This is a genomic window from Leifsonia sp. PARNA 1/14, from assembly GCF_055720965.1.
Window position 1 is genome coordinate 318991 of the sequence record NZ_JBVQSP010000001.1, and the last position, 55776, is coordinate 374766.

Here is a 55776-nt window from a genome sequence, read left to right on the forward strand (position 1 = left end):
CATGACGAGCGCAGGATGCCCGCCCGATCCGTTCTCCGCCTTCGCGACGTCGTACACGATCTCCGCGTTGTGCGTGCTCAAGGTGTGCGTTTCCATGTTCGACCCCGTCTCCGTCAACGATCGATTCCCGCGATGGATGTTACCGTCCGACCTACTTGTCGTCATCCCTATCGAGGTGCAGCGCGTCCTTGACCCGCTCCACCCCTTCGGTGATCAGCGATGTCGCGGAGTCCTTGATCGCGCCGATGCCCTCCGGATCGCCCTTGAGGAGGGCGAGTCCGGTGTTCTTCGCGAACTCGAACGTGATGTGCGGCGGCAGCGGCGGCACGTTCTTGCTGGTGTGCGCGTCGATCACCGTGACGCCGGGATGCGCGAGCGCGGCATCCCACGCGGCTTCGATCTGGTCGTCGGAGGTCACCGTGATGCCCTGGAACCCGAGCAGCTGCGCCCAGCCGGCGTAGTCGACCGACTCGACGTCCTGGGAGGTCGACCAGACCGGGTTGGCGTCCTCGGTGCGCATCTCCCACGAGACCTGGGTGAGGTCGTCGTTGTGCAGCACCAGCACGATGAAGTTCGGGTTCGACCACCGCGACAGGTACTTCTTGACGGTGATCAGCTCGTTCGTCCCGAGCATCTGGAAGGCGCCGTCGCCGATCGTGCAGACCACGGTCCGCTCCGGATAGGCGAACTTCGCCGCCGTCGCGTAGGGCATCGCCGCCAGCATGGTCGCCAGCCGGCCGGAGAGGTCACCGCGCATACCGTTCCGCAGCCGGATGTACTGGCCGTACCAGTCCGCCGTCGTTCCGGCGTCGGCCGTGACGATCGCGCCGGCGGGGAGCCGTTTGTTCAGCTCGTGGTAGACGCGGCGCGGGTTGACGCCGTCGTCGTAGTGCTGGGCGGCCTGCGCGTCGAGTTCGTCGTCCCAGTCGCGCATGGAGGCCGCCGTCTTCTCCTGCCACGGGAGGTCGTCCTTCTGCGTCAGCAACGGGATGAGGCCGGCGAGCGTCGTCTTCACGTCGCCCCAGATGCTCACGTCGGTCGGGTAGCGCAGCCCCAGCTGTTCGGGCCGGAGGTCGACCTGGATCGCCTTCGCCTGACCGGTCTTCGGGAGGAACTGCCCGTACGGGTAGTTGGTGCCGAGCAGCACGAGCGTGTCGCACTCCTGCATCTGGTCGTAGCTCGGCCGAGAACCGAGGAGGCCGAGCTGCTGCGTGTGGAAGGGGATGTCGCCGGGCACGACCTGCTTGCCGCGGAGCGTCGTCATGACGCCGGCGCCCGCCAGGCGCGCGGCCGCGAGCACCTCCTGCTCCGCTCCCACCGCGCCGTGCCCCACGAGGAACGTCACACGCTCACCCGCGTTGATGAGGTCGGCGGCCGCCCGCAACTGATCGGCGGGAGGAGCGATCGCCGTCGACGGCGGTACGGCGCTCGACCGCGAGACCCACATCTCCGCGCCCGGTGCCGCCATCTCCATGCCCTGCACGTCGTGCGGCAGGATGACCACGGTCGGCTGCTTGCGCGCGATCGCCGTGCGGAACGCCGTGTCGATCACCGCCTGCGCCTGCTCGGGGGCGACGATCGTCTGCACGTACGCGGCGACGTCCGAGAACGTCCGCTCGAGCTTGCTCTCCTGCTGGTTGAAGGTGCCGAACGACTTCAAGCCCTGCTGGCCGACGATGGCGACGACCGGCTGGTTGTCCATCTTCGCGTCGTAGAGGCCGTTCATCATGTGGAAGCCTCCCGGGCTGGAGGTGGCGATGCACACGCCGACCTCCCCAGTGAACTTCGCGTGCGCCACCGCCATCAGGGCGCAGATCTCCTCGTGCGTCGGCCGGATGTACTCCAGCCCCTCTCCGGCGCGCTCGGCTTTGCCGAGCATGCCGTCGAACTCACCGATCCCGTCGCCCGGGAAGCCGAACACGCGTCGCACGCCCCACTCCCGCAGTCGTGCGATCACGAACTCGCTGACCGTCGTCGCCATAGTTTTCTCCTTCGTGTGTCGACGCCGCGAGCGGACGCCGCGTCGCCCAAGCGAGCGAACGTCCGCAAGCCGGCCTCCACAACCCCTTGCGCCTTGTCGGCACGCATGCGTGTCCGGCTCGTCGCGGTCGGGCGGGCCGAGGGATGCGCTTATCGTCGCGGGATGCGCTCAGCTCACGGCTTGACCGCGCTGAGATCGTCGACCGACATCGTCACGGGGGTGTTGACCACGCCGCCGGAGAGGTAGCCGGTGACGGCTAGTCCACCGCCGGCCTGGAGGGCGGCGGTCGCGTCGGTCGCCGTCCGCTGCCACCCAGCAGGCTCCGTCGTGCCGTCGAGCCAGACCTTGGTCTGCACGGTCGTCGGGCTCGTGCCCGTGATCAGCACCCTGACGTCCAGCTTCTGCCCGGCGGTGTAGGTGATGCCCGCGACGGCGACCGACGACTGCACGACGACCTCGTTGCCGCCGTTCTGGTCCACGCGCACGATCTGGATCGTGACCTTGCCCGCAGACGAGACGATCACCTTCGACGCGTAGGCGCCGGCAGTGGCGATCCGGCGCCCCTGGATGGTCAGGTAGACGTTTCCGGACGACGGTACCTTGTCGAGCGCGACCGAGAGTCGCAGATCGGTGTCGGTGGAGGTGAATCCGGGCAGCCGCGTCGTGCCTCCCGACCCGGTGGGCAGCTGGATCAGGCCTGCGCTGCCGTTGACCGAGTAGAGGGAGGACGATCCCGCGGCGCTCCAGGCGCCTCCGGTCGTGGCGGTTCCCCAGCCTCCGGTGACCGAGCGTGAGAAGGTGTCGGCGGCCAGCACGTTCGGGGGAGGCGGCGGTGCGGTCACCGTCGTGGACCGGTTGGCGCTGGCCGTGGCCCCGCCGTCGTCGGTCACCGCGAGCCGGACCGGGTACGTGCCCGCGGCGGCATACGTGTGGCTGATCGTGCTCCCGCTGCCGGTCGTGCCGTCGCCGAAGTCCCAGGCGTAGGAGGTCACGGTGCCGTCGGGATCGTTGGATCCGGTTCCGTCGAACGCGCAGGTCAGGTCGGTGCACGACGCCCCGATGACCGCGTTCGGGGGCTGGTTGCCGCCCCCGGTGGGCGGACCGATGGTGAAGGAGTCGCTGAAGCTCGCACCGGCAGCGCGCGCGTAGGAGGCGTTGAGCTGGGTCGCTGTCGCGGTGACGTCGATCGACCCGAAGAGCGGCGCGGTGGAGTTGCCGTACGTCGACGCGAAGTACCCGGCCTCGGAGTCGGCCGGGTTGATGTCGTAATTGTTGTTGCCTCCGGTGCCGACGGTCGCGAAGACCGTGCCCGCTCCCTTGACGAGCGTGTTGTCGGAGTCGGCGACGCAGGCCGCCGTGTACGTGCCCGGGGTGATCGAGGGGCAGGAGGCGCTGGTCGCCAGCTGCTTGGTGCGTTGGTAGAGGTGCTCGTGCCCGGTCAGCACCAGGTCGACCCGCTTGGAGACCAGGAGGTTCATGATGTCGGGGCCGGCCTCGCACGTGTACTGGCCCATCGAGAGGCACGGCTTGTGCATGCCGACGACGACCCAGGGGATGTTCGCGGCATGAGCGCTGTCGATCGCCGCGGACGTCCAGTTGTAGTGGTCGGTACCGGACGCGTAGGTCCACATGCCGTCGGAGAACGGCAGGCCGGGGGAGATCATGATGAACCGGATCAACGGCGCCCCTTGCGGCACGTCGACGTAGTACTGGCGTCCGTAAGTGCCGACAACGCCGGGGAGCTGGTTCGGCAGGCAGGCGGAGAAATCGTTGATGTTGCCGTTCTGCCCGTTGCTCTCGTGATTACCGGACACCAGCTCGAACGGGAAGCCCGCGCCGAGGGTCTGCGTGATCAGATCGCACCAGGCCTGCTCCTGCCCGGTCGTCCCGTACGACAGGTCGCCGACTGCCAGGTTCAGGTCGGGGTTCATCGTCTTGATGCCCGACAGCACGGCCTGCGTGTTGGCGTTGGCCGCGTAATCGCCGACCGCCGTGAACTGGATGCTGCCCTGCCCGGGCGCGATGCCCTGCACGGCCTGCGGCGCCCCGAACGCGAGGAGGATGGCGGCGGCGGCGATCCCGGCGACCGCGAGGACTCTGTGCTTGGCCATGACAGGTGCTCCCCGGCCCGTTCTTCTGGTCCGGGCCTTCGCGCACAGGGTAACCCGGCGAGCGGGAGCAGGGGAGTAGAAAGTGAGGTCTTCTCGGAAACGGTGGGCGCCGGAGATGAACTCGTCGCCGCCTGCATTTCCAGGATACCGGCCGCCCCGGGCCTTGCCGCAAGGCCCCCTGAGTCGGGCAGAATAGCCGGTCGCGGCTGGAATCACGAGATTTGTAACCAGATGAGGAGAGTGCTGCATGGAGTCCCACGTGTTCGACGTGATCATCAGCGGAGGCGGCCCGACCGGGTCGATGCTGGCGGCCGAGCTGCGGCTGCACGGCGTCGACGTGCTCGTGCTGGAGCGCGACGAGAGCCCGAGCCCGCTGGCGCGGTCGCTCGGCCTCCACCCGCGCAGCATCGAGATCCTCGACCAGCGCGGGCTGCTCGACCGGTTCCTCGAGCTCGGGACGCGCTACCCGCAGGTCGGGACGTTCGCCGGCATCGCTGCGCCACACCCCGTCGAAGTGGACTCGGCGCACGCGTTCATCCTCGGCATCCCGCAGACGATCACCGACCGCCTGCTGGAGGAGCACGCGGTCGAGCTCGGGGCGCAGCTGCGCCGTGGCGCAGAGGTGGCGGGCTTCGACCAGGACGACGACGGGGTGAGCGTCGAACTCGTCGACGGCACTCGGCTGCGGTCGCGCTGGCTGGTCGGCTGCGACGGAGGCCGCAGTCTCGTGCGCCGGCTGCTGGGCATCGCGTTCGCCGGTGAGGCAGCGGCGACCGAGTGGCTGCTCGGCGAGGTGGAGGTCACCGCGGCGGCCGACGACATCGCTGCGATCTCGGCGGAGGTCAGGAAGACGCATCGCGGATTCGGAATCGGCCCCGCAGCCGACGGTCTCTACCGCGCGGTCGTGCCCGCCGCGAGCGTCGCGGAGGACCGCACTGTGCCTCCCACGCTGGACGAGTTCCGCACGCAGCTGCAGGCTTACGCCGGCACCGACTTCGGCGCTCACGCGCCGCGCGCGCTCTCGCGGTTCACCGATGCGACCCGGCTCGCCGAGCGGTACCGATCCGGCCGGGTGCTGCTCGCCGGAGACGCCGCGCACGTGCACCCTCCACTGGGCGGGCAGGGACTCAACCTCGGCATCCAGGACGCGTTCAACCTCGGCTGGAAGCTGGCCGCCGAGGTCGACGGTCGGGCTCCGGGCGACCTGCTCGACAGCTACGAGTCGGAACGCAGGCCGGTCGCCGACGACGTCCTCACACTCACCCGCGCGCAGAGCGTCCTGATCGCGGCGGAGCCCGGCCCTCAGGCCGTGCGCCGTCTCTTCACGGAGCTCATGGCGTTCGACGATGTGAGCCGCTTCCTCGCCGAGCGGATCAGCGGCACCGGGATCCGTTACGACCTCGGCGACGGATCGGAGCTCGTCGGCAGGCGGCTCCGCGACCTGCCGCTCACCGACGGGAGGCTCTACGAGCGGATGCGCGACGGCCGCGGGCTCCTGCTCGATCGCACCGGGCGCCTGACGGTCGACGGATGGCAGGGACGGGTGGATGCGGTGGTCGACGACGGTGCGGGTCTCGCGGTGCCTGCTGTGCTGCTGCGTCCAGACGGCTACGTCGCCTGGACCGGAGACGAGCAGGCCGACCTCGAGAACCACCTCGCGCGGTGGTTCGGGAGGCCGCAGTAGACGAACCGGGTATTGCCAACGCCCGCGCAGGAGGCGAACCCTGGAGGCGACGCGGACCACCGCGGGATCGGACGTGCACCATGGCTGTCGGCTTCTCGCCCGCGACGCACGCGGCGGCACCGGTGCGGTGGCGACGGAACGCGCAGTTCCTCACCCCCGACCAGACCGGCCTCCTGCGGGAGGCGATCACGAAATCGCTGGCGGTGAGCGACGATCGCGGTTACCAGTACTTCGCAGGCATCCACGGCCTCCCGATGCCGATCGGCTGCTCGGTCGCGCACGGGACGCCGTACTTCCTGCCCTGGCACCGGGCGTACCTGTACTCGTTCGAGCGGTCGCTGATGGATCTGGTGCCGACCGTCACTCTGCCGTGGTGGGACTGGACGGTCCACACCATCCCCGACGTCTACACGGCCGAGAACGCGCCCGCCAACCCGCTCGCCAGCGCGCCTGTCGACCCGCGTGCGCTGCAGCAGGCGAAGGCGGGCAACCCGCCCGTCGACCTGCCGGCGCAGACGGTGCGGTTCCCCGGGCAACCCGGATCGCCGCCGCTGCCGACCGCTCAGGAGGTCGCCGCGCTCCTCGACGTCACCGACTTCCTCGACTTCACGGGCCAGCTCGAGAACCTCCACAACAACGTGCACGTGTGGACCGGTGGCGCCGGGGGAGACATGTACTACATCTACCTCGCCGCCTTCGACCCGATCTTCTGGGCCCACCACGCCATGGTCGACCGGATCTGGCGGCTCTGGCAGCAGCGGCACTCGGGTGCGAACCCGCCCGCCGACATCCTCGACGACGCACTGCCTCCCTTCGGCCTGACCGTGCGGCAGACGCTCAACGTGACCACGCTGGGCTACGACTACGCCGTCACGACCGCATCGGTGGAGGTCGACTCCACGGAGGTCGACTCCACGCTGGCGACGCCTACGACGCCTTCGCACTCGCACTCGCACTCGCACTGAGCAGGGAGCAGGATCATGGAACGCTACACCTCACCTCCCCTCACGGTCCCGACGGCTGTGCGGGATTCGCTCTACCGCGCCGACCTGATCTTCTCGGGCATCGACCACTCCGGAGTCTCCTACGAGGCACGGGTGTTCTTCGACAACGCCGACGCCGGCCTCGAGACACCCCGCAGCGCCGACGCGGGGTACGCGGGGTCGTTCACGGTCTTCGGGCACTCCAACTGCGTCGGCGACGAGGGCCACTGCGACCCGCAGTGGCGCACCACCGACCCGTTCGACATCCGTGGCCGGCATCCGCTGGAGTCCGTCACCAAGGTCGTGATCGTGACCGACGCCGTCCGCCGGCTGACCGCCGGTGAGGTCTCGGTGACGGTGGTCGTCGCAGTGCCCGGTCCCGACCGTGCTCAGACGGCCGACGCGCTGTTCTTCGACCGGCTGCGGCTGACGACCTACGACGCGATCGGCTGAGTCCGGCGCACGCGGGCGTGACGATGCGCGAACACCGGCTCTAGCCGAGCACTGCGCGCAGCCGATACTGTCGCGCCGTGGATCTTCGACTGACCGGCGCCCGCGCCGTCGTGACCGGTGCCAGCCGGGGGATCGGGCTGGCCGTCGTACGCTCCCTGCTCGCCGAAGGGGCGACCGTCGTGGGCGTCGCGCGCGCGGCGACCGACGAGACGCGCGAACTGGAGGGCGGAGCCGGCTTCCGGTTCATCGCCGCCGATCTCTCCGACCCGGCGTCGATCGCCGCGCTGCGCGACGCGGTCGGCGATGCGGACCTCCTGGTGAACAACGTCGGCTCCGCCCCGCCGCGGCCCGGCGGTTTCGCATCGATCACCGACGACGACTGGCAGCGCACGTACGAGCTCAACGCGCTCGCCGCGGTGCGGGTCACCCGCGCGCTGCTGGAGGCGATGCCCGACGGCGGCACGATCGTCAACGTGGTCAGCGAGAACGCCATCCTGGCCGACCCATTGGTGATGGACTACAGCGCGGCGAAGGCGGCGCTGCTCAGCTTCACCAAGTCGCTGTCGAAGGAGCTCGGGCCGCGCGGCATCCGCGTCAACTCGGTCAGCCCGGGTCCGGTCGCGACGGCGCTCTGGCTGGGCGCGGGCGGGGTCGCCCAGACCGTGTCCGCGGCGGGAGGCGGCACCCCGGAGGAAGTGCGGCACGGAGCGGAGCAGGCGATGGCCACCGGCCGCTTCACCACTCCCGAGGAGGTCGGGGCGCTGGTCGCGATGCTCGCCAGCCCGGTGCTCGGCAACCTCACCGGGGCGGACGTCGTGATCGACGGCGGCATGCGGCCGACGATGTGACGCGGAGCTCGTGAGGGCTGGGCAGGGCGCTCGCCCGAAGGTAGGGTCGCGGACGTAACCGTCGTCAACAGTGAGGAGTCACGCGATGACGAAGTACATGATCTCGTTCCCGTCCGGTGCGATGCATGTGACGCCGGAGGAGCTTCCCGGGGTGTCGCGGGCTGCCCATTCCGTGATCCGCGAGGCCCAGGAAGCCGGTGTCTACGTCTTCGGTGGTGGCGTCGACGAAAGTGTCGGAACCGTCCTGGTCTCCGGGACGGGACGATCACGACGGGCACCTACCCCGAGACGCGACTGATGGACGGCGGCTTCACGGTGCTCGATCTGCCGACGCGCGACGCCGCGTTGGAATGGGCGGCGAAGATCGCCACGGCGTGCCGCTGCGACCAGGAGCTGCGCGAGTTCCAGTACGACCCGGAGACGTGATCCTCCGGCCGCGGACTCGCTCAGCCCGCGAGGGCCGGCGACTCGAAGTACAGGTCGTCGAAGCAGGCGAGCGCCTCGCCCCAGGTCCCGCCCGCGTCTTCGATCGCGCGCGCTTCGTCGAGGGCGGCCATCGTTGCGAACGGCACGGTCAGCCCGTGCGCGGCGAGGTCGAGTACCGACTCGACCGGCTGCCCGGCGTCTGCGGTCTCGACGGTGACCAGGTGGGAGTAGACGTCCGGAGCGATCTCCCGGATCGCCTCACCGATCAGGTCGCCGTGCCCTGGCCCCTCGGCGTCCCAGGTGAAGCGCACCAGCCCGTCGGCGGGGAAGGCGTAGCGATGACGTTCCCCGGCGGCGGTCACGGCATGCTCGAGGGCGGCACGAACGGCGGCAGGGGCGATGATCTCAGTCATGGGGCTCTCCTTCGTTGCGTCGTCGTCAGCGCGGTTCGGGCCTCAGCTGCCCGCCGGCGTGCAGCGGGTTCCGTGATTCTGGCACGAGAGGGCTACCCCCAGGAAGGGGTCACTCTCGAATATCAGCAAACTCTGACAATGCGGCATCGGTGCCGGCTCTCGGTTGTCCCAGATTGGGATGTGAAACCGGGAGGCGGGCTGGACATCGTGTCGATCGATTCCCACCCGTTGGACACCGTGTCGATTCGCCGGGATCGTCGACCCGCCTAGCATCCTGACATGGCCGCCATCGTCGTCGAGGAAGACCGGACACTCAACGCACCCGCCGAGGGCGCGACCATCGGTGTGCTGGGCGGCCTCTCCGGCGGATTCCGGAGCGAAGCCGACGTCGTGATCCTCGGTTACGACTGAGTCGCTCGCCTGATCGGCAGCTCTACGACGCGTCGTCGCCGAGCTCGGCCGAGACGCCCTGCAGGAGGTCGCCCGGGCGGCACTCCAGCACGGCCGAGAGCTGCACCAGTACGAGCACCGACGGCGTCATGGTCCCGCGCTCGATGCGCCACAGAGTGTGCTCCTCCAGCCCCGCGCGCCGGGCCAGCTCGTCGAGCGCGAACAGCAGCCGCTCGCGGCGCTCGCGGATGTTCTCACCGATCCGTTCGGCGATTGCGTTGCTCAGGTTCTGCATCGGATGAATGCTAACAAGCCGTCAGAGAGTAGCCTGGCTGTGCCGGCCGTTCCACGCGGCCGGTGAAGACAACGAAGGAAGACACGATGGCTACAGGCACCGTCAAATGGTTCAACGCGGAGAAGGGGTACGGGTTCATCGCCCCGGATGACGGCAGTGCCGACGTCTTCGCCCACTTCAGTGAGATCCAGTCGCAGGGCGGCTACCGTTCGCTCGACGAGAACCAGAAGGTCGAGTACGACCTGACTCAGGGTCCGAAGGGGATGCAGGCCTCCAACATCCGCGCTCTCTGAGAGCGGAAGTCGAGCGCCGTCGCGGCTGAAGCCGGGCGGCGCTCGACTCACCCGAGGAAATCGGGCGCCACCCACCGGGAATGCAGTACTGCCGTCCGCCCCCATGCGGTCCGGCCTGCCATCCGGTTGCTTTAGCGCACACACTATTCGGCTGTTGACCGTTGTCAACGGGGTCGGGCGCGGAATATCAGCGCGCCGCCTCCTCGAGCGCGAGGATCGCCGATGCGACCGCCGCAGGGTTCTCCCACGCGGTGTAATGCCCTCCGCGCGGGAGCCGCCGGAACGCGCGGATGTCGGCGTAGCTCTTCTCGGCGAGCGAGCGCGGGTACACGCCCTCGTGGGTCTGGATGAGGATGCTCGCCGGCACCTCGACGATCGGGTGGAGGTCGTCCCCGTCCGGCGGCTCGCTGTACGAGCGGAAGCTCGTGCCGATCGAGCGGGTGACCCAGTAGACCATCACGTTCGTCAGGATGTCGTCCGGATCGAACGTCGCCAGGCCCTCGCCGTCGCTCCACGCGGCCACCTTCTCGGCGATCCAGGCGAGCAGCCCGCTCGGCGAGTCGATCAGAGCCGCCGCCAGCGTGTCGGGCCGCGTGCCCTGCTGGTGGGCGTAGCCGGACTCTGCCGGCGACCCCACGGACGCCAGGAACGCCCGCTCGGTCTCGTCGAGCTCGACGCCCGGGCGGCTCCGCGCCGAGAACGAGGCGTGGCTCGCGACGATTCCGGCGACGGCCGGGTGCGCCCCCGCGAGCCAGTCGCTCACCCCCGCACCCACGTCCTCCCCGTACGTCAGGTAGCGCTCGTACCCGAGCTCCGTCGTCATCAGGGCGTTCCAGCGATCGGCGACGGCCGCCGACGAGAACGCCGTGGGAAGCACGCTCGAGAATCCGTAACCGGGCAGTGACGGCACGACGACATCGAGCTCACCGCCGAGCGCGTCGACCAGCGGGAGCATGGAGGCGAACGAGTAGGGCCAGCCGTGCGTGACGACGATCGGGAGCCTCCCGGTCGCACGGCCGCGGGCCACCACCGCGTGCACCCTGCAGCCGTCGATCTCGACCCGCACCTGCTCGAAGCGGTTGAGCCGCTGCTCGGCCTCGCGCCAGTCGTAGCCGTCGCGCCAGCGGACGACGAGGGAGCCGAGCACTTCGGGTGGGATGCCGTTGGACCAGTCGGGACCAGGTGTCTTCCCCGGAAGGATGGTCGCCGCGAGCCGACGCTGCAGGTCGTCGAGGACGTCGTCGGGGACGGCGATGCGGAAGGGCTCCATGGCTCGACGCTACCGGCGCCCGCCGACGCCGGCCAGGGCCCGCGCTCGGCGGGCGCAGCGTACGCTGGCGGCATGGCCGAAGAGCGCTCGCGACCCGAACCGGACGCCCGGGTCGAGGCTGCGCGCTACCGCCTCGACCGGGACGCACGGGCCCGCGGCGAGGAGGTCGAGGAGGCCGACGCGGGCCGGCCGACGATGGATCAGCGTGCCCATGTCATCGAGAACGCGATCCAGCAGGCGATCCGCCGCGGTGAGTTCGACGACCTCCCCGGGGCGGGCAAGCCGCTGCCGGGGCTGACCGGCACGCACGACCCCGACTGGTGGATACGCCGCAAGATCGAGCGCGAGAAGCTCACGGGGCTTGGGCCTCCGGCGCTCACGCTCCGTACCGAGCACAGCGAGCTCGACGCGACACTCGACCGGCTCGGCTCCGAGCGAGCGGTGCGCGAGCATCTCGCCGAGTTCAACCGGCGCGTCGTCGATGCCCGTCGTCAACTGCAGGGCGGCCCGCCCGTCGTGACTCCGACGCGCGACGTCGACGAGGAGGTCGCCCGCTGGGCCGAGCGCCGCGAGTCCCGCGCGCGCGAGGCGGAGGCCACGCGCCGGGCGGAGGCCGAGGCGTTGGCCGCGCTCACCCGCCGCGAGCGCCGCCGTCTCCGCAAGTCGCGGTAGCTCGTCCGACCATCCGTGCCCTCTGCATCACTCGGTGAGGTGCTGCTTGGTGTTCGAGTAGGTGATCGAGTCGGCGGTCGTCCCGACCAGGCCGAGCGTCACGCGCAGTAGTTGCGTCGGCAGCCCGTCGTTCGGGGGAGGAGTCGCCGCCCCGAGGGTCAGCGACTTCCCGTCCGGCCCGGTCGCGGTGGCCGAGTCGAGGTAGACCTGCACGTGACCGCTGAGGGTCATCGTGTCGGCGGTCGTCGAGAGTGACGGTCCGGTCTGCTTGCGCACGGTGAGGCTGAACCCCTGGATCGTGATCGTGTCCGCCGAGATCTTCAGCACGGGGATCCTGCTGCCGTCGGCGAGCGGCACGGTCACGACGCTGACGCCCTGGAGGCCGGTGAACGACAGCGACCTGCTGCCGAGCTGGGCCGGCGGCTGGGTGAAGACGGGCGCGGAGCCGTCCGGTGCGGCCGGGGTGGGCGCCGGGGTCGGCGTCGTGCCGGTTCCCGGGACGGTCGGCGTCGGCGCCGGGAGGCCGGGGAGCGGCAGCCCGGGTGCGGGCGAGCCGGATGACGGCGACGGCGATGGGGTCGGCGTCGGCGTCGGTGAGCTGCACGACGTGAAGATCGGGATGCAGAGCGACGCGGGCACGGCCGTCGTGCGGGCGGCCGGCGCGGGGAGAGGCACCGCTCCGATGCCCGCGAGCGCGCCGGCGAGCACCAGTGCGGCGACGAGGGCCCCGCGCGTGGCTCTGCTGCCGCGGTTCACGCGTCCCGCTCCGGATCGAGCCCGGCCTCCGGCTGCTCGGTGTCCGCCGGCTCGGTGTCCGATTGCTCGGCCTCCGCCTCGCCCGCCCGCCGGCGCGGCATCCACGCCACCGTCAGCACGCCGCCGATCGAACTCAGCAGCATCCCGATGAAGAAACCGCCGAGGTTGACGCCGATGAGCGAGTACACGGCGACCGCGAGGGCGATCACGCCGTAGAAGATCCGGTGCGCCGGCATCGCGATCGCCAGCACGCCGAGCAGCACCAGCAGGATCGGGATGATCGTCGCCTGCAGCCCCTCGATCCCGAGCTGCACGTGGATCCGACCCAGGTCGAGCTGACCGGAGAAGAACATCTCCACGCCGCCGAGCGCCGTCAGCAGGCCGCCGACGAACGGGCGCTGCCGCCGCCAGGAGCGGAACCGCTCCCGCCGCGTCGGCACGGTCGCTTCGTCGGCCGTCGCTGTCGCCGCGTGCGCGGCCGGCCGGCTCAGAAGCATCCCTTCGATCCGTCCGTCAGCTGCACGTGCATGCCGGTCAGCGTGAATACCGAGGCCTGCGTGCTCCACGCCGTCTGCTGGAGGTGGGAGATCGTCACCGTGTCGGCGTCCTGGGCGAAGTCGCCCGGCGAGCCTTTGGCCGCCGTGTTGACCGTGGAGGCGTCGACGCCGATGCGGATGTTGTGGAACTCGGAGTCGCCGGCCAGGTCGGTCATCCCGATCTGCAGGTCGGAGGCGCTGGCCGGGTTCCCGCCGCCGCCGGCGGTGATCAGTATCCCGACCTTGCCGAGCGGAGTGTCGGTGACGACCGACTGGCACAGGTCGGCGAGGGTCGCGGACTTGATGTTCGCGATGGCGACCTGGTGCTGCTTGCCTGCGGTGTCGGGGGCGACGCCGGCGTACTGCGAGAAGCCGGTGCCGTCGAGCTTGGAGGCGCTGATCTGGAACTGGCTGCCCGAGACGGCGAACGAGACGGGCACGGCTCCCTGGGCGACTCCGGTCATGAGCACCGTTGACACCACGGCGACGGGCACGGCGGCGAGCACGATGCGTCCGGCGTGCGAGCCGGCGAGCTTGCGGAACTTCATCGATCCTCCTGTTCGGGGGCTTGACAGCGACGGTGCGGTCGTTCCCTCTGCGAGACTAGACGCTATTGACGGGTTGTCAATAGTCGGCCGATTGGAGGACGGACCGACCGTTCCGGCCACGCCCCGGCTAGTACCCTCGAAGCATGGACACCGACCGGCGCACCCGGCTGACCCCGGACGAGCGCCGGGCGCAACTGGTCGCGCTCGGCGTCGCGCACCTCGCCGACCGTCCCCTCGACTCCCTGACCATCGAGGAGCTGTCGACGCAGGCGGGGGTCTCGCGGGCGCTCCTGTTCCACTACTTCGGCTCCAAGCAGGGCCTGCACCGGGAGGTCGTGCGCACCGCGCGCGACAGCATGCTGCACGCCACGGAGCCGATCCCCGAGCTTCCGCCGCGCGAGCGCCTGCGCGACACGCTGGCGCGCATCGTCGCGTTCGTCCGCGACCACAGCGGCACGTTCTACTCGCTGGTCCGCGGCGTCGCGAGCGGCGACGAGGAGGTCAGGGCCGTGGTCGAGGAGGCCAGGGGAGAGCAGGCCGAGCGCATCATCGCGGTATTCCTCGAGCTGGGCGCGGCGGACGCGCCGATGCTGCACATCGGGCTGCGCTCCTGGATCGCATTCGCCGAGGACGTCCTCGTCGCGAGCGCGATCGGCACCGATCTGCCGTCGGAGACCATCGTCGGCTTCCTCGAGAGGAGCGCCGACGGCGTCGTGGCGGCCGTGCCGCCCGCCGGGGAGCCCACCTAGCCGACGGGGCTCAGATGCCTTCCTCGTCGAGGTCGTCCTGCGTCAGGATGCCCTCGTCCGGGTCGCCCTCCGGGTCGTGCTCGTCGTAGTCGGGTTCCGCTTCACGCGGCCGGCCCCCGGTAGGGCCGTCGTTGCCGTCGCCCGGTCCGTCCCACACCGTCTCACCGGCGACGCCGTCGTTCGTGACCAGTTCGTCGGCGAAGTCGGCCTCCGCGATCGGGTCGTCCAGTGCGTAGTCGACCTCGCCGTCGCGGGGATCCACCCAGCCGGCGGTGTCTCCTGCGTCGGAGTCGCCGATCGTGGGGTCGTCGGCGCCGTCCTCGGGGATGCGGTCCATGCTCGTCTCCTCCGTCTTGTCACCTGCGGGTTCGGGCCGAACGTACACCCGTCGCGCACCCCCGGAAAACGATCGGTCCCAGCACGCTGCGGCGGCGGAGGCCGCGACGGCGTGCTGGGACCGATCGATCGTGCGAGGCGGAGGTCAGCTCGCCTTCGGGAAGCTGTAGCTGCCGCTCGAGCCGGCGTCCTTGACGGCCGTCTGCACGAACGCGGCGAACTGGGACGCGTCGGTGAAGCCGCCCTGGTAGCGCTCGCCGTTGACGAACACCGTCGGGGTGCCGAAGCTGCCCGTCTGCGGGTTCTTGAGCTGCGCGTTCCCGACGGCCTCGTTCGTGCGGTTCGTGACGAACTTCGAGAACGTCTGGTCGTTCACGCACTTCGTGATCGCCGACGAGCTGACGCCCGCGCTCTTGAACAGGTCCAGCATCTTGGCGTTCGTGAGGCCCGAACCGGTCTGCTCGTCGGGCTGGTTGGCGAACAGCGCGCTGTTCACGTCGAAGAACTTGTCGGGATCGTAGTTGGCCACGCATGATGCGGCGGCGGCCGCACGGGTCGAATACTCGTTGTTGGTGCTGGAGTCGAGGATGGCGATGGGGTGGATCTCGAGCGTCGCCGTGCCCTCCGACATCCACTGCTTCATCTGGTCGGAGTTGGTCGTCTCGAACTGGTCGCAGTAGGGGCACTGGTAGTCGAGCCAGATCTGGATGTGCGCGGTCTTGCCGTCAAGGGTCTGCTTCGTCGGCGTCGGCTTGGCGCCCTGCGCGATCGCGGGCGTGGTGACGGCCTTGTCCGACTGCGTGAGCAGGATTCCGCCGCTCAGCATGTTCTTCGGGTTGGCGACGTTGTTGGACGCGCTCACGCTGGTGAAGATGATGACGCCGATGATCGCGAGCACCGCGATGACACCGACGATCACCGAGCTCTGGACGACGACCTTGCGCCGCTTGGCCTTCTTGGCGGCCTCCTCGCGCATCTTGCGCGCCGTCTCGCGCGCCTCGGCGCGGCGGTCGTTCTTGGTGGGGGTGGTCGCGCCTCTGCCTGTAGCAGCCATTCAGGTCATTCCGTTTCCGAAGGTGGACAAGTCTCCAGGACAAGCGTATGGGTGTTTTCCTTTGGATGCGCTGTGCCGCGGCTGCGTAACGCGCTCGGCAGCCAGCTGCCTCAGGCGCGCACCGCAGCGCCGGCAGCCTCGGCGACGGGCACCAGGCGGCGCAGCTGCGTGACGTGCGCGGGCGTCAGGTCGGCCAGGGTCGGCACCTCCAGCAGCTTCATCGTGCGCACGACCTGGTCGCTCAGGATCTGGATGGTGCGGTCGACGCCGGCGCGGCCTCCCGCCATCAGGCCGTAGAGGTAGGCGCGGCCGATCAGAGTGAACTTGGCGCCGAGCGCGTACGCGGCGACGATGTCGGCGCCGTTCATGATGCCCGTGTCGATCGCGACCTCGCTGCGGTCGCCCACGGCCTCCACTACCTGCGGCAGCAGGTGGAAGGGGATCGGCGCGCGATCGAGCTGGCGGCCGCCGTGATTGGAGAGCACGATGCCGTCGACGCCGAGGTCGACGAGCTTGCGGGAGTCCTCCACGTTCTGGACGCCCTTCACGACGATCTTGCCCGGCCACATGCTGCGGATGACGTCGAGGTCGGCGAAGCTGATCGACGGGTCCATCGCGGCGTCCAGCAGCTCGCCGACGGTGCCGCCGGTCGACGACAGCGACGCGAACTCGAGCTTCGGCGTGGTGAGGAAGTCGTACCACCACCACGGCCGCGGGATCGCGTTGACGATGGTGCCGAGGGTGAGCTGCGGCGGGATGGAGAAACCGTTGCGCTTGTCGCGCAGCCGCGCGCCGGCGACCGGTGTGTCGACCGTGAAGAACAGGGTGTCGAAGCCGTTCGCGGCGGCGCGGCGGACCAGCTCGTACGAGATCTCGCGGTCGCGCATCACATAGAGCTGGAACCAGTTGCGGCCGGTCGGGTTTGCGGCCTTGACGCCCTCGATGGAGGTCGTGCCGAGCGTCGACAGTGTGAACGGGATGCCCGCGGCGCCGGCCGCTCCTGCCCCGGCGACCTCGCCCTCGGTCTGCATCAGCCGCGTGAAGCCGGTGGGCGCGATCCCGAACGGCATCGCAGAGGGGCCGCCCCAGATCTCGCAGGACGTGTCAACGGTGGAGACGTCGCGCAGGATCGACGGGTGGAACTCGATGTCCTGGAAGGCCTGCCGTGCCCGCGCGAGCGAGATCTCGCCCTCGGCCGCGCCCTCCGTGTAGTCGAAGGCGGCCTTCGGCGTGCGTCGCTTCGCGATGGTGCGGAGGTCCTCGATCGTGAGGGCCGCGCTCAGCCGGCGCTTCTTCGCGTCGAGTTCGGGCTTCTTGAACGACAGGAGCTCGAACAGCTCGGCGGGCTGGGGGAGTTGGCGGGTGACCATGTTCGTGTGCCTAACGTGCGTCGGTGGACTGGGACAGAGACGGGGATGGGAGTGCAGAGACAGAGGGCGCCGGGGCGGCGTCGCGGTAATACCCGGTGATGTGGTCGTGGATGCGGGCGCGGGCCCCTGCGAGGTCGCCGTCCGCGATGGCAGCCATCACGGCGCGGTGCTCGGTGCGCAGCCGCGCGGCCATGGCCTCCCACTCAGGAAGGCGCGCGGCGCCGGCGAGCACGTAGCCTTCGATCGAGCTGCGGAGGCCGGCCATCATCGTCGCGACGACGGCGTTGCCCGCGGCTTCTGCGAGCGCCAGGTGGAACTGCGCGTCGAGCGCGAGGAACTCGGCAGCGGTGAGCGAGCGGTCGTCCATCGCGTCGAGGAGCTGCCGCGCGTCGTCGAGGTCGACAGCAGACCCGCGTCCGGCCAGCTCGCCGGCGACGGAGGATTCCAGCAGCAGACGCGTGCTCACCACGTCGGTGACCGGGAAGCCGCTCGCGGCGACCTGCAGGCGCATGAGGGCCTGCATCCCGCCGAGCGGGCGGGCGATGATGATGGCGCCGGAGCTCGGACCCGATCCGGTCTGGGTGCGGACGAGGCCCATGGCCTCCAGCACGCGCACGGCCTCCCGGACGCTGGAGCGGGCGACACCGAAGTCGGCAGCGAGGGCGCGCTCGGGCGGGAGGTGGTCGCCCGGGCGCAGACGACCGTCGACGAGGCGCTCCTCGATGCGGGCGAGCACGCTCTCCCACGCCTTCGGTTCGGTGCTCACCGGCGCTGCCTCCCCGTGAGTGTCGTGTGGTCGGACCACATGGTCCGACCACACGATACCACGCGGCCCCCGGTAGAAAGGGGCGCGTCAGTCGGCGGCGGCGGGGGCGCGGCCGAGCTCGACGTCCTCGACGCGGGAGCGCGGCATGAGCAGGCCGGCCACGATCGTGAGCACGGCGACGATGGCGACCGACACGAAGACCGCCGTGGAGGCGCTCTGCACGGCCGCGGGGGAGTGCGCGCCGCCGGAGGTCGACAGGATGATCGCGTTGGCGATCGCGCCGAACACCGCCACGCCGACCGCACTGCCGATGGAGCGCGCGAACATGTTCGTGCCGGTGACCACGCCGCGCTCGCTCCACGAGACGCTCGACTGGGCGGCGATCAGCGTGGGCGTCGCCACGAGGCCCATCCCGAGTCCCACGATGAAGCAGCTCACCGCCACGAACAGCACGCTCGGCGTGACGCTGGTGGCCGCGAGGAGGATCGTGCCGACGATCGCGATGCTCGTGCCGAGCAGTGCGGTGTTGCGGAAGCCGATCCGCAGGTAGAAGCGGCCAGAGACGCTCGCGGCGAGCGGCCAGCCGAGGGTGAGCGCGGCGACGGCGAGACCGGAGACGAGCGGTGGCACGCCGATCGTCGACTCGAGGTACGTCGGCACGTAGGAGGTGAGCCCGATCAGGATCGCGCCGATGCCCAGCGAGACGAGTGTGGTCGTGACCAGCAGCCGCCGGGAGAACACCCACAGGGGCAGCACGGGCTCCGCGGCCCTCCGCTCCACGAGGGCGAAGGCGACGAGCAGGAGGCCGCCGAGCGTGAAGGCGCCGATGCTCCAGAGCGAGTTCCAGGCCCACGCCTGACCGCCCTCGAGCACCGCGAGGATGAGCAGCGACATCCCGGCCGTCAGCAGTGCCGACCCCGCGTAGTCGATGCGGTGCCGCTTGCGCTCGATGTTCTCGTGGAACGCGCGGATCAGCATCCACGCGGCCAGGATGCAGAGCGGCACGTTGACGAAGAAGATCCACCGCCACGACAGGAACTGCGAGAACAGTCCGCCCAGGGTCGGTCCGACCACCGACGAGATCGCCCAGACGCTCGCGAGGTAGCCCTGGGTCTTGGCCCGCTCGGCGACGGTGTAGATGTCGCCGGCGATCGTCATCGACATGGGCTGGATGGCGCCGGCGCCGAGACCCTGCAGGGCGCGGAAGGCGATCAGCGCGGGCATGCTCCAGGCGAACCCGCAGAGGATGGAGCCGAGGAAGAACAGGCCGATGCCGGCGAGCACGATCGGCTTGCGGCCGACGGTGTCCGAGAGCTTGGCGTAGACGGGGACCGAGACCGCCTGCGCGAGCAGGTAGATCGAGAACAGCCACGGGAACTGGGCGAAGCCGCCCAGGTCGCCGACGATGGAGGGCACGGCCGTCGCGAGGATCGTCGCATCGATCGCGACGAGGCCGGTCGTCAGCATCAGGGCGATCAGGATGGGGCCGCGCTCGGAGCGGAAGCCCACGCTGGCTCGGGTGATCTCGTTCATCTCTGTGAACAACCCCCGCGGGGCCCGATCATTCCCGATCTCGGCGAAAGAACGCACTCGACGTGGAGGCCGACTTGACGTGAAAGAACGCGGGGCGCACAATCTGAAACATGTCTTTCACAACTGGCGGTCGTCCGGAGGAACGGCGCACGGTCACCGACCCGCGCGCTCTGCGCGCGCTCGCGCACCCGCTGCGCCTGGCGCTGCTGGACCATCTGATGTCGTTCGGTGCGCGCACGGCCAGCGAGTGCGCAGAGGCCGTCGGCTCCACGCCCTCCAACTGCAGCTACCACCTGCGCGCGCTCGCCCGCTTCGGACTGGTCGAACGGGTGGAGGCCGACGACGGCCGGGAGCGGCCGTGGCAGTCGACGGCCACCGGCCTCCAGCTCGGTCGCGCCGACGACCCGGGCGTGCAGCTCGGCGTCGACACCGTCGAGCGCTTCTTCGCCGACAATCAGGTCGACGAGGAGGCCGCACGGCTGCACCGAGCGATCGCCCGGCGCGACAGCGTGCCGCCCGCCTGGCGCGAGGCGAGCATGCTCTCCGGCTACGCACTGCGCATCAGCCCCGACGAGCTGCGCGAGCTGGGGGACCGGCTGGACGCGCTGATCCGCCCGTACATCGCGCTCACCCGCGACGACGCCCCTGCTGACAGCGCGGTCGTGGCGCTCAACCTCAACGCGTTCCTTCATCCCGACGAGGAGGTCGAGGGCTCATGAGCCGCTCGCCGCTCTTCCGGCGCGACTACGCGCTGGTCTGGACCGCCGGCCTGGTCTCCGACACCGGCGACTGGCTGCTGATGATCGCCCTCCCACTGTTCGCGTTCTCGGCGACCGGCTCGGCGCTGGGCGCCTCGGCCGTGTTCCTGGCCGAGCTCATCCCGATGCTGCTCGCCGGCACCTTCCTCGGCGTGCTCGTCGACCGCTGGGATCCACGGCGGACGATGATCGTCGTCGCGCTCATCCAGGGCGTCGCGCTCCTGCCGCTGCTCGCGGCGAGCTCCGACCGCATGGGCATCGTCTACGCCGTGGCCGCGGTGCAGGCGTGCCTCGGCGCCATGATCAACCCGGCCCGGCAGTCGATGGTGCCGCGTCTTCTGAAAGCGGACGAGCTGGGTCGGGGCAACGCCCTCCTCGCCATCGCCGACAACCTCGCCCGGCTGGTGGGCTCGCCGCTCGGCGGCCTCGCGTTCGCCGTCGGTGGGCTGACGGGTGTGGTGATCGTGGACGCCGTGAGCTTCGCCGTGACGGCCCTCCTCGTCGCCTTCACGCGGCCGCTCCCGGCCAAAGAAATCGGCGCCGACGCGGAGTCGGCGCCTGCCGTCGAACGACGCCTGCTCCACGAGTGGGTGGAGGGCATCGCGACCGTCGTCCGCACCAGGGAGCTGCGCACGATCGCAGTCATCGCCGTGCTCGGCAGCATCGCACAGGGCGTCTTCCTCGTCCTCTTCATCGTGTACGTGACCCAGGACCTCGGCGCCAACGACACGGAGGTCGGCCTCCTGCGCGGCGTCCAGGCGATCGGAGGAGTGCTGGGAGGCCTGCTCACCGGCGTGCTGATCCGGCGGTTCGCCCCGCGCTGGCTCATCGGCGGCGGCTACCTGGTATTCGGGGCGCTCTCGCTGCTCACCTGGAACCTCGCCCCGGTCACGACCGCCGTCTGGGTGTACGCCGGACTGTTCATCGCGATGGGCCTCCCGGCCGTGGCGACGGCGACCGGCGAGATCACGCTCGTGCAGACGGTGACGCCTCGGGCGACGCTCGGACGGGTCATCGCCGCGGTGACCACGCTCTCGGGCGCGGCCCAGGGCGTGGGCCTCCTGGTCGCCGGCCTGATCGCCGAGTCGGTCGGCACCGTGCGCGTCCTCGACGCTCAGGCGTCGCTGTACGTGCTCTGCGGGGTGCTCGCGCTGGTGTTCCTCGGGGCGGCGAAAGGCGCGGGCGACGGAACACCGGGCGACGCGAACCTCGGGGTGACCGATTCCGCGACCAGCGCCGACCGACCTGCGGGTTGACGCGAAACCCGCGCAGATTGCCAGGCGTTTCGCGCTCGGGCACGTAGGGTGTCGGTGTGTGGCGACTGGATAGGAAGAGCGAGGACGACGACATGACGTCCGACGTGCCCGAGGGCGACGCCCTGCATCCGGCGTCGAACACGACCTCCCCGCACACCCTGAGCCTGGGCGATCCCGGCCTCGTCGCCGGGAACATCGCCGACCACGTCTGGTCGCGGTGGCGCGAGGAGATCGCGGCGATCGGCGGCGAATCCCCCCTGCTGCACTTCGAGGACAGCCCGCGTACGCGCATCGAGCTGAGCACGACGCATCCGGGCGGCCTCCCGCAGTTCATCACCGGGCAGAGCACGCTGCTCTCCAGCCTCATCCGCGACGAGCTCGCACTGCGCACGGCCCGTGCCGCGGCGAACGCCATCACCGCCAAAGGCATCGAGTTGCGCTCCGTGCGCGGCATCGAGTCGATCCACCTGGCGATCGGCCTGGCGCAGTGGCGGCACGGCCCCGACGAATACCTGGCGCCGATCCTGCTACGCCCTCTGGCGATCCGCCGTTACGGCCGCGACTTCGAGTTGAAGCTCAAGGGCCAGCCGTTCCTGAACCCGGAACTGGCCCGCGCGCTGTCCGAGCAGTTCCAGATCACGCTCGACGCCGACGCCTTCGTCGCCCTCGCCCTGCATGACGGCGCGTTCAAGCCGCAGCCGGTGATCGACCGGCTGCGCGGACTCACCTCGCACTTGCCGTGGTTCAACGTGCTGCCGCGTCTCGTGGTCTCGTCGTTCGTCGACGTGGCACCGGCGCTGCGGGCGGAGGCCGACGACCTCGACACGCCGCTGCTGGACGCGCTCGCGGGCAACCCCACGGCGCGCACCGCGATCGAGAGCGCGTTCAGCCCGGCCGACCCCATCCGCCAGGACGAGCGTCCGCCGGCCACCGACTCCCTCCTCCTCGACGCCGACGAAGAGCAGGAGAACGTCGTCGCGCAGATCTCGGCGGGCAACTCGCTCGTCGTGAAGACCCTCCCGGGCACCGGAGGCACGCAGACGGTGGTCAACGCCGTCGGCGCGCTCGTGGCCCAGCACAAGCGAGTGCTCGTCGTCGGTCCCCGGCGCTCCAGCCTCGACGACATCGCCCAGCGGTTCGCGAAGGTCGGACTGCCCGGCGTCGCGGTCACCCCGCGCAGCCTCCGCCGAGACCTCATCCAGTCCATCGGCCGCAATGAGAAGGCCGAGCAGCCGCGCGTCACCGACGTGGACGACGCCCTCGTGCGGCTCCGCAAGGTGCTGCTCGACTACCGTGCCGCGCTCGCGCGCCGCGACCCCGTCCTCCACGTCTCCGTGCTCGACGCGCTGCGCGAGCTCTCCCGGCTCGCGCTGCTGCCGACTCCGCCCGCGACCACCGCGCGGCTGAGCCGTGCCTCCATCGAAGCGCTCGCCTCCGGGCGCGACGCCGCCGCTGACGCCCTGATCCGTGCCGCCCGCCTGGGCGAGTTCCGCTACGGCCCCAGCGACTCACCCTGGTACGGCGCGTCGTTCGCGACGACCGAAGAGGGCAAAGCCGCCCACGACCTCGCCAAGAAGCTCAGCCGCGCCGAGCTGCCGCGGCTCATCGAGCGCGCCAGGGCACTGATCGGCCAGACCCGCATGCGGCCGTTCGAGTCGATCGCCGAGCTCGGCGTCTACCTGCGCCTGCTGCTCGACGTGCGTGAGACGCTCGACCGTTTCACGCCCGCCGTCTTCGACCGTTCGATCTCGGAGCTCATCGCCGCGACCTCCTCGCGCCGCGAGTCGCCGACGATGTCGGGCACCAACCGGCGGCGGCTGCGCAAGCTCGCCCTGGAGTACGTGCGCCCTGGCGTGCACGTGACCGACCTCAACGAGAGCCTGCGTCGAATCCAGCAGCAGCGCATCCTCTGGAACCGCTTCGCGGTCGCCGGTGTCGTCCCGGAGGTGCCGGTCGGCATCGCCGACGTGCAGGTCGCATACCAGCGCGTCGCGGAAGACCTGGCCCGCCTCGACATCCCGTTGCGCCGCACCGGGACGCCGCAGTCGCTCGCCGCGCTGCCCATCGAGGAGCTGACGCGTCAGGTCGCCGGCCTGGCCGCCGAGTCGGAGGTGCTCGCCAACCTCCAGGAGCGCACCGCCTTGCTCGGGCAGCTCCGCGAGCGCGAGCTGGACCCGCTGCTGTCCGACCTGTCGGTGCGCCACGTGCCCGAGACGCAAGTCAGCGCCGAGCTCGAACTCGCCTGGTGGCAGTCGGTGCTGGAGGCCCTGCTCGCAGCCGACCGCGCACTGCTGAGTGCCAACACGAGCGTGCTCGACCGGCTGGAGGCCGACTTCCGGCTCGTGGACGAGGCCCACGCCTCCGCCACCGGCAAGCAGCTCGCGTGGATGCTCGCTGAGACATGGAAGATCGGCATCGTCGACTGGCCGGAGGAGGCCAAGGCGCTCAAGAAGCTGCTCACGACGACCACGCCGACCGCCGCCTCGCTGAACGCGGCGGCACCGCATCTGGCGCGCCCGCTCGCTCCGGTCTGGCTCGTGTCGCCCTACGAGGTGTCGGCGATCGACGCCGAGGTCGCGTTCGACGCGGTCGTGCTGATCGACGCCGGCGCCTCCAGCCTGGCCGAGAACGTCCCCGTGCTGCGCCGCGCCCGCCAGGTCGTGGCCTTCGGCGATCCGGTCACCCAGACTCCGTCGCGGTTCGACACCGGGGTGCACGAGTACGGCACCACGGTGGAGGCCGCCGACGTCGACGCCCTGCACGGCGACTCCGCGCTCGCCCGGCTCTCCGAGCTGCTCCCCGTCTACACGCTCGCGCGCAGCTACCGCGCCGGCGGCGAAGACCTGGCCGAGCTGGTCAACCGCCGTTTCTACGGCGGCAACATCGACTCGCTGCCGTGGGCCGGAACCTACCTCGGGCACGGAAGCCTCGCCCTCCACTACGTCACCGGCGGTCAGGGGATGCCCGACAGCGACACCGGCGCGGTGGAGAGCACCGACGCCGAGGTGGCGAAGGTGGTCGAGCTCGTCCTGCGGCACGCCACCGAGCGTCCGCGCGAGTCGCTGATGGTCATCAGCGCGAGCGAGCGCCACGCGGTGCGGGTGAACCAGGCCGTGCTGTCGGCGTTCGCCAAGCGCACCGAGCTCGCCGACTTCATCCTGGGCGACCGTCCGGAGCCGTTCACCGTCGTGACCCTCGAGCAGTCGGTGGGCCAGAGCCGCGACCGCGTCGTCTTCTCGATCGGCTACGGGCGCACCCCGCACGGCCGGCTGTTGTCGAACTTCGGCGCCCTCGCCGAGCCGGGCGGCGACCGCCTCCTCGCCGTCGGCATGACGCGCGCCCGCCGGGGCATGGACATCGTGTCGTGCTTCCGCCCTGACGACATCGACGAGTCGCGCATGCGACACGGGATCGCGGCTCTCGCCCAGGTGCTGGGCGAGGCCGACCAGCTGCAGGCCGCCGCGCCCGAGTTCCTCAGCCCTGACGCCGACCCGATGATCGTCGACCTCGCCAAGCGCCTCGCGCGGCGTGGCCTGGACGTGCAGGTCGGCTACCGCGGCAAGCTCACTCTCGTCGCGTCGAACGAGGGCCGCGCCGTTGTCGTCGAGACCGACGACGATGTGAACAAGGGCAGCCTCCGCGAGTCGCTGCGGCTGCGCCCCGACGTGCTGCGCCGTCTGGGCTGGCACTACCTGCGCGTGCACAGCTTCGAGCTCTTCGCCGACCCGGACGCCGTCGCCGGCCGCATCGCGCGCCTCATCGGCATCTCGGAGGCCACCACCGAGACCGCGCCGATCACGCTCCCGGAGCTCTGAGCCGCGTACCCGCCCGCGCATTTGCGCCGAATGTGCTGTCTGGGGCCGCGAGACGGCACATTCACCGCAAATCTGCGCCTAGCCTGGAGTGGTGAACGAGCAGCAGCAAGACGGCGAGCGACAGGCGCGCAGACCGCGCCGCGTGCGTCGCGAGGGTGCGCCGGGTGCCGACCCCACGCCGCGGGTGCCGGAACGCGACCGCGACGAGGGCTCGTGGTCGTCGAACGACGAGCAGCTGCGACGGGACGTACCGCCGCACTGGTGACTACGGCAGCGGGTCGGCGTGCCTGCCGGTGCCGGCGCCCGAGGGCGGCGACTGCTGCGCCTGCAGGAGGTCGCGGATCTCGGTCAGCAGGTCGAGCTCGGTGACGGGTGCGTCGGGCTCGACGACGCCCTTCTTGCGGAGGCGGTCCATCCGCTCCTTGAGCTTGTTGATCGGGAAGACGAAGACGAAGTAGACGACGACCGCGACGATCAGGAAGCTGATGATCGAGCCGAGCACGGCGCCGAACTTGATGTGGGAGCCGTTGAGGGTGACGATCATCGCGTCGTCGAGCGAGCTCGCCTTGAAGAACGCGCTGATCAGCGGGTTGAACAGGTTCGTCACGATCGAGGTCACGACGGCCGTGAACGCGGCGCCGATGACCACGGCGACCGCCAGATCGATCACGTTCCCGCGGAGGATGAACTCTCTGAAGCCTTTGAGCAAGACCGGTCCTTTCGCCAGAGGAGTGGGGCTGGTGGTGCTGGTGTCAGGCTGCGGAGCCCGAAGAGGAGGACGAGGACGACGAGGAGCCGGTCGACGACGAGCCCGATGACGATGAACCGGACGACGATGAACCGGACGACGATGAACCGGACGACGACGACGAACCCGAGGACGAGGAGGTGGACGACGACGAGTCCGACCCGGACGCCGAACCTCCGGCGGACTTCGTACCCCCGCGCGAGTCGGTGCGGTAGAACCCGGAGCCGTTGAAAGTCACGCCCACGGTGCCGAAGACCTTGCGCAGCGTTCCGCCGCAGTTCGGGCAGACGGTGAGCGCATCGTCGGTGAAGGCCTGGTGGATGTCGAAGGCATGGCCGCAGTCACGGCACGAGTAGGAGTAAGTGGGCATGGTCTTCCGTAGTGTTCAGGTGCGTCCGTGGTGCCGCTCAGGAGAACTGGACGATGCGTGTCGGGGTGACCGCGCCGTCGACGGGCTGGTCGTGTCGTTCCCGAGGGACCTCGCTCACGAGCTCGGCGTCGAAGACGACGGCGTACACCGGGGGACATTTTTCCATGCTGCCGAGCGTCTTGTCGAAATAGCCCCGCCCCCAGCCCATGCGCATGCCGGTCGCGTCGACGGCGGCGGCCGGCACGAGGATGAGGTCGACGTCGTTGATGGCGATCGGCCCCAGCAGCTCGCCGACGGCCTCCGGCATGCCGAAGAGCCCCTCGGCCTCGGTCTCGCCGTCGCCCGTCGTCCAGTCGAGGAGGCCGTCTTCGCGCGAGACCGGCAGGAGGACCCGGAGTCCCTGCCCGACCGCCCAGCCGACGAACGGACGTGTGTCGGGCTCGATGTTCGTGGACAGGTAGCAGGCGACGGACCGCGCCGACAGATCGGTCGCGAGATCGACCAAGTTGCGGGTGATCCCCGCGGTCGCGGCCTGCCGTTCCGTGGTGGTGAGGTTCTGCCGCCGCTCCCGCAGCTCGGCGCGGAGAGCGCGCTTGCGATGGGCGGCAGTGTCCGTGTCCATAGGCCAATCCTAGAAGATCAAGCCCGGGTGGCCGGGCAAATGCGGATACTGTAGCGGCATGGCTACTCACGTGACGAAAGCAGTGATCCCCGCAGCAGGCCTCGGCACCCGGTTCCTCCCGGCGACCAAGGCGATGCCCAAGGAGATGCTGCCGGTCGTCGACAAGCCGGCCATCCAATACGTGGTCGAAGAGGCCGTCAGCGCCGGCCTCAACGACGTCCTGATGATCACCGGGCGCAACAAGAACGCGCTCGAGAACCACTTCGACCGCAACGCCGAGCTCGAGGACACCCTCGAGAAGAAGGGCGACACCGACCGCCTCGAGAAGGTCAACTACTCCACGTCGCTCGCCGACCTCCACTATGTGCGCCAGGGCGACCCCAAGGGTCTCGGCCACGCGGTGCTGCGCGCCAAAGCCCACGTCGGCCGTGAGCCGTTCGCCGTGCTCCTCGGCGACGACATCATCGACTCCCGCGACGACCTCCTCCAGCACATGCTCGAGGTGCAGCAGAAGTACAACGGCAGCGTGGTCGCGCTGATGGAGGTGCCGAGCGGGTCCATCCACCTCTACGGCGCCGCCGCCATCGAAGAGACCGGCGACGACGACGTGGTGCGCATCACGGGTCTCGTCGAGAAGCCCGACGCCGAGCACGCCCCGTCGAACTACGCGATCATCGGCCGGTACGTTCTGCGCCCCGAGGTGTTCGACGTGCTCGAGCGCACCGAGCCGGGCCGCGGCGGAGAGATCCAGCTCACCGACGCCCTCCAGTCGATGGCCGAGGCTCCCGACTGGACCGGCGGTGTCTACGGGGTCGTCTTCCGCGGCCGCCGCTACGACACCGGCGACCGGCTCGACTACATCAAGGCGATCGTGCAGCTGGCAGTCGACCGCGAAGACCTCGGCCCCGAGCTGCGGCCGTGGCTGCGCGAGTTCGCCGACGGACTCGGCGACGAGCCGCGCGAGGTCCTCGACGAGATGCCGGCCGACACCACTGACGCGATCTAGTCGGTTTACCGCTACGGTCGTATCTGCGGCGAACGGTCGCCGCAGAAGGAGGACGCCGTGGCGTTCGTCATCCCCACGTTGAGCGAGGGGCGCATCGGGCTGCGACCGATCCGTCTGAGGGACGCTCGCGCGCTCGAGCGTTCCCTGCTCGACAACCGCACATGGCTGCGGCAGTGGGAAGCGACGAGCCCGTACGCGCCCGGGGCGTTCGACACCCGCGCGAGCATCCGCTCCCTGCTGGCGAACGCGCGCGCCGGACACGGCCTGCCGTTCGTCGTCGAGTACGACGGGCGCTTGGCGGGCCAGCTCAATGTGTCCTCCGTGACCTACGGCTCGCTGTCGAGCGCCACGATCGGCTACTGGATCGCCGAGGAGTTCGCCGGGCGCAACATCACGCCGACCGCGGTTGCGCTCGCGACCGACTACTGCTTCTACCAGCTCGGGCTGCACCGCATGGAGATCTGCATCCGGCCCGAGAACGGCCCCAGCCTCCGCGTCGTCGAGAAGCTCGGCTTCCGCTACGAGGGCCTCCGGCGCCGCTACATCCACATCAACGGCGACTGGCGCGACCACTACTGCTTCGGGCTGGTCTCCGAAGAGCTTCAGCAGGGCGTGCTGCGCCGTTGGCTCGATGGGGAGGCGCCGACGGAGGCCGCTGCAGTGACGGCCGAAGACCGCGCGGCCGCCGCCATCCCGCTCCCGGTCGCGCGGCGACGCTGAGAGTCCTCTCCATCGGTGACACACCCGGGCGCTGACCGGGGCGCCGAGCCCGCGAGCCCTACCGTAGAGGCATGAATGGGGATGTGATGGGCGGTGGGGTGGTCGTCGCCATCGCGGCCGCCCTCTGGCTGGCCTATCTCGTCCCGGTGTGGCTGCGTCGCCGCGAGTACCTGGCGACGGAGCGCAACGCCGTTCGGCTGCAGCAGACGCTGCGCATCCTGGCCGAGACGAGTGAGCTTCCGGACGAGGTCCGCATGGAGGCGACCGCGAAGACGGTCGCGGAGCAGCAGCGGATCCTCCGCAGGGCGGAGGAGCGCAGACTCGCGACCGCCCGGGCCGAAGCGGCCGCGCACGCGCGTCGCGAGCAGGCTCTCGCCGAGGAGCGCAGGCATGCGGCCGAGGAGGCCGAGCGCGCGGCCGCCCAGGCCATCGCGCTGGAGCGTGCGTCGCGTGCGGCGGCGGCCCAGCGGGCGAGCGCGCTCGCCGTCGCCAGCGCACGTCCGGCGCTCTCCCCGCAGCGCCGCCGCCGGCTCCGCCGTTCGCGCTCGCTCTGCACACTGCTTCTCGTGGCGAGCCTCGTCGGCGTCGTCGTCGGCGCCGCGCTCATGCCGGCCACCGGTGCCTGGCTGCTGACAGCTGCGTCCGGCCTCGTGGTGCTGGCGTCTCTCGGAATGCTCAGCCGGCTGTCGCGGTCCGCTCGTGCCGCCGCCGCACCCGTTCCGTTCGTGCCGGCGGCCCCCGCCTCGCCGGACCTCTACGATCAGGCGCAGCACGACCTCCCGGTGCAGGAGGCTCTGCGCCAGAGCTGGACGCCGCGCCCGTTGCCGAAGCCGCTGCACCTGTCACCCGGCACGGTCGCAGCCGCGGCGATGGCCTCGGTGGACGCAGCGGCCGAATTGCGCCGTGCCGCCGCCCGCGCCGACTTCGAGCGCAAGGCCACGGCGGTCGCGGAGGCTGCACCGGCGACGCCGGCTCCTGTCCGGCTTCGCCCGGTCGACGCTCCCCTGGTGGCGTCGACTTCTGCCGCACCCTCGGTCGCGGCGGTCTCGCGGCCGGTCGCCGTCGACGAGGCAGTACCGAGCCTCTACTCGGCGATGGGGATCGTGGGCTCGGTCGACGATGGGGCACTCGACCTGGACGCCGTCCTCCGTCGCCGTCGCGCGGCCAGCTGAGCCGCCCTCGATTTCGATTCGGAACAGCGAGGGTGCTAGGCTAGCTGAGCAGTTCCCGGGGCTATGGCGCAGTTGGTAGCGCGCTTCGTTCGCATCGAAGAGGTCAGGAGTTCGAATCTCCTTAGCTCCACCAGATAACAGAATCAGACAAGAAGGACCGCCAGAGATGGCGGTCCTTTTTCTTTGTCGATTCAACCGTTTGTTCACGCAAGTGCACGCAAAAGTTCGCAAATGACTTGCATCTATTTTAGTTCTTGCGTCATTTTGTCGAGAACCCTACGTTCTGTGTAACGGAAATCACACTCCGTCCGGCGCCGACGCCCTGCGGCGGGCCGGCCTGCACAGAAAGGCTCCGCGTGGACCTGCCCCTGCTCGCTGAAGACTCAGCAGCACCGACGCCGCCCGCACCGACGCCGGCGGCGACGAGTGCGCATCCGGCTCCGTCGACCGCCGACCCACTCTGGTGGCGCAGCGCCGTCATCTACCAGATCTACCCGCGCAGCTTCGCCGATGCGAACGGCGACGGCATCGGCGACCTCGCGGGCGTGCGGCAGCACCTCCCGTATCTCCAGGAGCTCGGCGTCGACGCCATCTGGTTCACGCCGTGGTATCTCTCCCCGCTCGCCGACGGCGGCTACGACGTCGCCGACTACCGCACGATCGATCCCGCGTTCGGCACCCTAGAGGAGGCCGAGACCCTGATCGCCGAGGCTCTGGAGCTCGGCATCCGCACCATCATCGACATCGTCCCCAACCACGTCTCCGACCGTCACGAGTGGTTTCAGGCGGCCCTCGCCGCCGGTCCGGGCTCGCCGGAGCGCGAGCGGTTCTGGTTCCGCCCAGGAGGCGGCGCCGACGGGTCCCAGATGCCGAACCACTGGGTCTCCAACTTCTCGGGCGACGCCTGGACGCGAACCGTCGACGCCGACGGCACGCCGGGGGAGTGGTACCTGCACCTGTTCACCCCCGAGCAGCCGGACCTCAACTGGAACCACCCCGACGTCCTGCGCGAGCACGAGGAGATCCTGCGCTTCTGGTTCGACCGCGGTGTGGGAGGCGTCCGCATCGACTCCGCCGCACTGCTGGTCAAGGACCCCGCGCTGCCCGAGGTGCCGGAGCACCCGGCGCCGGGGCGACACCCCAACACCGACCGGGACCAGCTGCACGACATCTACCGCGGCTGGCGGGCGATCGCCGACTCGTACCCGGGCACGCGCGTGCTGGTCGGCGAGATCTGGCTCCCCGACATCGACCGGTTCGCCAAGTACCTGCGCCGCGACGAGCTGCACACGGCCTTCAACTTCGACTTCCTCGCCCGGCCGTGGGAGGCGGACGAGCTGCGCACGTCGATCGACTCGACCCTCGCCGCGCACGCACCCGTCGGGGCGCCCTCCACCTGGCTGCTGTCGAACCACGACGTGACGCGTCCCGTCACGCGGCTGGGCCGCGACGACTCCTCGTTCGCCTTCGCGAAGAAGCGGGTGGGGACGCCGACCGATCTCGCCCTCGGGACGCGCCGCGCCCGCGCCGCCGCCCTCCTCGTCGCCGCCCTCCCCGGTTCGCTCTACATCTACCAGGGCGACGAGCTCGGCCTCCCGGAGGTCGAGGACCTCCCGCCCGACCGGCTGGAGGACCCGATGCACTTCCGCTCGGGCGGCGTCGACCCCGGCCGCGACGGCTGCCGGGTCCCGCTCCCGTGGAGCGGCGAGCTCGGTCCGTTCGGCTTCAGCCCGGCGGACGCGGCCGGCGAGCCCTGGCTGCCGCAGCCGGAATCGTGGCGCGGGCTCACGGTCGAGGCGCAGCGCCGGGATCCGGACTCGATGCTCTCGCTCTATACCCGGGCGCTGCACCTCCGCCGCGACGAGGAGGGTCTCGGCGACGGCGACTTCGCCTGGCTGCCGAGCGAACCCGGGGTGCTCTGCTTCGCCCGGGGTGACCGCTTCGTCGACGTCACCAACCTGTCGGGCGCGGCCGTGCCGCTCCCGCCCCACGAGGGCGTCCTCCTCCTCAGCGCTCCGCTGCAGGACGGACTCCTCCCCACCGACTCCACGGCATGGCTCCGAACACAGCACGCCTCGCCGGAGAACCGCGTCGTATCCACCCGATGACGCACCTGACTGCACCACACCGCACACTGAAAGGAACCAGACAATGAAGTCCGTGAAACCACGACGACTCGGCAGCAAGGTCGTCGCGATCGGTCTCGTGACCGCCGCGAGCGTCGCCATGCTGAGCGCCTGCTCGTCCGACAACGGCGGCGGCAGCGACGGCAAGGTCAACCTCGTCGTCGCGCCGGTCCTGCCCGGCGCCACCGAGGACGCCCTCAAGACGCTCGCCACGCGCGTCAAGGAGTTCGAGAAGAAGAACCCCGACATCCACGTCAAGGCCATCGAGTACCAGTGGACGGCGAGCACCTTCGCCGCCGAGCTCGCGGGCGGGACCCTGCCCGACGTCTTCAACGTGCCGTTCACCGACTCCAAGACGCTGGCGAACAACGGCCAGCTGGCCGACATCACCACCCCGTTCAAGCAGACCTCGACAGCCGACAAGTGGAACAAGACCGTGCTGAACGTCGCCACCGGCGACAACGGCAAGATCTACGGCATCCCGTGGGGCCCGTACGCGATGGCGCTGTCGTACAACCGCGACATCTTCAAGCAGGCCGGGCTCGACCCCGACAAGCCGCCGACCACGCTCGACGAGATCGAGGCGGACGCCAAGACCATCTCCGAGAAGGTCCCCGGGGTCGCCGGCTACATGCAGATGACCAAGGACAGCACGGGAGGCTGGAACCTCGCGACGAGCACCTATGCGCTCGGCGGCCGGCTGGAGTCCACCGGCTCGGACGGCAAGGTGACCGTCAAGACCGACAACGACCAGACCAAGCAGGCGCTGGCGTGGCTCAAGAAGATGCGCTGGGACGACAACTCCATGGGCAGCAACTTCCTGTGGGACTGGAGCGGCATCAACCAGGGCTTCGCGTCGGGCAAGATCGGCATGTACATGAGCGGTTCCGACGTGATCGGCTCGCTGATGCAGGCGAACGGCTTCGACCCCGCCAAGTACGGGGTGACCACCTACCCGGTCGACTCGTCGAACAGCAAGGCCGGCATCCTGTCGGGCGGCAACGTCGACGTCGTGAACGTGAAGGACACCCCTGAGCAGATCGCCGCGGCGGTCAAGTGGATCGACTTCTACCGCACGCAGCCGCAGGTCAACGAGAGCGACGCCGTCACTCTCGCCAAGTCGAACCAGGCCGGCAACCAGGCCGTGAACGCCCCCACCCTGCCGTTGTTCGACAAGGCCACCTGGCAGCAGTACCAGGGCTGGATCAAGCCGTACGCGAACATCCCGGCCGAGAACATCAAGCCGTTCAACGACGGGATCTTCAGCCAGACGATCGTCCCGGAGCCGCCGGCGCACACGCAGGACCTGTACGCGGCGCTCGACGCCGTCGTGCAGGCGGTGCTGACCGACAAGAACGCCGACGTCGACACCCTGCTCAAGGGAGTCGACACGAAGATCCAGGCGCTCATCGACGCCGACGCCAAGAAGTAGCACAGAGCACCTCCGCGGCCGCCAGGCCGTCGGCGCCGCGGGCGTCCGGCGGTCTGGCGGCCTCGCACCACGGAAAGCCAGGACATGACGACATCCACCGATGTGCGCGCCACCCCCGCGCCGGAGCGCCAGAAGCGGCGGCACAACCCGATCACCTGGGTGCAGCGCGGCGGCCTCACGACGCTGCTGTTCCTCCTCCCGCTCCTGATCGTCTTCGGGGTCTTCTCGTGGTCGCCGATCGTGCAGGCGGTCATCATGAGCTTCCAGAAGACCAACCTGGTCACCCCGCCGACCTTCGTCGGCTGGGACAACTTCGTGGCGGTCTTCAACGATCCGCTGTTCTGGACCGCCGTGCGCAACACGGCCTACTTCGCCTTCCTCGCGATCCTCATCGGCTACCCGGTGCCGCTGATCGTGGCCGTGCTGATGAGCGAGGTGCGGAGGTTCAAGGGCCTCTTCAGCGTCCTCGCCTACCTGCCCGTCGTCATCCTCCCGGTCGTCTCGGTGCTGCTCTGGAAGATCTTCTACGACGCGAGCCCGACCGGTGTCTTCAACACGATCCTCGGCTGGTTCCACATCCCGCCGCAGCCCTGGATCCAGGACGCGGCCACCGCGATGCCGTCGCTCGTCCTCCAGGCGACCTGGGCGGGCGCGGGAGGCACGATCATCATCTACCTCGCGGCGATGACGAGCGTCGCGCCCGAGCTCTACGACGCGGCCGAGGTCGACGGCGCCTCGCTCTGGGGCAAGATCTGGCACGTGACGCTCCCGCAGCTGCGCGGCATCCTGTTCATCACGTTCATCCTGCAGATCATCGCCACGGCCCAGGTCTTCCTTCAGCCGTACCTGTTCACGGGCGGCGGCCCGGCGAACTCGACGACGACGATCCTGCTCCTCATCTACCAGTACGCGTTCACGAACAGCCTCGGCGGGGCGTACGGGCAGGCGACGGCGCTGAGTCTGATGCTCGCCCTGTTCCTCGCCGTGCTCTCGATCGTCTACTTCCGACTCACCGCGCGATGGAGCGACCATTGACCACCACAGTCCCGGCCCAAGAAGTCCAGGTCACCGAGCCGCTGCCCGACTCCGGCGTCCCCGGCAGGCGGCCCCGCCGTCGTCCGAGAGCGGCGGAAGCCGAGGACCGCCACATCCTGTCGGCCGCCGACTGGCGTCGCCCGCGCATCCGGATCACGACGAGCGTCCTCCACGTCATCCTGCTGATCCTGCTGGTGCTCGTCGGGCTCTTCCCACTGCTGTGGCTGTTCAAGTCGGGCATCACCCCCACGCAAGACACCCTGACGAACCCGCTGGCCCTCTTCCCGAACGGGGTGGACTGGAACAATGTCGTCAGAGCGTGGAACGACGTCCACATCGGCGACTTCTTCTTCAACACGATCGCCATGGCCGCCGGCGAGTGGGCGGTGCAGCTGATCGTCGCCACCACCGCGGGCTTCGCGCTCTCGGTGCTCCGCCCGAAGTACGGGCGCTACCTCGCCGGGCTGGTGCTCGCCACCCTGTTCGTCCCGGCGGTCGTACTGCTCGTGCCGTTGTACCTCACGATCCTGCACCCGCCGCTGATCGGGCACTCGCTGATCAACACGTTCTGGGCCGTCTGGTTGCCGGCCGGCGCGAGCGCCTTCAACGTCCTCCTGGTGATGCGGTTCTTCGACAGCCTCCCGCGCGAGATCTTCGAGGCGGCACGCACTGACGGAGCCGGGACTTTCCGTCTGTTCTGGTCGATCGTGCTGCCGATGTCGAAGCCCATCCTCGGCGTGGTCTCGGTGCTCGCCATCAACGCGGCGTGGGCGGACTTCCTCTGGCCCAACCTGGTGCTGACCGACATCCATATCCAGCCGCTGTCGGTGCGGCTGCCGCAGATCCAGTCGAGCACCGATCTCGGCGTGTACCTGGCGGCGCTGAGCATCGCCACGCTGATCCCGGTAGTCATCTTCCTGATCTTCCAGAGGACGTTCCTCAGGGGAGGGGGACTGGGCGGAGCGGTGAAGGGGTGATCCGTCCGCGGTCCTCCTCACACCACGAGGAGGATCGCGAGAACGACCATCAGCACCGCGATGCCGGCGTCGAGCACGCGCCAGGCGACCGGCCGGGCGAAGACCGGCGCCGCCGGCCGGGCCCCGAATCCCAGCAGCACGAACCACAGCAGGCTCGCGGTCGCCGCACCGGCGCCGAACACCCAGCGTCCCGGGTCGCCGTGCGTCGCGGACAGCGAGCCGAGTAGGAGCACGGTGTCGAGATAGACGTGCGGGTTGAGCCAGGTGATCGCGAGGCAGGTGCCGATCGCCGCGGCGAGCGAGCCCCCTCCGGAGGTCGCCGCGGTGAGCGTGCTGGGGCGCACCGCGCGGATCGCGGCGAAGACGGCGTAGCCGATCAGGAACGCGAACCCGGCCCAGCGCACGATCTGCAGCGCCAGCGGCGCCGCCTTGACGAGCGTCCCGATGCCGGCGACGCCCGCCGCGATCAGGACTGCGTCGCTCGCGACGCAGATCGCGACGACGGCGAGCACGTGCTCCCGGCGGAGTCCCTGCCGAAGCACGAACGCGTTCTGGGCACCGATGGCGACGATGAGAGCGGCGGCCGAGCCGAGGCCGGTGAGGAAGATCGCGAGCACCATTCGACGATAGGCAAAGAAGACTGTTCAGTACAGCTCACGTTTCTTACGAACCATTAGCATTGCTGAACATGGAGCCCTCGAGCGATCAGCTGCGCACCCTGGCCGCCGTGGTCGAGCACGGCACGTTCGACCGCGCGGCCACCGCGCTGCATCTGACGCCGTCGGCGGTGAGCCAGCGCATCAAATCGCTGGAGGAGCTGAGCGGCCGGGTGCTGGTGCGCCGCAGCAAGCCGATCCAGGCGACCGCCGCCGGCGCCGTGCTCGTGCGGCTGGCCCGTCAGGTGGCGCTGCTCGAGGCGGAGGCCGCCGCTGAGCTGGAGGGCGACGACGGAGCGCACGTCGCTGCGCCGACCTCCATCCCGCTCGTCGTCAACGCCGACTCCCTCGCGACCTGGGTGCTGCCCGCGCTGGCGACGCTCCCGGGGTCGGTGTTCGATATCGTCCTGGACGATCAGGAGCACACGATCGGGAGGCTGCGCGACGGCGCCGCGATGGCCGCGATCGGCTCGGACCACGTGCCGGTGCAGGGCTGCACGGTGTCGGCGCTCGGGGCGATGCGCTACCGGCCGCTCGCGACCCCGGCGTTCGTCGAGCGTTGGTGCGCGGGCGGGTGGGACGCGCGCGCGGCGGCCGAGGCGCCGATGCTCGTCTACGACCGCAAGGACGCCCTCCAGGACCGCTATCTCGACCGTCTCGCTCCAGGGGCCCGCCCTCCCCGGCAGTACGTTCCGGCGTCGACGGAGTTCGTGGGCGCGGCTGCTCTCGGGCTCGGCTGGGGCATGATCCCCGACCTCCAGTCGGAGGCGCTGCTCGCGGACGGCCGCCTGGTGGTCCTCGACGAGGCCGGGGCCGTGGACGTGCCGCTGTACTGGCAGCAGTGGTCGCTGCAGTCGGCCGCGCTGACCGCGGTCGCCGATGCCATCGCGCGAGCGGCCGCCGCCGCACTCCGCCCCGCCTGAATGGTCGAAGGGCACGTCGTTGTCACTTTCGAGGCTCGAAAGTGACAACAACGTGCCCTTCGGCGGAGGTCAGAGGGCGTCGGGACGGAGGTCGAGGCGGCGCAGGAGCTGAGCGTTGAGCGCGACGACGATGGTGGACAGCGACATCAGGATGGCGCCCACCGACATCGGCAGCACGAATCCGATCGGCGCGAGCACTCCCGCGGCCAGCGGCACCGACAGCAGGTTGTAGCCGGCCGCCCACCACAGATTCTGCTTCATCTTGCGATAGCTCGCGCGCGAGAGCCGGATGATCGAGAGCACCGAGCGCGGGTCGTCGCTGGCGAGGATCACGCCGGCAGAGGCGATCGCCACGTCCGTTCCCGCTCCGATCGCGATCCCGACGTCCGCCCGCGCGAGGGCGGGAGCGTCATTGACGCCGTCGCCGACCATCGCGACGGTGCGTCCCTCGGACTGCAGTTCGGCGACCGACGCCGCCTTGTCCTCCGGGCGCACGCCGGCGTAGAAGCGCTGGATGCCGAGCTGCGCGGCGACATCGGCGGCAACGGCCTCCGCATCGCCGGTGATCATGACCACCTGGATGCCGCGCTCCTGCAACGCGGACACCGCCTGGCGCGACTCCTCGCGCACATCGTCCGCGAGTCGCAGCGCCCCGACGGGTCGGCCGTCGACGAGCACATGGAGGATGATCGCTCCCTCGGCGCGCCAGGCCTCCGCCACCGGACGCTCCGACGCCTCACGCGACGCGAGCAGCCCGGGTCCGCCGACCTCCACGCGCCTGCCGTCGACGGTCGCGGCGACCCCGACGGCCGGCGACGACGTGAAGTCGGTCGCGGCGGGGACCGCGAGCGACCGCGCCGCGGCACTCGCGACGATCGCCCGCGCCAGCGGGTGCTCGGAGTCGGACTCGGCCGCCGCCGCCAGGGCGAGGACGCGGTCATCGTCGCCGTCGGCGTCCACGGCGGTGACGGTCGGCTCGCCCTTGGTGAGCGTGCCCGTCTTGTCGAACAGCACGGTGTCGACGGTGCGCATGGTCTCCAGCGCCAGCCGGTCCTTCACCAGGACGCCGCCGCGGGCGGCGCGCTCTGTCGCGATCGACACCACGAGCGGGATGGCGAGCCCCAGGGCGTGCGGGCAGGCGATCACGAGCACGGTGATCGCGCGGATCACTGCGTCGTCGGGTTGCCCGACGGCCGTCCAGACCACGGCGGTGACGGCGGCCGAGCCGAGCGCGAACCAGAACAGCCAGCCGGCCGCGCGGTCGGCGATCCGCTGGGCGCGGGAGGACGAGTTCTGGGCGTCAGCGACCAGGCGCCGGATGCCGGCGAGCGCGGTGTCGTCGCCGACGGCGGTCACCTCCACCCGCAGCGCCGAGTCGGTCGCGACGGTCCCCGCGACGACGGTGTCGCCGTCGGCGCGGCGCACCGGCCGTGACTCGCCGGTGATCATGGACTCGTCCACGTGGGCGCTGCCCGAGACGACGCGGCCGTCGGCCGGCACACGACCGCCGGGCCGCACCAGCACGGTGTCGCCGACCGCGAGGTCGGCGGGGGAGACGGTGACGGTGCTGTCGCCCTCCACCTTCTCGGCCTCGTCGGGGAGGAGCACCGCGAGCGAGTCGAGGGCGGAGGTCGTCTGCGCCAGCGACCGCATCTCGATCCAGTGGCCGAGCAGCATGATGACGATCAGGAGGGCGAGCTCCCACCAGAAGTCGAGCTGGTGGTCGAGCAGGCCGAGGGTGGCGCCCCACGAGGCGAGGAAGGCGACGGAGATCGCGAGGGCGATCAGCAGCATCATGCCGGGCGTGCGCGCCCGCAGTTCGGAGACGGCGCCGGTCAGGAACGGCCGGCCGCCCCAGACGAACATGACAGTGCCGAGGACGGGGGAGACCCACGTCAGCACGGCGACGTCGGGAAGCTCGTAGCCGAGGATCATCGCGAACATCGGCGAGCACAGGACCACCGGCACGGCCACGACCAGCATGATCCAGAACAGGCTCCGGAAGGCGGCGACGTGGTCGCCGTGGTCGCCGTGACCGGCGTGGCCGCTGTGATCGTGGTCGCTGTGATCGTGGCCGCCGTGCGCGTCGTGGCCGGCGTGGTCTCTGCGGGCGTGGGTGGTGTCGTCGTGGTTCATCGCGTCGACGTCGTGCCCGGTGTGTCCGCTCACGCTGTCCTCCGATCCTCGGTTGCGTGTGAAGGGGTGCCCGCGACGGCCAGCGGCCGGAACGACCGGAGCCGGAGGCTGTTGCTGACGACGAAGACGCTCGAGAATGCCATCGCGGCTCCCGCGATCATCGGGTTCAGCAGCCCGAACGCCGCCAGCGGGATCGCAGCCAGGTTGTAGGCGAAGGCCCAGAACAGGTTTCCGTGGATGGTCGCCAGCGTACGCCGGGAGAGCCGGATCGCGTCGGCCGCCGCGGTCAGCTCGCCGCCCACCAGCGTGAGGTCGGCCGCCTGGATGGCGGCGTCGGTGCCCGTTCCCATCGCGAGGCCCAGGTCGGCCGCGGCGAGCGCGGCGGCGTCGTTGACCCCGTCGCCGACCATCGCGACCCGGCGGCCTTCGCCCTGCAACCTCCGGACGACCTCGGCCTTCCCGGCCGGGAGCACGCCCGCGATCACCGTGTCGACGCCGACCTCCTGCGCCACGCGGCGGGCGACAGTCTCGTTGTCGCCGGTCAGCAGCACGGGCTCGAGCCCCAGCCGGCGCAGGCGGCGGACGGCCTCAGCGCTGTGCGGTGCGACGGTGTCCGCGACCACGAGCATGGCGCGTGCCCGGCCGCCCCAGCCGACGACGACCGCGGTCCGGCCCGACGCCTCCGCCGCAGCTACGGCCTCGTGGAGGTCGGGGCCGAGCGGCATCCCGGAGGCCGTCACGAACGATGCGCGGCCGACCACGACCGACTCGCCCTCCAGTGTCGCCGAGACGCCCAGGCCGCCGTCGGAGCGGAAGCCGGAGATCGCGGGGAGGTGACCGGACCGCTGGGCGGCGTCGGCGATCGCCCGTGCGATCGGGTGCTCGGAGGCGTCCTCCACGGCACCGGCGCGGCGCAGCGCCTCGGCCGCCTCCGCGGGGTCGTCGGTCTCGGCCGTGACATCGACCAGTGCCATCCGCCCGGTCGTCACCGTGCCGGTCTTGTCGAGCAGGACCGTGTCCACCCGCCGGGTCGCCTCCAGCACCTCCGGACCGGTGATCAGGATGCCGAGCTGAGCTCCGCGCCCGGTGCCCACCAGCAGCGCGGTCGGCGTCGCGAGCCCCAGGGCGCACGGGCACGCGATGATGAGCACGGCGACGGCGGCGGTGAATGCGGCCTCCGCCGGGAAGCCGAGCAGCAGCCACACCGAGAGCGTGACGACGGCGATGCCGATGACGACCGGCACGAAGACGGCGCTGATCCGGTCGGCCAGGCGCTGGGCGGCGGCCTTGCCCGACTGCGCATCCTCGACCAGCCGGGCGATCTGCGCGAGCTGCGTGTCCGCGCCGACCCGGCTCGCTCGGACGACGAGGCGCCCTCCGGAGTTGACGGTGCCGCCCGCGACCGTGTCACCGGGCGCGACCTCCACCGGCACGGACTCGCCCGTCATCATGGAGGCGTCGACCGCACCCGCGCCGTCAATCACGATGCCGTCGGTGGCGATGCGCTCGCCCGGCCGCACGACGAACACGTCGCCCACGACCAGCCGGTCGACAGGGATGCGCTCCTCGCGCACGTCGTCCGGCCCGTGCGCGGGCCGGAGCACCGAGGCCTCCTTCGCCCCGGACTCGAGCAGGGCGCGCAATGCCGCGCCCGCCCGCCGCTTGGAGCGCTTCTCGAGATACCGGCCGGCGAGCACGAAGACCGTCACCCCGGCCGCGACCTCCAGGTAAAGGTCGGCGCCCGCCATGCCCGGCGACCCGGCGCCGCCGAAGACCAGCGCGTACAGCGACCACACGAAGGCCGCCGAGACGCCCAGCGCGATCAGGGTGTCCATGGTGGCGGCGCCGTGCCGCAGGTTGACGGCGGCCGCCCGGTGGAACGGCCAGGCGCCCCACACGACGACGGGCGTCGCGAGCGCCAGCGCGACCCACTGCCACCCGACGAACTGCAGGGCGGGGATCATCGAGAGCAGCACGACGGGTAGGCCAAGCGCAGTGCTCACGATCAGTCGTGGCCGCAGGGTCGCGAGCTCGTCATCGGTGCGCGGCCGGCCGGCCTCCGCGTCGGCCGACCGGGGCGCCGGCAGTGCGGCCGTGTAACCGGCGCTCTCGACCTGCGCGACCAGGCGCGCCGGATCGTAGCCCGCCGGCGCGAAGACCGTGGCCTTCTCGGTCGCGTAGTTCACGCTCGCCTCGATACCCTCCAGCCGGTTGAGCTTCTTCTCCACGCGCGCGGCGCACGAGGCGCACGTCATCCCGCCGATCGTCAGCTCCAGGCGGGGCTGCGGACGTGCGGCGTCGGTGGTGGACATGGGGCTCCTCCGGTCGGGGACGGTGCGGTCGGGTCGGGCTGGCCGGTCGGCTCAGGCGCGGACGGCGGTGTACCCGGCCTCCTCGACGGCGGCGAGCACGAGGGCGTCGTCGACGGGGGCGGCCGACTCCACCATGAGCACGCCGGTGGCGGCCGAGACGTCGATGCCGGTCACGCCGTCGATCGAGGTCACTTCTTCGGTGACTGCGCGCTCGCAGTGCGCGCAGGTCATACCGTCCACCTGGAACGTCATGGTGGTCATGTGTGCTCCCTTCATATACCCAGAGGGGGTATCTCGAACGATACGACTGTATACCCACTAGGGGTACCAGTCAAGCCGTAGTGGAGGAGGCGCTCGCGCCGCAGGGTCGGCGCGATCAGATCGTGGCGAGCACCAGGTCGAGCGCGTCGACGAACCGGTCCGCGCTCTGCCGTGTGATGCACAGCGGAGGCTTGATCTTGAGCACGTTCTTGCCGTCGCCGGTGGGCTGCACGATGACGCCCTCCCGCAGCATTCGCTCGCAGATCAGGGCCGCTTCGGCCGTCGCCGGCTCGAGCGTCTCGCGGTCGCGGACCAGCTCCACCCCCAGGTAGAGCCCGAGCCCGTGCACGGCGCCGACGAGCGGATGCCGCCGGCCCAGCGCCCGCAGCCGTGCCGCGAGGTGATCGCCGACGGTCGCGGCGTTCTGCTGGAGGCCCTCGTCGCGCATCACGTCGAGCACGGTCAGCCCGACGATCGAGCTGACCGGACTGCCGCCCGCCGACGAGAAGAAGCTGCCCTCGGCCGCGAACGACTCCGCGATCTCACGACGGGTGATGACCGCGCCCAGCGGATGGCCGTTGCCCATCGCCTTCGCGACGGTGATCACGTCGGGGACGACGCCCTGCTGCTCCGAGCCCCAGAAGTAGTGGCCGAGCCTCCCATAGCCCACCTGCACTTCATCCGCGATGCACACGCCGCCACGGGCGCGCACGCGCTCGTAGACGCCGGTCAGGTAGCCGTCCGGCAGCATGAGGCCTCCCGCGTTGCCGAACACCGGTTCCGCGATGAACCCGGCGAGCGCGGTGCCCGCGGCGTCGAGGCGGGCGAGCTGCTCGTCCAGCTCGGCGAGGTAGGCGGGGCCGGAGTCCGCGCCGCGGTGCCGCCCGTGGAAGACGTTCGGCGACGCGATGAGCTCGACCCACTCCGGTCTCGTCTCGAGGGCGCGCGGGTTGTCGCCCAGCGACGACGAGACGGCGTCGGCGCCGACGGTCCAGCCGTGATAGGCCTCCGTGACGGCCAGGATGGTGCTCCGCGCGGTGTGCACCTGCGCCAGCCGCAGGGCGAGGTCGACCGCCTCGCTGCCGCTGTTGACGAGGAACACCGTGTCCAGGCCGTCCGGCGCGACCTCGGCCAGCCGTTCGGTGAAGCGCGAGAGCTCCTCGTAGTGGAAGCGGGAATTCGTGTTCAGACGTGCCCACTGGTCGCGCACGGCTTCCACGAGTCGCGGGTGCGCGTGGCCGATCTGGGTCACGTTGTTGACCATGTCGAGGTAGCTCTGGGCCTGCGTGTCGAAAAGGTGGTGCCGCCAGCCGCGCTCGATGAGGGGAGGCTCGGCGAAGTAGTGCTCCTGCACGCGCGCGAACGACGCGTCACGGCGGGCGAGTGCCTCGGCCGCATCGGGCGACGGCACGGTGAGGTCGACTCCGAACAGCTCCGACGGGTCGGGCGACACCTCGGCCCACAGCGCCGCCGGCAGTGCTGGTGTGACGAGCGCGGGAGGCCGGCGGCCGGGCACGCGGCTCAGCTGAGCGGTGATCCGCACGGCGCTGCCGATCGCCTCGCCGCGGTCGACGGAGGCGGTGGTCAGCGGCCGCGACAGGCCGTCGAGCCAGAGGTCGACGTCGTCGCCGTGCAGCAGCCACGACCCCTCGGTGAGGCGCAGCTCGCCGCCGAACGGGGCGTGCACCACGAGACCGGTGGGAGCGTCCAGCGTCACGCCGAGGGCGATGGTGGCGGAGGCCTCCGACCGGTCGGTCACGGCCCGGCTGAGCCGCGCCTCGCCGTACCGCGTGAGGGCGTGGCCGTGCTGACGGCAGATCGCGGAGAGCACGGCGTCCTCGGCGTCGGGGCGCGAGAATCGCCCTCCGTCCAGGGCGCGGCCGGTCACCGACAGGTCGGCGAGGTTCTCGTGCGTGCTGTCGACCGCGACCAGGCGGCCGAGCGCGGGTGCGCCGATGGACTCCGCAGCAGCGCGGGCGCCGAGCCGGGCGCGCACCACGGCCTCCACCTCGGCGGCGGGGAGGCGCCGGGCGACGTCGAAGGCCACCCACTCGTGCGCCCGGTTCTCGTCGGCGTAGTGGTTGTCGCCGTCGAGGGCGACCTGCTGCTCGCCGCTGACGACCAGCACGGCGCCGCGCAGCACGACGAGCGGCCACAGCGCGGCGAGGTCCACGTCGTCGAGCGGCGACTCCGCGTGGAACGCTTCGATCACGTCGAGCACCGCCAGCGGGTCGTCCGGAACGTGGTGGAGCGCGCTCGCCACGGTCGCCGCGAGCTCGGCGACCAGCCAGCCGTCGGCGACGTCGCCGAAGTCGATGACGCCGGGCCCGCCGGCCCCGAGCACGATGTTGTCGTCGGTGACGTCGCCGTGCACCGCCTGCACGCGCAGCCGGCTGCGCAGCGGTTCGAGGGCCGCGAGCGCGCGCTCGGCCGCCTGCAGCACGGCCAGGCGCTTGGCGGGCTGCGGCACGTGCTCGGCCAGCAGCTCGACCACATCGCCGCCGATGCGCGCGTCCCACTGGGTGGTCCGCGCGAGGCCAGGATGACGCAGAACGGACAGCCCCGCGGCGATGCGGCCGGAGAGCCTCCCGAGCGTGCGGAGCTGTTCGCGGCTCGGTCGCGCGACATCGGTGAGCGGGTCGCCGTCGAGGAAGCTGAGCACGCGCGCGTTCAGGATGCGGCCCCGCACCTCCACCTCCACGACCTCCGCGCCGTCGAGCGCAGGCACGACCGCCGGGATGCGCACGTCGAGCGCCGACAGCAGCTCGAGCGCGGCGTTCTGGGCATGCAGTTCGTCGGCCGAGAAGACGGGGTTGGCTATCTTGAGCACGTAACGCCCGCTGCCGGTGTCGACGAGGAAGTTGCGATCCTGGTTGCTTCCCAGCTCGGTGATCCGCCCGCTCAGGCCGAAGGCGCGCTCGGCCACGGCCGCGGCGTCGTCGGGGCCCACCTCCGGGCGGGGCAGCGAGGGCTGGGCGAGGAAGTCGGAATTCGGCACGGATGCTCCTCGGCGTGCGGACGCACGGCGCTGTCGGTCGGCGGGACGCGGTCAGTCTATTGAAGCGGACGCCATACCCGCACCCAGCGAACGCTCGGGAGGGGCACCGTAGCATCGACGCGTGAAATCCTGGAGGACAGCGGTCGTGGCGTTCGTGATCGACGCCGTGCTCGTCCTCGTGTTCGTGCTCATCGGCCGGCGCAGCCACGGCGAGGCGACCACCGTCGCCGGCATCCTCACCACGTACTGGCCGTTCTTCATCGGCCTGGTCGCCGGCTGGCTGGTCACCTGGGCGTGGCGCCGTCCGCTCGCCCTGATCTGGCCGGGCGTGCCCGTCTGGCTGATGACGGTCGCGCTCGGGATGCTGATCCGCACCTCCGCAGGGCAGGGCGTGGAGCCCGCGTTCATCGCGGTGGCGTTCGTCGCGCTCGGGGTGTTCCTCGTCGGCTGGCGGATCGCGGCGATCCCGTTCGCGCGGCGCCGCGCGCTGCGTCGGGTCTGAGCCCGTCGTCGTGCCGCATCGCCTCTTCGAGACCGCTCAGAACGCCCCCGCCACCAGCGTCGCCACCGTGTAGATCGCCAGCCCCGCAAGCGCGCCCACCACGGTGCCGTTGATCCGGATGAATTGGAGGTCGCGCCCTACCTGGGTCTCGATCTTGTCGGTGGTCTCCGCCGGGTCCCAGGCACGGACCGTCTCGGTGATGACGCTCGCGATGTCGTGCCGGTAGGTCGAGACCAGGTAGCGTGCGGCGCCGGAGATCCGTTCGTCGAGGGAGGCCCGCAGCTGAGGGTCGGCCGCGACGCGCGCGGCCGCGTCGGCGAGGGCGGCGGACGCCCGCTGCCGCAGCACGCCGTCAGGATCGCTCAGCGCATCGACCGCCGCCGCGCGCGCGGCCGACCACGCGGACGCCGCCAGCTCGCGGATGCGCGGGTCGTCGAACGCGCGCGCCTTGGCCGCCTCGAGCCGCGCGATGGTCTCGGGGTCGTGCTGGAGGCGGTCGCTGAGCTCGGCGAGGTAGCCGTCGAGTGCTCGCCGGGCGCGGTGGGCGGGATCGTTCCGCACCTCGGCGACGAACCGGCGCAGCTCCTGGTGCACCCGCTCATCGACGAGCCGGTCGACGAACGACGGCATCCACGACGGCAGCCGCCCTGAGACGAGATTCGAGAGCGCGTCGGGGTGGATGACGAGCCAGTCGTCGAGCCGGTCCAGCAGCAGGTCCACCGCGTCGTGATGGCCGCCGGACGCCAGTATCCGCACACCCAGCCTCCCGATCGGCGGCGCCCACTCCGGCTCGATGACGTGCGTGCGCACGACCGCCTCCACGGCCTCCCGCATGCGGTCGTCGTCGAGCAGGCCTGCCAGGCCGATGACAGCGCCGGAGGCTTCGGCCACCACCCGCTGCGCGTTGCCCGGCTCCATCAGCCAGCGGGCGACCGCGCCGGATACGTCGTAGGCCGCGAGCCTGGTGGCGACGACGTCGTCCGACAGGAACTCGGTCTCGACGAACGCGCCGAGGGTCTCGCCGATCTCGTCCTTGCGGGTCGGGATGATCGCGGTGTGCGGGATGCGCAGGCCGAGCGGATGACGGAACAGCGCGGTCACGGCGAACCAGTCGGCCAGCGCGCCGACCATGGCGCCCTCCGCCGCCGCGCGCACGAACCCGAGCCACGGGTAGCGGTCCTGCAGGGCGAACGAGACGGCGAAGATCACCGCCGCGACAGCCAGCAGGCTGGTCGCCATCAGCTTCATCCGCCGGAGGGCGACGCGGCGCTCTGCGTCGCGGTCGGCCGGCGCTGTGCTCACGGGCGAGGCGGTCACCGGTCGGTCACCGGACGATGTGCAGTTCGCGGCTGCTGTTGTTCAGCCGGTGCGCGCCGTCGGCGGCGGCCACGACGATGTCCTCGATGCGCACGCCGAAGCGGCCGGGCAGATAGATGCCGGGTTCGAGCGAGAAGCACATCCCGGCGACGACGCGCTGCTCCTCACCCTCCACCAGATACGGCGGCTCGTGCGTCGTCGTGCCGATGCCGTGGCCGACGCGGTGCACGAAGTACTGCCCGTAACCGGCCTCGGCGATCACCGCGCGCGCGGCACGGTCGATCTGCTGCAGCGGCACGCCGACCGCGACCGCGTCGAACGCCGCCTGCTGGGCGCGCTTGACCACCTCGAAGACCTCGTGCTCCTCGTCGGTCGGCTCGCCGACGTGCACGGTGCGGGTGGTGTCCGATCCGTAGCCGTCCATGAGGCCGCCGAAGTCGAGCACCACCATGTCGCCCTGCTGGATGATCCGGTCGCCGGCCTCGTGGTGCGGGTTGGCGCCGTTCGGGCCGGAGCCGACGATCGTGAAGTCGACCTGCGAGTGGCCGTGCTCGCGCAGCAGCCGGTCGAGGTCGGCCGCGACCTCCCGCTCGGCCCGGCCGGCGAACGGCGCCGACAGGATGTCTTCGAACGTCGCGTCGGCAGCGGCGCCGGCGGCGGCGAGCCGGTCGACCTCGTCGGAGCCCTTCACCGCGCGCAGCATCGGGAGGACGTCGGAGAAGGCCCGGAAGCGCACGTCGGGCAACTCGTCCTGCAGCGCCAGCAGGTGCATCGCCCAGGCGGAGTCGGAGATGCCGTACCTCCCGCCCGACCAGAGCTGGTCGATCAGGGGCGCGTGCTCGTCCTCGCCGTCGGCCCAGGTGACCAGCCGGATCGCCCCCGCGGCCCGGGTCGCGGCGGCGCTGTCGTGCTCGAGCACCGGCACCACCATCGTCGGTTGACCCTCGCTGGGGATGACCAGCATCGTCAGCCGCTCGGTCACTGGGGGCAGGTAGTCGGCGAAATACGCCAGGTCGGGGCCGGGCGCGACGAGGAGGGCGTCGAGGTCGGCGGCCTTGGCCTGCGCGGCTCCGCGCGCGAGGCGCTCGGCGAAGTGCTGCGCGGTGATCTCCTGCATGACGCCTCCTGGTGGGTCTGGTTCGGGCCGGTCTGCTGCGGGCGCTGTCGTCTCAGTCCTCGATAGGCCCGAGCCACGCGTTGGCGACGGTGCTGTGCGCTGACTCGGCATCGGAGGGATGGAAGATGCCGGCGAGCACGTCGCGGTAGAGCCGGCCGAGCTCACTGCTGGAGAAGTAGGTGGAGCCTCCCGAGACCCGGATGGCCTGGTCGACGACGCGACGCGCGGTCTCCGTCGCCCGGATCTTCATCCCCACGAGCTTCGGGAACCACTGCGTGCCGTGGTCGGCGAGCGTGTCGACGTCGCGGGTGATGGCGTCGAGCTGGGGGAGTAGGGCATCCTGATCGATCGCCGCCTCGGCGATGCGCCACCGGATGTCCGGGTCGTTCGCATAGCTGCGCCCGTCGTTCTTGAGGCTCTTCCTGCGGTGCGCGGCGGCGACCGCGAGCTCCAGCGCACGGGCGCCGATGCCGGTGTAGACGGAGGCGAGCAGCAGCTCGAAGTTGGCGAAGATCGCGAAGACGAGCGGATCGGGGTTGGGGCCGGGGTCGAGGCGGCGCACGATCCGGTCGGCCGGGGCCTGCGCGCCGGCGAGCACGGTCGTGCTGCTCTGCGTGGCCCGCATTCCGATCGTGTCCCAGTCCTCGCGGATCTCGAACCCGCCTCCCGTGCGCTCGATGAAGCCGTAGACGATCTTGGGCGCGTCGGCGCTCTCGGTGTCGAGGCCCATCGTGCCCAGCCGCGTCCACGCGGGGGAGAGGGAGGTGAAGATCTTGGTGCCGGTGTAGCGGTAGGAGCCGTCGGCCTGTGGGCGGGCCTGGGTCGTCGACCCGAACAGCACGAGGTCGTTGCCTGCCTCGCTCAGTCCGAAGGCGAACACCTCTCCGGCGCCGGCCTCCCGCAGCACGAACTCCAGCGAGTCGTCGCCGCGATCGCGGAGGGTCTTGGCGACGCCCGTCCAGACCAGGTGCATATTGACGGCGAGCGCCGTCGCGGGCGCAGCGCCGGCGAGCCGCACCTGGAGGCGGGCCGTCTGCTCCAGCGACAGGCCCAGGCCGCCTAGTTCGGTGGGGACGAGCGCCTTGAGGTAGCCGGCGTCGGCAAGCTCGGCGAAGTCTTCGGTGAAGAAGCGGTTCTCGGCGTCGTACTGGGCGGCGCGGGAGCGGAACCGCTCCAGCCGCTCCTCGCTCAACAGCTCGTCGTGCTCGGTCACGCTCCTCAGCCTAGGGGAGCGCGACCGGGCACGGCAGTGGGTCGCTCCGCCTCACTGGGCGGTGTAGCCGCCGTCCACCAGGTGGTAGCTGCCGGTGATGAACGATGCGGCGTCGGAGGCCAGGAACGCGACGAGGGCCGCGACCTCCTCCGGCTCGCCGAGGCGGCCGAGCGCGTGCTTGCTCTCGAGGAACTGGAGCGCCTCGGGGCTCATGTTCGCCTCCACCAGCGGCGTCTTGATGAAGCCGGGGCCGACCGCGACGACGCGCACCTTCTGGTCGGCGTATTCGAGGGCCGCGTTCTGGGTGAGGCCCAGGAGGCCGTGCTTGGCGGTGACGTAGGCGGACGAGTTCGCGAAGCCGACGGAGCCGAGGATCGAGGCCATGTTGACGATCGCGCCGCCGCCGTTCGCGGCCATCGCGGTGAGCTGCGGCTGCATCGAGTACATCACCGCGTTGAGGTTGACCTCGATGACCTTGCGCCAGCTGTCGAGCGAGTAGTCGGCGACGGGAGCGGCCTCTCCGCCGATGCCGGCGTTGTTGACCGCGATCTTCAGCGGCGCGAGGGCGTTCGCGGCCTCCACGCTCGCCGCGGCGAACGCCGGATCGGTCACGTCGCCCGCGAGGGCGGCGGCGGTGCCGCCCGCTGCCTCGATCTCGGCGACGACGGCCTTGGCGTGCTCTTCGTTCAGATCGGTGACCAGGACCGCGGCACCGCTGGCCGCGAGGGTCAGTGCCACTGCGCGTCCGATGCCCGAGCCTCCACCTGTGACGATCGCGGAGCGGTCGGCGACATCGTACTGAGCCATGGGGAATTCTCCTTCCAGATATCCGACACTTGTCGGATAACTCCATTGTACGATCGGAATGTGAACAGCGGGAAGCCGAACGGCGGACGATCGAGTGCGCCTGTGGCGAACGCGGGGAGCGTTGCAGGATTCGGCTCTGCCGATGCGCCGCGCCTCGACGCCCGGCAGGAGAAGACGCTCGCCCGGCTCAGCGCGGCCGTGCTCGCGCTCGCCGCGGAGCAGCCGATCGCCGACGTCACGGTCTCCCGGCTGGCCGCCACCGCGGGCGTCCACCGGTCGACGGTGTACGAGTACGCCGCGTCACCGGCAGCCCTGCTGCAGCGGGTGCTCCGCACCGAGCTCGACGCTCTGCGGGCCGCATACCTGGTCGACGTCGCACCCGACGATGCCGCGGCCGCGATCGGCGGGGTCACCCGGGCGGTGCTCCGGCACGTCGACGAGCACGACGCGATCTACCGCCGCGGGCTCGGAGCAGGCGGTGCGGAGGCCGGGTTGAGCGCGATGCTCAGCGAGCACTTCCAGGCCTCCATCGAGCTGCTGCTGCAGCAGAACAGCGTGAGCGTGCCCGCCGGCGACGAGGTGGAGCGGCGCGCGATCGAGCGCTACCTCGCCGACGGGATCATCGGTGCCATCGACGTCTGGCTCACCCGGCCGCGACCGCGCGACGTGGAGGCACTGCTCGCGCTGCTCGAACGCCTCACTCCGCCGTGGTGGCCGGCGCGCTGAGCGAGATGCCGTCGACGACGTCCAGGTAGGTCGGGCCGTCGAACCCGTCGAAGAGGACGGTCTGGATGACGTAACCCTGCACGAGGCTCATGTAGACCGACGATTCGCGCACGGCGCGGGCGCGGGCCTCCTCGGCCGGCATCGTCTGCGCGTGCCACTCCGTCAGGTAGTCGGTGAACATGGAACGGATCCGGTCGCCGATCTCCGAGGACATCCTCTTCAGGCCGGGGTTGATCGGCACCTGCCCCCAGACCTGCACGAGCAGCTGCACGTCGACGATGTGCGACAGGAGGCCGGTGACGAGCAGGCGCACGATCTCGCCGGGCGCGGGGAGGGGGTGCCGCGTGCGGGCCTCGGCGACCTCCAGGAACCGGGCGTCGAGGATCTCGGAGGCGGTCAGCTCGATCAGCTCGTCCTTGCTCGCGTAATGCCCGTAGATCGCGCCGGCCGAGAGGCCGGACTCGGCGATGATGTCGGCCATCGAGGTCGCCGCGAAGCCGTTGCGCGCGAAGCAACGGAGGGCGGCCTGCGCGATCTCGTGGCGTCGTGCGCTGCGGTACTCCTCGGTGACCTTGGGCATCGCGGCCTCCTTCGCGTCGGGAACCTCGGAAAAAAGAATGTTCGTTCTTGACAATAGCCGTACTGTTGTCGATTATAAAGAACGAGCATTCGTTTTTATTGGGAGGTCGTCATGAGCATCAGCACCGAGCGGGACGTCGCGCGTCCCACGTCGGAGACCGGCACGGTGTCGAGCACGGCGCCGGTCGTGCACACGCCGTGGGGGCGCGCGATCGCGCTCGCCGTAGCAGCGGCCGCGGTCGTCGTCGTCATCCTGCTGGCCTTCCTCTGGCCGACCGTGACCTCCACCGTCAAAGACCTCCCGATCGGCGTCGCCGGCCCGTCGGCGCAGGTGACCGCGGTCGAGAAGCAGCTCGACACGGCGGCCGACGGCGCGTTCGCCGTGACCTCCTGCAGTGACCGGCAGGCGGCGGTCGACGCCATCCAGAAGCGCGACGTGTACGGGGCGATCGTGCTCAGCGAGACTCCGGAGGTGCTCACGGCCTCCGCGAACGGCGCCGCGGTCGCGCAGATCCTGAACCAGGTCGCGACGACCCTGCAGACGCAGGCGAACGCGCAGGCGGCCGCCGCCGTCGAGCAGGCCATCGCGGCCGGCAAGGCGCCCGCAGGCTCCAAGCCGCCGACCATCACGGTGAAGGTGACCGACGTCGTGCCGCTGGCCTCCAGCGACGCGCGCGGCCTCGGACTGGCCGCGTCGTCGTTCCCGCTGGTGCTCGGCGGGATGATCGGCGGCGTCCTCATCTCACTGCTCGTCGCAGGCAGCTGGCGCCGCCTCACCGCGGTGTTCCTCTACGGGGTCGCGGGCGGCCTGGCGGTCACCGGCATCCTGCAGGGCTGGTTCGGCATCCTGCAGGGCGACTTCTGGGCGAACACGGTCGCCGTCGGCCTGGCGATGTTCGCGACGGCGGCGTTCGTGGTCGGGATGAACGCGCTGTTCGGCCGCGTCGGCATCGCCATCGGCGCGGTGCTGACCGTGCTGGTCGGTAACCCGCTCTCCGCCGCTGCGCAGCCGTTGCAGTTCCTGGTCGGGCCATGGGGCGCGATCGGGCAGTGGTTCGTCCCGGGTGCGTCGGTCTCGCTGCTGCGCGACCTGTCGTACTTCCCGTCGGCCGACGCGCTCTTCCCCTGGCTGGTGCTGCTGTGCTGGGCGGCGGTGGGCGTCGTCGGGATGCTCGCCGGGCACTTCCGCAACCAGGAGGTGACCGAGGCGGCCGCCTGATCCGCCGGCCGCCTGATCCGCCGGCCGCCTAGGCTGGGAGCATGCAGCAGCGAACTCTCGGACGCGCCGGGCGCGACGTCTCGGTCATCGGTCTCGGCACCTGGCAGCTCGGCGCCGATTGGGGCGACGTGTCGGAGGCCGACGCGATGGCCGTGCTCGACGCGGCCACCGAGTCGGGCGTCACGTTCTTCGACACGGCGGACGTGTACGGCGACGGCCGCAGCGAGCAGCTGATCGGCCGCTACCGCGCCTCCCGCCCGGAGCTGCCGCTGACGGTCGCGACCAAGATGGGCCGACGCGAGGAGCAGGAGCCGGCGAACTTCACGCTGGCGAAGTTTCGCGAGTGGACCGACCGCTCCCGCCGCAACCTCGGCGCGGACACGCTCGACCTCGTGCAGTTGCACTGCCCTCCCACGCCGGTCTTCTCGAACGCCGCCGTCTACGACGCGCTCGACACGCTGGTCGAGGAGGGCGCGATCGCGAACTACGGCGTCAGCGTCGAGACCTGCGCGGAGGCCCTGGAGGCCATCGGCCGCCCCGGCACCGCGTCGGTGCAGATCATCCTGAACGCGTTCCGCCTCAAGCCGCTCGACGAGGTGCTGCCGGCGGCCAGGGAGGCCGGCGTCGGCATCATCGCGCGGGTGCCGCTGGCCTCCGGGCTGCTGAGCGGCCGCTACTCGGAGACGACGACGTTCTCGGCCGACGATCACCGCAGTTACAACCGCCACGGCGAGGCGTTCGACGTGGGAGAGACCTTCTCGGGCGTCGACTACGAAGAGGGCGTGCGCGCCGCCCGCGAGTTCGCCGCACTCGCCCCGGAGGGCGCGACGCCCGCCCAGGCGGCCCTCGCCTGGGTGATCGCGCAGAGCGGCGTCACCACCGTCATCCCCGGCGCCCGCTCGCCCGAGCAGGCCCGAGCCAACGCCGCCGCGGCCGGCGTCACCCTCCCCGCCGGCTTCGCCGACGCCGTCCGGGCACTCTACGACGCGCACTTCCGCGCCACCACCCACCCCCGCTGGTAGCCGAGACGTGAGTAATCGCGGGAATCCCGGGCCGGATTCCCGCGATTACTCACGCCTCGCCCTCAGCAACTGGGATAGCCGGGAGATAAGGGGCACGGGGGAATGCAGGTCCGCGGCGGTTACGCGCACGACTCGCCACCCGAGATCCTCGAGGTGCTCTCGCCGTCGGATATCCCGGAACCACACTTCTCGGTCGACACGGTGGCCATCGCCTTCGTACTCCAGCACGATTCGTTGACCCGGAAAGGCCATGTCGACACGAGAGACGAAAGCTCCGTCGCGCCGATGGATCAGATAGTTCAACTCGGGTTCAGGCAGTCCGGCATCGAGAATCAACAGCCGTAGGCGCGTCTCGCCGGGTGACTCGGACCTGGTGCGCAGGAGCGGCAGCGCGAGGCGGGCCACGGCGATACCTCTCCGGCCGGTGCTCGATCGCACGATCTCGGCAAGAGCGTCGGGCGTCGTCAGGGGATGGCGATAGCTGATAAGCCAATCGCCCAGGGAGACCAGAGCGTCGCGACCGAGCATCCCCGCCAAGTCGAGCCACAGTTGTTCGGGCGTGGTCAGGGGTAGTCCCCGGAGCGAGACGGTCTCCCATGCTGACAATGTGTGGCCGATAACGGATGCGGCTTGCACGGCCCGCCCCGTCGCGGGAACGCTCACATGGAGCCGTTCGTCCTCGTGGACACGTGAAGGAAGCGGTGCGCCGAGTAGCTCAGCTGCGGTCATGTGGCTGAAAGCGACTTGTTCGTCGCGGTGAAGTAGGAAGGCTCGGCAACGCGATTCCAGTCCAACGTCGTGATGGGCGAGCCGCACGCCCCTGATGGGAATGTCGAGGTCCTTCGCACGGAGTCTTGCCGCGGACACCTCGTGCCCCAACGCATCCCCCGTCCGGAACGGACCAGTCATCAACTCGGTCGGCAGTGCAGCAGCTCGTCTCCCCATCCCGTCACCCTGCCCGACGCACCTCCTCCCCGCAGGACTTATCCACACGCAGCGATCGAGACGTGACTAATCGCGAGAATTGTGCGGACGATTCCCGCGATTACTCACGTCTCGAGGCTCAGGAGGGCTGGACGGGGACCGGCTCGGTGTCGGGGATGGGGGAGGCGTCGCGGCCGCGGAGGTCGGGGTGCACGCGCACGGCGAGGGCGGGGACGAAGAAGCCGACGAGTGCGAAGACGCCGGCCGCCCAGAAGGCGCCGACGGGACCGTTGGCGTCGATCAGGAAGCCCGCGAGTGCGGAGCCGAGCGCGGCGCCGATGAGCTGGCCTGTGCCGACCCAGCCGTAGGCCTCCGCGGTGTCCGAGAATTTGACGCTCGCCGAGACGATCGCGAACAGCACGGCCAGCGCGGGCGCGATCCCGAGGCCGGCGACGATGAGCGTGAGCGACAGGCCCCACCACGACCACAGCATGAACGTGGAGATCACGACGCCGACGAACACGATCAGCATGCGGCGTGCCGTCGCCCAGGGCCCGATCGGCACGTGTCCGAAGGCGAGACCGCCGACGAGCGAGCCGAGCGACCAGATGGCGAGGACGATGCCGGCGAACGGAGAACCCTCGCCGAAGTTGGCGACGACCCCGGCCTCCACCGCTGCGCACGACCCGATGAGCAGGAAGCCGACGACCGTCGCCAGCAGCACGGGAGGCCGCGCGAGCACCACGCCGAACCGTCGCTTGCTGCGCGGGATGCGGACGCGCCCGACCTCGGGGGAGGAGATGAACCAGAAGCCGCCGAGCAGCATGATCGCGACCGACATCAGGATGCCCTCGACGGTGCCGATCTGGGTCGAGACGAACGTGATCGCGACAGGCCCGGCGATCCAGATGATCTCCTGCGCGGAGGCGTCGAGCGAGAACAGCGGGGTGAGCTGCCGGGAGTTGACCATCTTCGGGTAGATGGTGCGCACCGCGGGCTGGATGGGCGGCATGCTGAGGCCCGCGAAGAACGCGACCGCCATGGTGACGGGGATGGGCATCACGAACACGCCGATCGCTGCGACCGCGACCGAGCAGAGCGCGAGCGTCGTCCAGAGGACCGTGCGCATGCCGAGGACGCCCATCAGCCTGCTGGTCATGGGCCCGGCGATGGCCTGGCCGATGCTCATCGCGCCGAGCACCAGGCCGGCCGCTCCGTAGGAGTGGTGGATGCGCTCGATGTGGAGCAGGAAGGCCAGCGAGAGCATCCCGAACGGGAACCGGGCGGTCAGCTGCGCAGCGATGATGCGCGCGACGCCGGGCGTCTTCAGAAGGCTCGAGTAGCTGCTCACAGTCTTTCCACTCTATCGGTCGGAACGGCCCGGGGAAGGGGTGTGAAACCCGTTCGAGGGGGTGTGGAAATGTGCATAACTTTTTCACACCTGTGGATGACACGCCCACTAGATATGGGGGCATGGAAATGTCGGTACCCGGCTATATAGTGGTTCACGCGACAGGGGGTCCGGCCGATTCTCGGGGAGGCCGGAGGCTGTCGCGACGG

52 protein-coding genes, 1 tRNA gene and 1 pseudogene are annotated in these 55776 nt (G+C 70.6%); 26 read left to right on the plus strand and 28 right to left on the minus strand.

Translation table 11 applies throughout. The annotated features are described in order from the left end of the window. Positions 1 to 151: 151 nt before the first annotated feature. Both AC0HS0_RS01635 and AC0HS0_RS01640 read right to left on the minus strand, forming a co-directional pair. Positions 152 to 1981, minus strand: a complete 1830-nt coding sequence (locus AC0HS0_RS01635; protein WP_472961196.1) for a thiamine pyrophosphate-requiring protein — start codon at positions 1979 to 1981, stop codon at positions 152 to 154. 173 nt (positions 1982 to 2154) lie between these two features. Next, a complete protein-coding gene (locus AC0HS0_RS01640; protein ID WP_472961198.1) occupies positions 2155 to 4092 on the minus strand; it encodes a PKD domain-containing protein in 1938 nt (645 codons plus the stop codon). Between the two features lie 247 nt (positions 4093 to 4339). On the opposite strand from AC0HS0_RS01640, the gene rox reads away from it, so the two are divergent. From rox to AC0HS0_RS01665, 5 genes and pseudogenes are all read left to right on the plus strand, one after another. Then, positions 4340 to 5776, plus strand: coding sequence for a rifampin monooxygenase (gene rox / locus AC0HS0_RS01645; RefSeq protein WP_472961199.1), 1437 nt, complete (start codon positions 4340 to 4342; stop codon positions 5774 to 5776). 80 nt (positions 5777 to 5856) lie between these two features. Beyond that, on the plus strand, positions 5857 to 6741 hold the full coding sequence (locus AC0HS0_RS01650; protein WP_472961201.1) for a tyrosinase family protein: 885 nt from the start codon (positions 5857 to 5859) through the stop codon (positions 6739 to 6741). Between the two features lie 15 nt (positions 6742 to 6756). Next, positions 6757 to 7212: a hypothetical protein gene (locus AC0HS0_RS01655; protein ID WP_472961202.1), complete on the plus strand. Its 456-nt coding sequence runs from the start codon at positions 6757 to 6759 to the stop codon at positions 7210 to 7212. Between the two features lie 77 nt (positions 7213 to 7289). After that, complete coding sequence (locus tag AC0HS0_RS01660; protein WP_472961204.1) at positions 7290 to 8060, plus strand: SDR family NAD(P)-dependent oxidoreductase; 771 nt, start codon at positions 7290 to 7292, stop codon at positions 8058 to 8060. 85 nt (positions 8061 to 8145) lie between these two features. Next, positions 8146 to 8486: pseudogene (locus tag AC0HS0_RS01665) on the plus strand (YciI family protein). A gap of 20 nt (positions 8487 to 8506) precedes the next feature. On the opposite strand, the gene AC0HS0_RS01670 reads toward AC0HS0_RS01665, so the two are convergent. Continuing rightward, on the minus strand, positions 8507 to 8899 hold the full coding sequence (locus AC0HS0_RS01670; RefSeq protein ID WP_472961206.1) for a hypothetical protein: 393 nt from the start codon (positions 8897 to 8899) through the stop codon (positions 8507 to 8509). A 279-nt stretch (positions 8900 to 9178) separates the two neighbouring features. On the opposite strand from AC0HS0_RS01670, the gene AC0HS0_RS01675 reads away from it, so the two are divergent. Then, on the plus strand, positions 9179 to 9310 hold the full coding sequence (locus AC0HS0_RS01675; RefSeq protein ID WP_472961208.1) for a hypothetical protein: 132 nt from the start codon (positions 9179 to 9181) through the stop codon (positions 9308 to 9310). 22 nt (positions 9311 to 9332) lie between these two features. Here the strand turns inward: AC0HS0_RS01675 and AC0HS0_RS01680 are convergent, their stop codons facing one another. Beyond that, positions 9333 to 9584 (minus strand): helix-turn-helix domain-containing protein, encoded by a 252-nt coding sequence (locus AC0HS0_RS01680; RefSeq protein WP_472961210.1) that lies wholly within the window; start codon positions 9582 to 9584, stop codon positions 9333 to 9335. Between the two features lie 86 nt (positions 9585 to 9670). Here AC0HS0_RS01680 and AC0HS0_RS01685 point away from each other — a divergent pair, with 86 nt between their 5' ends. After that, the gene (locus tag AC0HS0_RS01685) at positions 9671 to 9877 is read left to right on the plus strand and encodes a cold-shock protein (RefSeq protein ID WP_055914717.1); all 207 of its coding nucleotides are present in this window, start codon (positions 9671 to 9673) and stop codon (positions 9875 to 9877) included. Between the two features lie 187 nt (positions 9878 to 10064). Here the strand turns inward: AC0HS0_RS01685 and AC0HS0_RS01690 are convergent, their stop codons facing one another. Beyond that, positions 10065 to 11147, minus strand: coding sequence for an epoxide hydrolase family protein (locus AC0HS0_RS01690; RefSeq protein ID WP_472961211.1), 1083 nt, complete (start codon positions 11145 to 11147; stop codon positions 10065 to 10067). Positions 11148 to 11219: 72 nt separating this feature from the next. Here AC0HS0_RS01690 and AC0HS0_RS01695 point away from each other — a divergent pair, with 72 nt between their 5' ends. Further along, entirely contained in the window at positions 11220 to 11819 is a 600-nt protein-coding gene (locus AC0HS0_RS01695; protein WP_472961212.1) for a DnaJ family domain-containing protein, read from the plus strand. A 27-nt stretch (positions 11820 to 11846) separates the two neighbouring features. Here the strand turns inward: AC0HS0_RS01695 and AC0HS0_RS01700 are convergent, their stop codons facing one another. Genes AC0HS0_RS01700 through AC0HS0_RS01710 form a run of 3 tightly spaced genes read right to left on the minus strand, consistent with a single transcriptional unit; the run spans position 11847 to position 13659 of the window. Continuing rightward, positions 11847 to 12575, minus strand: a complete 729-nt coding sequence (locus AC0HS0_RS01700; RefSeq protein WP_472961213.1) for a hypothetical protein — start codon at positions 12573 to 12575, stop codon at positions 11847 to 11849. Continuing rightward, positions 12572 to 13072: a DUF6114 domain-containing protein gene (locus tag AC0HS0_RS01705; protein ID WP_472961215.1), complete on the minus strand. Its 501-nt coding sequence runs from the start codon at positions 13070 to 13072 to the stop codon at positions 12572 to 12574. Before AC0HS0_RS01705 ends, AC0HS0_RS01700 begins: the two co-directional genes overlap by 4 nt. Then, positions 13063 to 13659 carry a DUF6230 family protein gene (locus AC0HS0_RS01710; RefSeq protein WP_472961216.1) on the minus strand — a complete coding sequence of 199 codons (597 nt, stop codon included), beginning with the start codon at positions 13657 to 13659 and terminating at the stop codon, positions 13063 to 13065. Before AC0HS0_RS01710 ends, AC0HS0_RS01705 begins: the two co-directional genes overlap by 10 nt. Positions 13660 to 13802: 143 nt before the next feature. Here AC0HS0_RS01710 and AC0HS0_RS01715 point away from each other — a divergent pair, with 143 nt between their 5' ends. Beyond that, positions 13803 to 14408, plus strand: coding sequence for a TetR/AcrR family transcriptional regulator (locus AC0HS0_RS01715; RefSeq protein WP_472961218.1), 606 nt, complete (start codon positions 13803 to 13805; stop codon positions 14406 to 14408). A 10-nt stretch (positions 14409 to 14418) separates the two neighbouring features. On the opposite strand, the gene AC0HS0_RS01720 is transcribed toward AC0HS0_RS01715, so the two are convergent. The 5 genes from AC0HS0_RS01720 to AC0HS0_RS01740 form a co-directional block, all read right to left on the minus strand. Further along, the gene (locus AC0HS0_RS01720) at positions 14419 to 14745 is read right to left on the minus strand and encodes a hypothetical protein (protein WP_472961219.1); all 327 of its coding nucleotides are present in this window, start codon (positions 14743 to 14745) and stop codon (positions 14419 to 14421) included. A gap of 144 nt (positions 14746 to 14889) precedes the next feature. Further along, positions 14890 to 15798, minus strand: a complete 909-nt coding sequence (locus tag AC0HS0_RS01725) for a DsbA family protein (RefSeq protein ID WP_472961220.1) — start codon at positions 15796 to 15798, stop codon at positions 14890 to 14892. 110 nt (positions 15799 to 15908) lie between these two features. After that, positions 15909 to 17168 carry an alpha-hydroxy acid oxidase gene (locus tag AC0HS0_RS01730; protein ID WP_472961222.1) on the minus strand — a complete coding sequence of 420 codons (1260 nt, stop codon included), beginning with the start codon at positions 17166 to 17168 and terminating at the stop codon, positions 15909 to 15911. 10 nt (positions 17169 to 17178) lie between these two features. After that, on the minus strand, positions 17179 to 17934 hold the full coding sequence (locus AC0HS0_RS01735) for a FadR/GntR family transcriptional regulator (RefSeq protein WP_472961223.1): 756 nt from the start codon (positions 17932 to 17934) through the stop codon (positions 17179 to 17181). A gap of 87 nt (positions 17935 to 18021) precedes the next feature. Further along, complete coding sequence (locus AC0HS0_RS01740; protein WP_472961224.1) at positions 18022 to 19467, minus strand: MDR family MFS transporter; 1446 nt, start codon at positions 19465 to 19467, stop codon at positions 18022 to 18024. Between the two features lie 110 nt (positions 19468 to 19577). On the opposite strand from AC0HS0_RS01740, the gene AC0HS0_RS01745 reads away from it, so the two are divergent. The 4 genes from AC0HS0_RS01745 to AC0HS0_RS01760 all read left to right on the plus strand — a co-directional run bounded on the left by AC0HS0_RS01745 (position 19578) and on the right by AC0HS0_RS01760 (position 25561). Further along, positions 19578 to 20186 (plus strand): ArsR/SmtB family transcription factor, encoded by a 609-nt coding sequence (locus tag AC0HS0_RS01745; RefSeq protein ID WP_472961226.1) that lies wholly within the window; start codon positions 19578 to 19580, stop codon positions 20184 to 20186. Beyond that, positions 20183 to 21481 (plus strand): MFS transporter, encoded by a 1299-nt coding sequence (locus tag AC0HS0_RS01750; protein ID WP_472961227.1) that lies wholly within the window; start codon positions 20183 to 20185, stop codon positions 21479 to 21481. Before AC0HS0_RS01745 ends, AC0HS0_RS01750 begins: the two co-directional genes overlap by 4 nt. Positions 21482 to 21573: 92 nt before the next feature. Continuing rightward, positions 21574 to 25296 (plus strand): AAA family ATPase, encoded by a 3723-nt coding sequence (locus AC0HS0_RS01755; RefSeq protein ID WP_472961228.1) that lies wholly within the window; start codon positions 21574 to 21576, stop codon positions 25294 to 25296. A gap of 91 nt (positions 25297 to 25387) precedes the next feature. Further along, complete coding sequence (locus AC0HS0_RS01760; RefSeq protein ID WP_472961229.1) at positions 25388 to 25561, plus strand: hypothetical protein; 174 nt, start codon at positions 25388 to 25390, stop codon at positions 25559 to 25561. Here the strand turns inward: AC0HS0_RS01760 and mscL are convergent, their stop codons facing one another. From mscL to AC0HS0_RS01775, 3 genes are read right to left on the minus strand one after another with little or no spacing between them, the layout of a single operon-like run. Beyond that, positions 25562 to 26005: a large conductance mechanosensitive channel protein MscL gene (gene mscL, locus AC0HS0_RS01765; RefSeq protein ID WP_472961230.1), complete on the minus strand. Its 444-nt coding sequence runs from the start codon at positions 26003 to 26005 to the stop codon at positions 25562 to 25564. It lies immediately after the preceding gene. Between the two features lie 43 nt (positions 26006 to 26048). Next, positions 26049 to 26414 carry an FmdB family zinc ribbon protein gene (locus AC0HS0_RS01770; RefSeq protein ID WP_472961232.1) on the minus strand — a complete coding sequence of 122 codons (366 nt, stop codon included), beginning with the start codon at positions 26412 to 26414 and terminating at the stop codon, positions 26049 to 26051. Positions 26415 to 26451: 37 nt separating this feature from the next. Continuing rightward, a complete protein-coding gene (locus tag AC0HS0_RS01775; RefSeq protein ID WP_472961233.1) occupies positions 26452 to 27036 on the minus strand; it encodes a 5-formyltetrahydrofolate cyclo-ligase in 585 nt (194 codons plus the stop codon). Between the two features lie 58 nt (positions 27037 to 27094). Between AC0HS0_RS01775 and galU the strand changes: the two genes are divergently transcribed. The 8 genes from galU (at position 27095) to AC0HS0_RS01815 (ending at position 35504) form a co-directional block, all read left to right on the plus strand. Then, positions 27095 to 28042 (plus strand): UTP--glucose-1-phosphate uridylyltransferase GalU, encoded by a 948-nt coding sequence (gene galU, locus AC0HS0_RS01780; RefSeq protein WP_472961234.1) that lies wholly within the window; start codon positions 27095 to 27097, stop codon positions 28040 to 28042. 57 nt (positions 28043 to 28099) lie between these two features. Next, positions 28100 to 28762 carry a GNAT family N-acetyltransferase gene (locus AC0HS0_RS01785; protein WP_472961236.1) on the plus strand — a complete coding sequence of 221 codons (663 nt, stop codon included), beginning with the start codon at positions 28100 to 28102 and terminating at the stop codon, positions 28760 to 28762. A gap of 71 nt (positions 28763 to 28833) precedes the next feature. Then, positions 28834 to 29934: a hypothetical protein gene (locus AC0HS0_RS01790; RefSeq protein ID WP_472961237.1), complete on the plus strand. Its 1101-nt coding sequence runs from the start codon at positions 28834 to 28836 to the stop codon at positions 29932 to 29934. A 57-nt stretch (positions 29935 to 29991) separates the two neighbouring features. Continuing rightward, positions 29992 to 30067 (plus strand) — tRNA-Ala (locus AC0HS0_RS01795). A gap of 229 nt (positions 30068 to 30296) precedes the next feature. Next, a complete protein-coding gene (locus AC0HS0_RS01800; protein ID WP_472962087.1) occupies positions 30297 to 32042 on the plus strand; it encodes a glycoside hydrolase family 13 protein in 1746 nt (581 codons plus the stop codon). A gap of 52 nt (positions 32043 to 32094) precedes the next feature. Further along, positions 32095 to 33492 carry an ABC transporter substrate-binding protein gene (locus AC0HS0_RS01805; protein WP_472961238.1) on the plus strand — a complete coding sequence of 466 codons (1398 nt, stop codon included), beginning with the start codon at positions 32095 to 32097 and terminating at the stop codon, positions 33490 to 33492. An 84-nt stretch (positions 33493 to 33576) separates the two neighbouring features. Further along, positions 33577 to 34527: a carbohydrate ABC transporter permease gene (locus AC0HS0_RS01810; protein WP_472961239.1), complete on the plus strand. Its 951-nt coding sequence runs from the start codon at positions 33577 to 33579 to the stop codon at positions 34525 to 34527. Then, positions 34524 to 35504, plus strand: a complete 981-nt coding sequence (locus AC0HS0_RS01815) for a carbohydrate ABC transporter permease (protein ID WP_472961240.1) — start codon at positions 34524 to 34526, stop codon at positions 35502 to 35504. The genes AC0HS0_RS01810 and AC0HS0_RS01815 overlap by 4 nt, the downstream gene beginning before the upstream one ends. A 17-nt stretch (positions 35505 to 35521) precedes the next feature. Here AC0HS0_RS01815 and AC0HS0_RS01820 read toward each other — a convergent pair whose 3' ends face one another. Then, positions 35522 to 36121, minus strand: a complete 600-nt coding sequence (locus AC0HS0_RS01820) for a LysE/ArgO family amino acid transporter (RefSeq protein WP_472962089.1) — start codon at positions 36119 to 36121, stop codon at positions 35522 to 35524. A gap of 71 nt (positions 36122 to 36192) precedes the next feature. On the opposite strand from AC0HS0_RS01820, the gene AC0HS0_RS01825 reads away from it, so the two are divergent. After that, positions 36193 to 37083: a LysR family transcriptional regulator ArgP gene (locus tag AC0HS0_RS01825; protein ID WP_472961242.1), complete on the plus strand. Its 891-nt coding sequence runs from the start codon at positions 36193 to 36195 to the stop codon at positions 37081 to 37083. A 69-nt stretch (positions 37084 to 37152) separates the two neighbouring features. On the opposite strand, the gene AC0HS0_RS01830 is transcribed toward AC0HS0_RS01825, so the two are convergent. From AC0HS0_RS01830 to AC0HS0_RS01845, 4 genes are all read right to left on the minus strand, one after another. Beyond that, the gene (locus AC0HS0_RS01830; protein WP_472962090.1) at positions 37153 to 39219 is read right to left on the minus strand and encodes a heavy metal translocating P-type ATPase; all 2067 of its coding nucleotides are present in this window, start codon (positions 39217 to 39219) and stop codon (positions 37153 to 37155) included. Positions 39220 to 39248: 29 nt separating this feature from the next. Then, positions 39249 to 41531, minus strand: coding sequence for a heavy metal translocating P-type ATPase (locus AC0HS0_RS01835; protein WP_472961244.1), 2283 nt, complete (start codon positions 41529 to 41531; stop codon positions 39249 to 39251). 51 nt (positions 41532 to 41582) lie between these two features. Further along, the gene (locus AC0HS0_RS01840; protein ID WP_472961246.1) at positions 41583 to 41792 is read right to left on the minus strand and encodes a heavy-metal-associated domain-containing protein; all 210 of its coding nucleotides are present in this window, start codon (positions 41790 to 41792) and stop codon (positions 41583 to 41585) included. 115 nt (positions 41793 to 41907) lie between these two features. Further along, the gene (locus tag AC0HS0_RS01845) at positions 41908 to 44790 is read right to left on the minus strand and encodes an aminotransferase (RefSeq protein ID WP_472961247.1); all 2883 of its coding nucleotides are present in this window, start codon (positions 44788 to 44790) and stop codon (positions 41908 to 41910) included. Between the two features lie 121 nt (positions 44791 to 44911). On the opposite strand from AC0HS0_RS01845, the gene AC0HS0_RS01850 reads away from it, so the two are divergent. Continuing rightward, positions 44912 to 45292 carry a DUF3054 domain-containing protein gene (locus AC0HS0_RS01850; protein WP_472961249.1) on the plus strand — a complete coding sequence of 127 codons (381 nt, stop codon included), beginning with the start codon at positions 44912 to 44914 and terminating at the stop codon, positions 45290 to 45292. A 36-nt stretch (positions 45293 to 45328) separates the two neighbouring features. On the opposite strand, the gene AC0HS0_RS01855 is transcribed toward AC0HS0_RS01850, so the two are convergent. The 4 genes from AC0HS0_RS01855 to AC0HS0_RS01870 are packed head-to-tail and all read right to left on the minus strand — an operon-like array spanning position 45329 to position 49746. After that, on the minus strand, positions 45329 to 46609 hold the full coding sequence (locus AC0HS0_RS01855) for a DUF445 domain-containing protein (protein WP_472961250.1): 1281 nt from the start codon (positions 46607 to 46609) through the stop codon (positions 45329 to 45331). Between the two features lie 7 nt (positions 46610 to 46616). Further along, complete coding sequence (locus AC0HS0_RS01860; RefSeq protein ID WP_472961252.1) at positions 46617 to 47726, minus strand: M24 family metallopeptidase; 1110 nt, start codon at positions 47724 to 47726, stop codon at positions 46617 to 46619. 52 nt (positions 47727 to 47778) lie between these two features. Further along, the gene (locus AC0HS0_RS01865) at positions 47779 to 48939 is read right to left on the minus strand and encodes an acyl-CoA dehydrogenase family protein (protein WP_472961254.1); all 1161 of its coding nucleotides are present in this window, start codon (positions 48937 to 48939) and stop codon (positions 47779 to 47781) included. 51 nt (positions 48940 to 48990) lie between these two features. Next, positions 48991 to 49746 carry an SDR family NAD(P)-dependent oxidoreductase gene (locus AC0HS0_RS01870; RefSeq protein ID WP_472961256.1) on the minus strand — a complete coding sequence of 252 codons (756 nt, stop codon included), beginning with the start codon at positions 49744 to 49746 and terminating at the stop codon, positions 48991 to 48993. Positions 49747 to 49806: 60 nt separating this feature from the next. Here AC0HS0_RS01870 and AC0HS0_RS01875 point away from each other — a divergent pair, with 60 nt between their 5' ends. After that, a complete protein-coding gene (locus tag AC0HS0_RS01875) occupies positions 49807 to 50472 on the plus strand; it encodes a TetR/AcrR family transcriptional regulator (RefSeq protein WP_472961258.1) in 666 nt (221 codons plus the stop codon). Here the strand turns inward: AC0HS0_RS01875 and AC0HS0_RS01880 are convergent. Beyond that, positions 50444 to 51052, minus strand: coding sequence for a TetR/AcrR family transcriptional regulator (locus tag AC0HS0_RS01880; RefSeq protein ID WP_472961260.1), 609 nt, complete (start codon positions 51050 to 51052; stop codon positions 50444 to 50446). The genes AC0HS0_RS01875 and AC0HS0_RS01880 overlap by 29 nt on opposite strands. A gap of 111 nt (positions 51053 to 51163) precedes the next feature. On the opposite strand from AC0HS0_RS01880, the gene AC0HS0_RS01885 reads away from it, so the two are divergent. Beyond that, complete coding sequence (locus AC0HS0_RS01885) at positions 51164 to 52270, plus strand: ABC transporter permease (protein WP_472961262.1); 1107 nt, start codon at positions 51164 to 51166, stop codon at positions 52268 to 52270. A gap of 41 nt (positions 52271 to 52311) precedes the next feature. Then, the gene (locus tag AC0HS0_RS01890; protein ID WP_472961263.1) at positions 52312 to 53292 is read left to right on the plus strand and encodes an aldo/keto reductase; all 981 of its coding nucleotides are present in this window, start codon (positions 52312 to 52314) and stop codon (positions 53290 to 53292) included. 45 nt (positions 53293 to 53337) lie between these two features. Here AC0HS0_RS01890 and AC0HS0_RS01895 read toward each other — a convergent pair whose 3' ends face one another. After that, positions 53338 to 54021, minus strand: coding sequence for a hypothetical protein (locus AC0HS0_RS01895; RefSeq protein WP_472961265.1), 684 nt, complete (start codon positions 54019 to 54021; stop codon positions 53338 to 53340). Positions 54022 to 54355: 334 nt separating this feature from the next. Continuing rightward, on the minus strand, positions 54356 to 55567 hold the full coding sequence (locus AC0HS0_RS01900; protein ID WP_472961267.1) for an MFS transporter: 1212 nt from the start codon (positions 55565 to 55567) through the stop codon (positions 54356 to 54358). Positions 55568 to 55776: the final 209 nt, after the last annotated feature.

What these genes read in the sequence shown, in the direction of transcription:
- AC0HS0_RS01635 (WP_472961196.1), bottom strand. Translation starts at nt 1,981, where the DNA reads ATGGCGACGACGGTCAGCGAGTTCGTGATCGCACGACTGCGGGAGTGG.
- AC0HS0_RS01640 (WP_472961198.1), bottom strand. Translation starts at nt 4,092, where the DNA reads ATGGCCAAGCACAGAGTCCTCGCGGTCGCCGGGATCGCCGCCGCCGCC.
- rox (WP_472961199.1), top strand. Translation starts at nt 4,340, where the DNA reads ATGGAGTCCCACGTGTTCGACGTGATCATCAGCGGAGGCGGCCCGACC.
- AC0HS0_RS01650 (WP_472961201.1), top strand. Translation starts at nt 5,857, where the DNA reads ATGGCTGTCGGCTTCTCGCCCGCGACGCACGCGGCGGCACCGGTGCGG.
- AC0HS0_RS01655 (WP_472961202.1), top strand. Translation starts at nt 6,757, where the DNA reads ATGGAACGCTACACCTCACCTCCCCTCACGGTCCCGACGGCTGTGCGG.
- AC0HS0_RS01670 (WP_472961206.1), bottom strand. Translation starts at nt 8,899, where the DNA reads ATGACTGAGATCATCGCCCCTGCCGCCGTTCGTGCCGCCCTCGAGCAT.
- AC0HS0_RS01675 (WP_472961208.1), top strand. Translation starts at nt 9,179, where the DNA reads ATGGCCGCCATCGTCGTCGAGGAAGACCGGACACTCAACGCACCCGCC.
- AC0HS0_RS01680 (WP_472961210.1), bottom strand. Translation starts at nt 9,584, where the DNA reads ATGCAGAACCTGAGCAACGCAATCGCCGAACGGATCGGTGAGAACATC.
- AC0HS0_RS01685 (WP_055914717.1), top strand. Translation starts at nt 9,671, where the DNA reads ATGGCTACAGGCACCGTCAAATGGTTCAACGCGGAGAAGGGGTACGGG.
- AC0HS0_RS01690 (WP_472961211.1), bottom strand. Translation starts at nt 11,147, where the DNA reads ATGGAGCCCTTCCGCATCGCCGTCCCCGACGACGTCCTCGACGACCTG.
- AC0HS0_RS01695 (WP_472961212.1), top strand. Translation starts at nt 11,220, where the DNA reads ATGGCCGAAGAGCGCTCGCGACCCGAACCGGACGCCCGGGTCGAGGCT.
- AC0HS0_RS01705 (WP_472961215.1), bottom strand. Translation starts at nt 13,072, where the DNA reads ATGCTTCTGAGCCGGCCGGCCGCGCACGCGGCGACAGCGACGGCCGAC.
- AC0HS0_RS01710 (WP_472961216.1), bottom strand. Translation starts at nt 13,659, where the DNA reads ATGAAGTTCCGCAAGCTCGCCGGCTCGCACGCCGGACGCATCGTGCTC.
- AC0HS0_RS01715 (WP_472961218.1), top strand. Translation starts at nt 13,803, where the DNA reads ATGGACACCGACCGGCGCACCCGGCTGACCCCGGACGAGCGCCGGGCG.
- AC0HS0_RS01720 (WP_472961219.1), bottom strand. Translation starts at nt 14,745, where the DNA reads ATGGACCGCATCCCCGAGGACGGCGCCGACGACCCCACGATCGGCGAC.
- AC0HS0_RS01725 (WP_472961220.1), bottom strand. Translation starts at nt 15,798, where the DNA reads ATGGCTGCTACAGGCAGAGGCGCGACCACCCCCACCAAGAACGACCGC.
- AC0HS0_RS01730 (WP_472961222.1), bottom strand. Translation starts at nt 17,168, where the DNA reads ATGGTCACCCGCCAACTCCCCCAGCCCGCCGAGCTGTTCGAGCTCCTG.
- AC0HS0_RS01740 (WP_472961224.1), bottom strand. Translation starts at nt 19,467, where the DNA reads ATGAACGAGATCACCCGAGCCAGCGTGGGCTTCCGCTCCGAGCGCGGC.
- AC0HS0_RS01745 (WP_472961226.1), top strand. Translation starts at nt 19,578, where the DNA reads ATGTCTTTCACAACTGGCGGTCGTCCGGAGGAACGGCGCACGGTCACC.
- AC0HS0_RS01750 (WP_472961227.1), top strand. Translation starts at nt 20,183, where the DNA reads ATGAGCCGCTCGCCGCTCTTCCGGCGCGACTACGCGCTGGTCTGGACC.
- AC0HS0_RS01755 (WP_472961228.1), top strand. Translation starts at nt 21,574, where the DNA reads ATGACGTCCGACGTGCCCGAGGGCGACGCCCTGCATCCGGCGTCGAAC.
- AC0HS0_RS01770 (WP_472961232.1), bottom strand. Translation starts at nt 26,414, where the DNA reads ATGCCCACTTACTCCTACTCGTGCCGTGACTGCGGCCATGCCTTCGAC.
- AC0HS0_RS01775 (WP_472961233.1), bottom strand. Translation starts at nt 27,036, where the DNA reads ATGGACACGGACACTGCCGCCCATCGCAAGCGCGCTCTCCGCGCCGAG.
- galU (WP_472961234.1), top strand. Translation starts at nt 27,095, where the DNA reads ATGGCTACTCACGTGACGAAAGCAGTGATCCCCGCAGCAGGCCTCGGC.
- AC0HS0_RS01790 (WP_472961237.1), top strand. Translation starts at nt 28,834, where the DNA reads ATGAATGGGGATGTGATGGGCGGTGGGGTGGTCGTCGCCATCGCGGCC.
- AC0HS0_RS01810 (WP_472961239.1), top strand. Translation starts at nt 33,577, where the DNA reads ATGACGACATCCACCGATGTGCGCGCCACCCCCGCGCCGGAGCGCCAG.
- AC0HS0_RS01825 (WP_472961242.1), top strand. Translation starts at nt 36,193, where the DNA reads ATGGAGCCCTCGAGCGATCAGCTGCGCACCCTGGCCGCCGTGGTCGAG.
- AC0HS0_RS01830 (WP_472962090.1), bottom strand. Translation starts at nt 39,219, where the DNA reads ATGAACCACGACGACACCACCCACGCCCGCAGAGACCACGCCGGCCAC.
- AC0HS0_RS01835 (WP_472961244.1), bottom strand. Translation starts at nt 41,531, where the DNA reads ATGTCCACCACCGACGCCGCACGTCCGCAGCCCCGCCTGGAGCTGACG.
- AC0HS0_RS01840 (WP_472961246.1), bottom strand. Translation starts at nt 41,792, where the DNA reads ATGACCACCATGACGTTCCAGGTGGACGGTATGACCTGCGCGCACTGC.
- AC0HS0_RS01860 (WP_472961252.1), bottom strand. Translation starts at nt 47,726, where the DNA reads ATGCAGGAGATCACCGCGCAGCACTTCGCCGAGCGCCTCGCGCGCGGA.
- AC0HS0_RS01870 (WP_472961256.1), bottom strand. Translation starts at nt 49,746, where the DNA reads ATGGCTCAGTACGATGTCGCCGACCGCTCCGCGATCGTCACAGGTGGA.
- AC0HS0_RS01880 (WP_472961260.1), bottom strand. Translation starts at nt 51,052, where the DNA reads ATGCCCAAGGTCACCGAGGAGTACCGCAGCGCACGACGCCACGAGATC.
- AC0HS0_RS01885 (WP_472961262.1), top strand. Translation starts at nt 51,164, where the DNA reads ATGAGCATCAGCACCGAGCGGGACGTCGCGCGTCCCACGTCGGAGACC.
- AC0HS0_RS01890 (WP_472961263.1), top strand. Translation starts at nt 52,312, where the DNA reads ATGCAGCAGCGAACTCTCGGACGCGCCGGGCGCGACGTCTCGGTCATC.
- AC0HS0_RS01895 (WP_472961265.1), bottom strand. Translation starts at nt 54,021, where the DNA reads ATGACCGCAGCTGAGCTACTCGGCGCACCGCTTCCTTCACGTGTCCAC.